This window comes from Pseudomonas sp. S37, assembly GCF_016658545.1.
Taxonomy (GTDB): Bacteria; Pseudomonadota; Gammaproteobacteria; order Pseudomonadales; family Pseudomonadaceae; genus Aquipseudomonas.
Genome location: NZ_JACVZC010000019.1, coordinates 1 through 56,702, shown reverse-complemented (window position 1 = coordinate 56,702; position 56,702 = coordinate 1). Strand labels below are relative to the sequence as shown.

The window sequence follows — 56,702 nt, the reverse complement described above, 5'->3', positions numbered from 1 at the left end:
AAGGCCGTGTACCGTGCCGTGGGCACCTTGCTCGGTGCCGGCGGGGCGATATTCCTGGTGCCGCCGCTGGTACAGTCGCCGTTGCTGCTGAGCATCGCCATCGCCCTGTGGACCGGCACCTTGCTGTTCCTGTCGCTGAACCTGCGCACGGCCAACAACTACGTGCTGATGCTGGCGGGCTACACCCTGCCGATGATCGCTCTGGCGGTTGTGGATAACCCGCTGGCGGTGTTCGACGTGGCGTCCTCCCGCGCCCAGGAAATCTGCCTGGGCATCGTCTGCGCGGCCGTGGTCGGGGCCATCTTCTGGCCGCGCCGCCTGGCGCCCGTGGTAGTCGGCGCCACCGGCAACTGGTTTACCGAAGCCATTCGCTACAGCGACACTTACCTGGCCCGCGATGTCAGCGCCGACAAGGTCGGCGGCATGCGCGGGGCGATGGTCGCCACCTTCAACTCGCTGGAACTGATGATTGGCCAGCTCGGCCACGAAGGCGCCGGCCCGCATACCCTGAAGAACGCCCGCGAACTGCGCGGGCGGATGATTCACCTCCTGCCGGTGATTGACGCCCTCGACGACGCCCTGGTGGCCCTCGAAGGCCGCGCTCCGGCTCAGTTCACCCAGCTTCAGCCAGTGCTTGAAGCGGCCCGCGAATGGCTCAAGGGCACTGCCGAAAGTGCTTCGGTAGCGCGCTGGACCGCGCTGCACGAACAGATCGACCGCCTTCAGCCCGGCGCTGCCGCTCTCGACCAACGCGCCGAGTTACTGCTTTCCAACGCCTTGTATCGCCTGACCGAGTGGGCTGATCTGTGGCAGGATTGCTGCTCCCTGCAACACGCCCTGCGCACCGATGATGCCAAGCCTTGGCGCGCGGTCTATCGTCACTGGCGCCTGGGCCGCCTGACGGCGTTCTTCGACCGTGGCCTGATGCTGTATTCAGTCGCCTCCACGGTATTGGCAATCGTCGTTGCATGCGGCCTGTGGATCGGCCTGGGCTGGAACGACGGCGCCAGTGCGGTGATCCTTGCCGCCGTCTCGTGCAGCTTCTTTGCCGCCATGGACGACCCGGCGCCGCAGATCTACCGGTTCTTCTTCTGGACGCTGATGTCCGTCATCTTCTCCAGCCTGTACCTGTTCCTGGTGCTGCCCAACCTGCACGACTTCCCGATGTTGGTGCTGGCCTTTGCCGTGCCGTTCATCTGCGTCGGCACCCTGACCGTGCAGCCGCGCTTCTACCTGGGCACCTTGCTGACCATCGTCAACACCTCGACCTTCATCAGTATCCAGGGCGCCTACGACGCCGACTTCTTCACCTTCCTCAACTCCAACCTGGCCGGCCCGGTTGGCCTGCTGTTCGCCTTTATCTGGACCCTGGTGATGCGCCCGTTCGGCGTGGAGCTGGCGGCCAAGCGCATGACCCGCTTCGCCTGGCGCGACATCGTCGAAATGACCGAACCGGCGACCCTGGCCGAACACCGCCAGGTCGGTGTGCAGATGCTCGACCGCCTGATGCAGCACCTGCCACGCCTGTCGCAAACCGGCCAGGACAGCGGCGTGGCCCTGCGCGACCTGCGCGTCGGGCTGAACCTGCTCGACCTGCTGGCATACCTGCCGCGCGCTGGTCAGCAGGCCCGTGAACGGTTGACCACGGTGATCGAGGAAGTCGGCGCCCACTACGCCGCCTGCCTGCGTGCCGGTGAACGCCTGCATGCCCCGGCCGCGTTGTTGCGCAACATGGAGCGTGCACGGCTGGCGCTGAACCTGGACGAGCTGTACGAGCGCGGCGATGCCCGCACCCACCTGCTGCATGCCCTGAGCGGCCTGCGCCTGGCGCTGTTGCCGGGAGTGGAGGTAATGCTCGAACCCGCCGAACAACCCCAACTGCCCCCCGGCCTCGACGGAGCGCCCCTGTGATTGGTGAACTGGATATCAGCGGGGTCTTCCTGCCCACGCTGCTGGTGATGATGTTTGGCACCTACCTGCTGTTCCTCGGGGTACACGCGGTGCTGGTGCGTATGCATTTCTACCGCCTGGTCTGGCACCGGGCGCTGTTCAACGTTGCCCTGTATGCCGTGCTGCTTGGCGCGGTGGACCACTTTTGCCGAAACCTGATGCTGCCATGAAAAAACCTTTGCTGACCTTGGGCCGTGTGGTCCTGACCTTGCTGGTAGTGACCTTCGCCGCCGTGCTCGTGTGGCAGATGGTGGTCTACTACATGTTTGCCCCCTGGACCCGCGACGGCCACATCCGCGCCGACGTGATCCAGATCGCCCCGGATGTGTCCGGGTTGATCCAGAAGGTCGAGGTGCGCGACAACCAGACCGTCAAGCGCGGCGACGTGCTGTTCACCATCGACCAGGACCGCTTCACCCTGGCCCTGCGCCAGGCCAAGGCCACCCTCGGCGAACGCCAGGAAACCCTGGCCCAGGCCACCCGCGAAGCGCAGCGCAACCGCAAGCTGGGCAACCTGGTGGCTGCCGAGCAGTTGGAAGAAAGCCAGTCCCGCGAGGCCCGCGCCCGCTCGGCCGTCAGCGAGGCGCAGGTGGCGGTCGATACTGCTCAGCTCAACCTCGACCGCTCGGTGGTACGTAGCCCGGTGGACGGCTACCTCAATGACCGCGCGCCGCGTAACCACGAATTCGTCACCGCCGGCCGCCCGGTGCTGTCGGTGGTCGACAGCGCCTCGTACCATGTCGACGGCTACTTCGAGGAAACCAAGCTGGGTGGTATCCACATCGGTGATGCCGTGGACATCCGCGTGATGGGCGACAACACCCGCCTGCGTGGCCATGTGCAAAGCTTCGCTGCTGGCATCGAAGACCGCGACCGCAGCAGCGGCGCCAACCTGCTGCCCAACGTCAACCCGGCGTTCAGCTGGGTGCGCCTGGCCCAGCGTATTCCTGTGCGCATCGCCTTCGACGAAGTACCTGAGGACTTCCGCATGATCGCCGGGCGTACCGCCACGGTGTCGATCATCGAGGGCCAGCGCCCATGAAACAGCTGATCCTGGCCGGCCTGTGCCTGTCGCTGGGCGCCTGCATGATGGTCGGCCCCGACTATGAGGTGCCAAAGGACGCGGCGGTGCAACGCAGCGACCTCAACGGCCCGCTGCGCCAGGATGCCGACAGCGTGGTCTCGGCGCCGGTGCCCGAGGACTGGTGGCAGTTGTATCAGGATCAACGGCTGAACGAACTGGTGCGCCAGGCCCTGAGTGCCAACACCGAGCTGCGCGTGGCCGCCGCCAACATTGCCAAGGCCCGCGCCCAGGTCGAAGTGGCTGAATCGCAGGGTGGCTTCAACGGTGGCGTCAAACTCGGTGCCCAGCGCCTGCAAGAGGCCGGTCAGGCATTCCTGCTACCCGAGAAGGTGCCAGTGGCCAACATTGGTGAAGCCATCATCAGCGCTTCTTACCAGTTTGACCTGTGGGGCACCTTCAAGCGCGGCACCGAGGCCGCCAAAGCCAATGCCGACGCTGTACAGGCTGCGGCCGATACTGCCCGCATCACCCTGGTGGCGGACGTGGTCAAGGCTTACACCCAAGTGTGCTCGGCCAACGAGGAATACCACATCGCCCGCGAGTCGCTCGACCTGCAGGAGCAGAGCGTGAAGCTCAACCAGCGCCTGCGTGATGCCGGCCGCGGTGATGAAACCCAGGTTACCCGCTCGCAGACCCAGTTCAAATCGTTGCGTGCCGAACTGCCGCGCTTCAAGGCCGAGCGTGAAACCGGCATGTACACCCTGGCTGCGTTGCTGGCCAAGCCAGTTGACCAGCTGCCTGCCGGCACCGCTGATTGTGCTGAATTGCCGCACTTGAACCAGCTGGTTCCGGTAGGCGATGGCGCGGCCTTGCTCAAGCGCCGCCCGGACGTGCGCCAGGCCGAGCGCCAGTTGGCGGCAGCCACTGCCTACATAGGGGTAGCGACCGGCGCGCTGTACCCGGATATCAGCATCGGTGCCCAGGTGGGTACCATCGGTATCCTCGATGACCTTGGCGACCCGTCGACCAACCGCTGGGGCTTCGGTCCGCAGGTAAGCTGGAGCATCCCCACCAACGGCACCCGTGCGCGCATTCGCATGGCCGAGGCCTCGACTCAGGCAGCGCTGGCGAATTTCGATGGGGTGGTGCTGAACGCTATTCGTGAAACCCAGACCCGCCTGGCGCAGTACAGTGCCCTGCTGGACCGGCGCGATGCGCTGGCCGAGGCGGAGAAATCGGCCAAGGAAGCGGCCGACCAGACGCACCGCTATTACCAGGCCGGGCGTGAGTCGTTCCTGGCGGATTTGCAGGCCACGCGGACCTATACCGACATGCGTGCGCAGCTGGCGGCGGCCAATAGCCAGGTGGCGTTGGGGCAGGTTGGCGTGTTCCTGGCGTTGGGTGGGGGGTGGAAGGCAAGTGCGGATGTGCAGCCACACTGATCCAGTGATGGTCAAAGTCTGCCTGCGGGGGAAGTGATTGCCTTTAACAGTTCTTCCAGTTACCTGGCAGTCTGAAAGTTCGCCATGCTCTGCCTAACTTAACCAGGCAGGTGGAACATGGAGATATCTACTTATGCTGTATCCGGTGGCTCGGTAAAACTCTTTTATCGGCAGAAAGAGTTGGCGACAGAGGTGGGGACGTTGAATGCACGCTCACTTGTGAGTGACGGGCGGGCCAACGTCACGCAGATCAATAGCGGGCAAGAGCCCGACTCGGTCTTGCTGGCGGCGGACTCAAGGCACAGTGTCATTGATGGGCAGGTGGGGCACTATCGTGCGAAGTTAAACTACGCACCCTACGGCTTCACTGCTACCCAGCCTTCCGTGGTGGCAGGTTTCAATGGCCAGCCTCGTGACCTGATGACGGGGTGTTATCTGCTTGGGGCCGGCTATCGGGCTTTCAGCCCTTTGCTGATGCGCTTCAACAGCCCGGACAGTTGGAGCCCGTTCGGCAAGGGCGGGTGGAACAGCTATGCCTATGTGTCGTGTGATCCGGTGAATTTTTTTGATCCGACGGGGCACATGAAACGTTCTCATAGGCCGAAAAAACTGGATTTTTCCAAGCCGAGGCAAACTTTGGTTCGGGCTAGCCCTTCTAGCTCTTCACCAAGTACCGCTAGTACCACATACAGGCTGGAATTACCTCGTGAGAAGGACATAAAGGTTTTGTCGCCTGCTGAAGAGCGCAGTTACAAGACTTTCGTTGAGGCCATTCAAAAGGGGGGGCGTTCACCCATGCAGGCTGCGAGTGAAATGGGGGATTCCAACTTGAAGAAACTGAGCAAGAAACCGGAGATCTGGCAAGTCCGTCTCAGTGGTAGCCAGCGCATGACATTTACAGACGAAAACGGTCTAGTGCGCATTCTTCAGGTTGGGGGGCATACGTAGTAGGCAAATACACCTATGAGGAAAAACGCAGCAGCGATGAATGTGTAAGACATTTCCGAACCTGAAACCAATTGCTTCAGTTTGGATGCTCTGTCGAATTATCCTACAGCACCTGTCGGATGGTGCTGTCTTGGCTGGGAAGTGTTCCCGGACTACTGTCGTGGGGTCGCCTCGCAAGGCGATCGGGATTGAGACCCCCGGTACTCACAGAACGCACCGCTTAATGGTGGTCGTGCGCGGGCAGGCTTTCGCCTGGTCGGGTTTTCCTGTGAGCCCGGGTCTCATCCCTCGCACGACTGCCACCCAATTTCCGTGAGACGAAGAGGATTGCAGTTCATAGATCATTCACCAGGAATGCGATCATGAAAAAACTCATCCACGATTCATCTGTTACCGAATTACTTCTGCTAGACCCACCCGCCATATCGGTAGCCGACCCACTTACCCCCAAAGACTGCGAAGAGCTGATCAGCGCCCTCACCCTGACCATCGACCACACCACCACAGCCCTGCTCGACAATCCTCCTGGCGACATGCGCAATGCCATGGGCATGAATGTTCGATTGCTCTGCCGCCTGATCAATGCCGTGTGCGATCACACACATGCAACCCACCACGATCAAGGAGCGACCCGATGAGCAATGATCCAAGAGACTCTGCAACCGCAGGGGTGGAAACCTTCGACCTGTTCCGCCTGCAGCCCAATGTGCCGTTCAGCCATGCCTTTTCTCAGTTATCGGTATTGCTCGGCTGCATCCGCCACCTGACCACCGAAGCGGAAATGGAAAACGACCGTATTGCCGGCAGTGCTGCGCGGATACTCAGTGAGATGGCCAAGGCGCTGATTGATGATATGGAGCTAGGGCTGAACAAGGTTCTTCAATAGTCTGGGGCCGCTGTGGGAGTGGGTTTACCCGCGAATGCGGTGGTCCCTGCGACAGTGAATGGCCAAGGGTATTGGCCAGCAGGCCCGGCCTATTCGCGGGTAGACCCGCTCCTACACCGGCCTGTGCCACACCAGCGATTTAGATGTGCCAACGATCAATGTAGGAGCGGGTTCACCCGCGAATGCGGTGGAGGCTGCGAAGGTGAATGGCCAGGGGATATTGGCCAGCAGGTCCGGCCTCTTCGCGGGTGAACCCGCACCCACAGCGATCGCGTCCGGTCCTCGCCCAGAACATCCCGTTTCATCAGATTTGTACCAAGATTTTTCATGAAATCCGCCCAGCACCCTTGAGCGATGCAAAGTGGAAGTGAACAATGTTCTCTTTCGCATTCCCTTCGAGACTGGCCATGAAAACCCGTTCCCGTCTGCTTGCCTGGCTGCCGGCATTATTGCTCGGCCCGGTGCTGGCGCTGTGCAGCACTGCGGCATTGGCCGAAGCCCCCGCCGAGGCTACCAAGGCCCTGCACTTGCTGGATTATATTGGTGCCGACTACCCGCCGACCGTGCAGGACGGCAAGGTGATCGACGATGGCGAATACCGCGAGCAGCAGGAATTCAGCACAGTATTGGCCGAACTGGTCAAAGGTCTGCCCTCCAATACCGAGCAAGCTGCCCTGGAACAGGGCATCCAGGCGCTGCGCCAGGCAATCGACCAGCGCCATGAGGGCGCGGCTGTTGCCAAGCAGGCCCGCCAGCTGGGCGCGCGCCTGGCCGTGGCTTACGAGGTCAGCCAGGCCCCGATAATCACCCCGGACCCGGCCCGTGGCGCTTCGCTGTATGCGCAAAACTGCTCGATCTGCCACGGCGACACCGGTGCCGGCGATGGCCCGGCTGGCGTCGGTCTGGAGCCCGCCCCGGCCAACCTGCGCGATGTCGCCCGCCTTGACCAGTTGAGCCTGTTCGACCTCTACAACACCCTGGCGTTGGGCATCGACGGCACCGAGATGCCATCCTTTGCCGACCAACTGGACGACCGCCAGCGCTGGGACGTGGCCGCCTACATCGCCAGCTTCACCGCCAAGCCAGAAGCCGGCAAAGGCGACAAGACCTGGAATATCGCCGACCTGGCTCGCCAGACACCCGCAGAAGTGGCTGCCAACGAGGGGGCAGGGGCCTTGGAGGCGTTCCGCGCCCAGCGTGCCCAGCCGCCTCAGGTCAAACGCGGCCCGGCGCAATTGCTCGAATACACCGCCAGCACCCTGGACAAGAGCCTGGCGGCCTACCGCGCAGGTGACCACGACCAGGCCTACGACCTGTCGGTAGCGGCCTACCTGGAAGGCTTTGAGCTGGTGGAAAGCTCGCTGGACAACATTGACACCCAGGCGCGCAAGGACACCGAAAAGTCGCTGATGGCCTACCGGCAGTCCCTGCAGGACGGCATGCCTGTAGCCCAGGCCGAACAGCGTCTGGCCGAAGCTAAAAGCAAGCTCGACCAGGCCGCCAAGCTACTGGGCAGTGATGGCCTGAGCTGGTCGCTGAGCTACATCTCCGGCTTGCTGATCCTGCTGCGCGAGGGCCTTGAAGCCATTCTGGTATTGGCGGCAATCCTGGCCTTCCTGCGTAACACCGGCCAGCAGTCGGCGGTGCGCAGCGTTAACATCGGCTGGGCGCTGGCACTGGTCGCCGGCTTTGCCACCTGGGCGCTGGCAGCCTATGTGATAGATGTAGGCGGGGCCCAGCGCGAACTGCTCGAAGGCTGCACGGCGCTGTTCGCCGCAGTGATGGTGCTGTGGCTGGGCGTGTGGATGCATGACCGTCGCCACGCCGCGGCATGGAAGGACTACATCAAGAGCAGCCTGGTCAGCGGCGGTGGCCGCTTCGGTTTTGCCGTGCTGGCGTTCTTCTCGGTGTACCGCGAGCTGTTCGAAGTGATCCTGTTCTACGAAACCCTGTGGCTGCAGGCAGGGCCGGCCGGGCACCAGGCGGTGCTGGCCGGTGGCGCCACGGCGCTGGTGCTGCTGGTGGGGTTGGCTTGGGTGATCCTGCGCGGTTCGGCCAAGTTGCCGTTGACGCTGTTCTTCAGCATCAACGCCGCGCTGCTGTGTGCGCTGTCGGTGGTGTTCGCCGGGCATGGCGTGAAGGCGCTGCAAGAAGCCGGGGTGCTGGGCACGCGACCGGTGGCGTTCTTCGAGTTCGATTGGCTGGGGATACATGCCGATGCCTACTCGCTGTCGGCGCAGGCGGTGGCCTTGCTGGCGATCGTGTTCCTGTACGGGCGCTCGCGCCTGGCGGAAAAGCGCAAGGCTACTGCAAACTGACCTAAGTTTGCGCAGTTTTTTGTGGGAGCGGGTTTACCCGCGAATCAGGCGACGCGGTGTATGGCACCGGCTTCGCCGGTGTTCGCGGCTAAAGCCGCTCCCACAGGGACCGCGCAGTATCAAGGGTTGCCCAAGTCGTCACTCAGGCCGGCTGTGGCGCCTTGAGAATGTTCTGCAACAGCTGGACACTTTCGACAGCGTCATGACCCAGGCTGGTCAGGTAGCCGCCATCAGGCTGATCGGTCAGCCCCTTTTCATGCAGGCGTTGCGCGGCCGCGATCAGGGCCGGGGATGCGGTGCTGGTTATCTTGATGCCTTCCTGGCTGCTGTCGTGCTTGAACAGCGCGAGTACTTCCATTTCATCGATCAGATCTTTGGTAAAAGGCATGGCGACTCCTGACTTCCAGACAAGGATTACGGCACTCTCTACGGTGCCTGATCTTCGAGTGTAGCCGGGTTATTCGTCCTCGCCTTGACGCAGCTCAGCAGGCAGCTCAGGCAAAGCACGCAGAGCGCTCTCATACCATTGCAGATTGAACGCCCGTTTTTCCGTCATCATGTTATAGACCTCGACCGCCAGCACCTGACCCATGAGGTTCAGGATGTCCTGACGCTCGTATCCGACCAGAGTCAGCTTGTTGAAGGTGGCTTTAGCCGCAGGTGGATCTCCAGCGTCAATTTGGTTCTGGACGGCTTCGACTAGCGCTCCTCTGGCGAACTCTGAATCGTCGTCGTCATCGTCATAAAGGTCGTCGTCATACTCGCTCATGGCAAATCTCCTTCTTCTGGATGCACAGTGTGCCACGCCTGTGGCGGCAATGCCCGGGCATTGACGGGGTGCATGACGCTGGTCAGGGGCGGGCGATCGGTCTATAAAAGCCCAGCCAACCCCTTACGGCCTGGAGGCTGTTACCTCATGCTCAAGCTTCATGGATTCTCGGTCAGCAACTACTACAACATGGTCAAGCTGGCCCTGTTGGAAAAAGGCCTGCCCTTCGAGGAAGTCGCATTTTATGGCGGCCAGGCGCCACAGGCGCTGGCAGTGAGCCCGCGCGGCAAAGTGCCGGTGCTTGAAACCGAACACGGTTTCCTCAGCGAAACCAGCGTGATCCTCGACTATATCGAACAGACCCAGGGCGGCAAGGCACTGTTGCCGGCCGACCCGTTTGGCCAGGCCAAGGTGCGCGAGCTACTCAAGGAAATCGAGCTATACATCGAGCTGCCGGCACGTACCTGCTACGCCGAGTCGTTCTTTGGCATGTCGGTGGAACCGCTGGTCAAGGAAAAGGCCCGGGCCGATTTGCTGGCCGGCTTTGCCACGCTCAAGCGCAACGGGCGTTTTGCACCGTATGTAGCGGGTGAACAGCTGACCCTGGCAGACCTGATGTTCTGCTTCTCGGTCGACCTGGCCTACGCGGTGGGCAAGAAGGTGCTGAACATCGACTTCCTGGCGGACTTCCCGCAGGCCAAGGCGTTGCTACAGCTGATGGGCGAGAACCCGCACATGGCTCGGATCGTGGCGGAAAAAGAGGCGGCGATGCCGGCCTTCATGGAGATGATTCGTAGCGGCAAGCGCTGAGACCAGTGTTGGGGCCATTCGCGGGTAAACCCGCTCCCACAGGGACTGCTCAGTTTTTGAAACCGGCGCAATACCTGTGGGAGCGGGTTCACCCGCGAACGAGGGCAAAGCCCTCGCAATAGGCCTTAACGCGAAGCCAGCAGCTCCTTGCCACGCACAACCGCAGCCCGCACCTGCGCCGGCGCCGTACCACCAATGTGGTCACGCGCATTCACCGACCCTTCCAGGGTCAGCACGGTAAACACGTCCTGTTCGATCTGGTCGCTGAACTGGCGCAGTTCGTCCAGGCTCATCTCGGCCAGGTCCTTGCCGGTGTCCACGCCGTACTTCACCGCATGGCCAACGATCTCGTGGCAGTCACGGAACGGCAGGCCACGGCGTACCAGGTAGTCGGCCAGGTCGGTAGCGGTGGAGAAACCACGCAGGGCCGCTTCACGCATGATGGCGTGCTTGGGCTTGATCGCCGGGATCATGTCGGCAAAGGCTCGCAGCGAGTCGCGCAGGGTGTCGGCGGCGTCGAACAGCGGCTCCTTGTCTTCCTGGTTGTCCTTGTTGTAGGCCAGCGGCTGGCCCTTCATCAGGGTCAGCAGGCCGGTCAGGGCGCCGAATACACGGCCGGTCTTGCCACGTACCAGTTCTGGCACGTCGGGGTTCTTTTTCTGCGGCATGATCGAGCTACCCGTGCAGAAGCGGTCGGGCAGGTCGATGAACTGGAACTGCGCGCTGGTCCACAGCACCAGCTCTTCGGAGAAGCGCGACAGGTGCATCATCGCCACGCTGGCCGCTGCGCAGAATTCGATGGCGAAGTCGCGGTCCGACACGCCGTCCAGCGAGTTGCCGCCCACGGCCTCGAAGCCCAGCAGCTTGCAGGTGAGTTCGCGGTCGATCGGGTAGGTGGTGCCGGCCAGCGCGGCGCTGCCCAGCGGCATGCGGTTGGTGCGCTTGCGGCAGTCGACCAGGCGCTCGTAGTCGCGGCTGAGCATTTCGAACCAGGCCAGCAGGTGGTGGCCGAAGGTGACCGGCTGCGCGGTCTGCAGGTGGGTGAAGCCGGGCATGATGGTTTCGGCTTCACGCTCGGCCTGCTCCAGCAGGCCCTGCTGCAGACGGGTGATTTCGGCCAGGATCAGGTCGATCTCGTCGCGCAGCCACAGGCGGATGTCGGTGGCTACCTGGTCGTTGCGGCTACGGCCGGTGTGCAGCTTCTTGCCGGTGATGCCGATGCGGTCGGTCAGGCGTGCTTCGATGTTCATGTGCACGTCTTCGAGGTCGACGCGCCAGTCGAAGTTGCCGGCCTCGATTTCACCCTGGATGGTCTTCAGGCCATCGATGATGGTGTCGCGCTCGGCATCGCTGAGCACGCCGACCTGCGCCAGCATGGTGGCATGGGCGATCGAACCCATGATGTCGTGGCGGTACAGGCGCTTGTCGAAGTCGACCGAGGCGGTGAAACGGGCGACGAAGGCGTCGACGGGCTCACTGAAGCGGCCGCCCCAGGACTGATTGGTCTTGTCGGTGCTCATGGATTCACTCATTGCAGGCGTGAACGAAAAAGTGGCGCCGATGATAGCAGGGTTGGGCTGGCTGCCGCAGGGCGCCGGTCGAGAGAAATGCCCGGAAAATGGCAGTGAAGGATTTTAAGGAATGAACGGCAGTGTTCCACGGACCGTCTACAGTTGGACAGAGGACTGGCAGTGAATCTGCCAGCCGAGTGAATCTTTGGCCATCGCACCGGTCTAGAGCGTGACCGCAGTGTCGCTCGAACCACACCTGTCTACGCTATACCTGTGCGAGACTCATTCAGGAATCCAGCGCAATTATGAATGTCCTGATCGTTGATGACGAACCCCAAGGCCGCGAACGCCTCAGCCGGCTGCTCGGCGAACTGGAGGGTTACACCGTACTGGAGCCCAGCGCCACCAACGGCGAAGAGGCCCTGACGCTGATCGAAAGCCTCAAGCCCGATGTGGTCCTGCTGGACATCGGCATGCCAGGCCTGGATGGCCTGCAGGTTGCTGCTCGCCTGTGCGAGCGCGAGGCGCCGCCGGCGGTGGTGTTTTGCACCGGGGATGATGAATACGGTGCCGAGGCATTCAAGGACAGTACCCTCAGCCATGTGACCAAACCGATCCAGGCCCAGGCGTTGCGCGATGCCTTGCGCAAGGCCGAAAAACCCAACCGCGCCCAGTTGGCGGCGCTGACCCGGCCGGCCAATGAAGGTGGCGGCCCACGCAGCCATATCAGTGCCCGCACGCGCAAAGGCATCGAGTTGATCCCTTTGCCCCAGGTGATCTATTTCATTGCCGACCACAAATATGTGACCTTGCGCCACGAAACAGGCGAAGTGCTGCTCGACGAGCCACTCAAGGCCCTGGAAGACGAATTTGGCGAACGCTTTGTGCGTATCCACCGCAATGCGCTAGTCGCCCGTGAACGTATCGAGCGCCTGCAGCGCACCCCGCTGGGGCACTTTCAGCTGTACCTGAAAGGCCTGGACGGCGATGCCCTGACCGTCAGCCGGCGCCATGTGGCCGGCGTGCGCAAGATGATGCAGACCCTCTGACAATGCGCCCGCATGGCAAGGGCTGCGCCCTTGTTCGCGGCTGAAGCCGCTCCCACAGGTAAAGTACCGCTCTGAAGGCAGTGGTAAACCTGTGGGAGCGGCTTTAGCCGCGAAGGGGCCCTCAACTGATCCACATCTGCTAGCGATCCCGGCGATGCTGTTATCATCGACAGCATTTCTCTGGATCGGGTCGTTCCATGTCCACTCGCGAAATCCGCATTGCCACCCGTAAAAGTGCCTTGGCCCTGTGGCAGGCCGAATACGTCAAAGCCCGCCTCGAGCAGGCCCACCCCGGTCTGCTGGTGACCCTGGTGCCCATGGTCAGCCGCGGCGACAAGCTGCTTGACGCGCCGCTGGCAAAAATCGGCGGCAAGGGCCTGTTCGTCAAGGAACTGGAAACTGCCTTGCTGGACAACGAAGCCGACATCGCCGTGCATTCGATGAAGGACGTGCCCATGGACTTCCCTGAAGGCCTGGGCCTTTACTGCATCTGCGAGCGCGAAGACCCGCGCGATGCCTTCGTCTCCAATACCTTCGCCAGCCTCGAAGCGCTGCCTGCCGGCAGCATCGTCGGCACCTCCAGCCTGCGCCGCCAGGCCCAGCTGCTGGCGCGCCGCCCGGACCTGCAAATCCGCTTCCTGCGCGGCAACGTCAACACCCGCCTGGCCAAGCTCGATGCCGGCGAGTACGACGCCATCATCCTCGCCGCCGCCGGCCTGATTCGCCTGGGCTTCGAAGACCGCATCACCGCCACCATCAGCGTTGATGACAGCCTGCCGGCGGGTGGGCAGGGCGCGGTGGGTATCGAGTGTCGCAGCGCCGACCATGAAATCCATGCCCTGCTGGCGCCGCTGCACCACACCGACACCGCCGACCGGGTAGTGGCCGAGCGCGCCCTGAACAAACGCCTGAATGGCGGCTGCCAGGTGCCGATCGCCTGCTACGCGGTGCTTGACGGCGACCAGCTGTGGTTGCGCGGCCTGGTCGGCCAACCGAGCGGCGGCACCCTGCTGGTGGCCGATGCCCGCGCACCCCGTGCGGCTGCAGAGGCGCTGGGCGTGCAGGTGGCTGAAGACCTGCTGGGGCAGGGCGCTGAGGCCATCCTCAAGGAAGTCTATGGCGAGGCCGGCCACCCGTGAGCCAATGGCGCCTGTTGCTGACCCGGCCCGCCGAGGACTGCGCGGCGCTGGCGCAAAGCCTGGCGGCAGCGGGGGTGGCCAGCAGTTGCTTGCCGCTGCTGGAAATTGCACCCGTTGGCCTCGAAGCGCGGCAGCAAGTGTTGCTGCAAGGGCTCAACAGCTTCCAGGCAATCATCGTGGTCAGCAAACCGGCCGCCCGCTTGTTGCTGGAACAACTGGCCCAAGCCCGCCTGCAGCCGCCTGGGCAAGGCTGGTTCACCGTAGGTGAGGCCACTGCTGCCGTGTTGCAGGACGCGGGCCTCGAAGTAAGCTGCCCACCGCGTGGTGATGACAGCGAAGCCTTGCTGGTGCTGCCGGCCCTGCGCCAGGCTGTTGCCGTGCCGGCACCGCGGGTGTTGATCGTGCGCGGCGTCGGAGGTCGCGAACTGCTGGCAGAGCGTCTTGCAGAGCAAGGTGCTAGTGTCGATTATCTGGAACTGTATCGTCGCTGCCTGCCGGCTTACCCGGCGGGCACGCTGATGCGCCGCATCGAAGCGGAACGCCTCAATGGCCTGGTGGTCAGCAGTGGGCAGGGTCTGGAACATTTGCAGCAGCTGGCGGGCGCCGATTGGCCGCAGCTGGCCCGGCTGCCGCTGTTCGTACCCAGCCCGCGGGTCGCCGACCAGGCCAGGGCCGCCGGGGCCCAACAGGTTGTGGATTGCCGTGGCGCCAGTGCCACGGCCTTGCTGGTAGCTGTGCAGCGTAGCGCTGCACCTGCCTCTTAAGGCGCTAAGCTGAACGCGATGCGCCCCCATGCAAAGGATGGATACGTGAGCGAGACTGTCTTGTCCAATAACGATCAGCCGTCGGCACAGGCGCCGGCGGACCCCGTTACCACCCCACCTGCCAAGCGCTCCGGCAGTGGCCTGGCAGCATTGGCCTTGCTGCTCGGCGCAGCCGGGGTGGCGGTAGGGGGCTGGGGTGTCTGGCAGGTGCGTCAACTGCAAGGCAGCGAGTTCAACCAGGGCCAGCACATCGAGGCGCTGAACCAGCGTGCCGAGGCCCTGCAGCAGCGCGAACAGCAGATCAGCGCGCAATTGGCCAGCCTGCCGGCGGCCAGCGAGCTGGAAGACCGCCGCCGGCTGGTGGCGCAATTGCAGGGCGACCAGCAGCGCCTCAGCCAGCGCCTGGAAACCGCGCTGGGTGAAAGCCGTAAGGAATGGCGCCTGGCCGAAGCCGAGCACCTGTTGCGCCTGGCCACCCTGCGCCTGTCGGCCTTGCAGGACATCACCAGTGCCAAGGCGCTGGTCGAAGGCGCCGACGAGATCCTGCGCGAGCAGAGTGACCCGGGTGCCTTTGCCGCCCGTGAGCAGCTGGCGCGCAGCCTGGCCACGCTCAACAGCACCCAGCAACCCGACCGTACCGGCCTGTTCCTGAAACTGGCTGCACAGCGCGAACTGGTCCAGCAGCTGAGCGCCCAGTCGCCTGAGTTCGACAGCAATGCCGATGCCCTCGGCGCGCTGACGGCTGACGGTGATGGGGCCAGCCGCCTGTCGCAGTGGTGGGCCGAGATTTCCAAGTACTTCCAGATCGACTTCAACGCCGATGACAACGTGCGTCCGCTGCTGGCCGGGCAGCAACTGAACCAGCTGCGCCTGGCCCTGAGCCTGACCATCGAGCAGGCCCAGTGGGCGGCGCTCAACGGCGATGCCAAGGTCTACACCCAGGCGCTGGACGATGCCCGCAGCGTGTTGCTGGCCAACTTCAACGCCGACAACCCGCAAAGCAAGGCCATGCTCGACAGCCTCAATGCGCTGGCCGAGCAGCCGGTGTCGGTAGTAACGCCCGACCTCAGCGAAAGCCTGGCGGCCGTGCAGGCCTACATCCAGCGCCGTCATCTGCCGGCCGAGGCTGAAGGGGGCAAGCCATGAAGCGTGTCTACCTGTTGGCCGTACTGGCCATTGTGGTCGCCGCGGCGTTGGGTATCGCAGTCGCCAAGCACAGCGGCTACGTGCTGATTTCCTATGGTGGCTTCCGCTATCAGTCGGGGCTGTGGGCAGCCCTTGGCGGGCTGCTGGCGGTCGTCCTGCTGCTGTGGTTGCTGCGCTACCTGGTTGGCTTGGTGCTGACCTCCAGTGGTGTGGTCAACCCGTGGTCGCGGCGCAACCGCAGCCGGCGCATCCGGCTGGCCATCGAACAGGGCCAGCTCGACCTCGCCGAGGGCCGCTGGGCCAGTGCCCAGCGCCACCTGCACCGCGCCGCCGAGGCCGAGCGCCAGCCGCTGCTGTACTACCTCGGTGCTGCGCGAGCTGCCAACGAGCAGGGCCGTACCGAAGACAGTGACAATTTGCTCGAGCGCGCCTTGGAGCGTCAGCCGCAGGCAGAACTGGCCATCGCACTGACGCATGCCCAGCTGCAGATGGACCGTGGCGAAAGCGACGGAGCCCTGGAAACGCTGCTGGCCATGCAGGAGCGTCACCCGCATAACAGCCAAGTGCTGCGGCTGCTGCAGCGCCTGTACCTGGAGCGCGGTGATTGGTCAGCCCTGATCCGCCTGCTGCCTGACCTGCGCAAGGGCAAGGTGCTACCGGTCGCCGAGCTGGCTGCCCTGGAGCAGCGTGCCTGGGGCCAGAACCTGAGCCTGGCCACCACCCGTGGCGAGGATGCGCAAAGCGCCCGCCAGGCATTGGAACGCGCCTGGCAGCAGCTGACCGCTGCCCAGCGCCAAGAGCCGCAACTGGTGCTGGCCTACGCTGAGCAGTTGCGTCAGGTGGGCGCGCAGAGCGAGGCCGAGCAAGTCCTGCGCACGGCCCTTAAACGTGACTACGAAAGCCACTTGGCCCGCCTGTACGGACTGGTGCGCGGCGATGACCCGGCCCGCCAACTGCAAACCGCCGAAGGCTGGCTCAAGGCTCACCCGCAAGACGCCAGCCTGCTGTTGACCCTGGGCCGCCTGAGCCTGCAGAACCGCCTGTGGGGCAAGGCGCGTGACTACCTGGAAAGCAGCCTGCGCATGGAGCGCAACCCCGAGGCCTGTGCCGAACTGGCCCGCCTGCTCGCCGGCCTGGGCGAGACCGAGCGCAGCAACCAACTGTTCCAGGAGGGCCTTGGCCTGCTGGACGAACGCCTGCTGGCCCTGCCCCTGCCAGAAGGCGAGCGCGCCTGACCGACCCCAAAGCCCGCGCCAAGGTGCGGGCTTTGGGGGCTGGTAATTTATCTAGCGTTGCACGTTAGATCTGCACGCCATTTCTTCAGTCGCCTCCTACTGGGGCAGTGGAAATTTCCTACGCGTTTCAGCGACTTGTCGTTGCTGTCGTGCCTTGAAACAAAGCGCGTCTTTCCTCTACCGTTTCAAGCCACTACCTCTTCCCCGGGACCTCCACCGCCCATGCTGCCGGCCCGTTTACGCACCTTTTTCCTTCCTGCTTGCCTGGCCGCACTGGCAGTACTGGCTGCGTCCTTCCATCTTGAAAGCATCCTCAGGCTGGTGCCATGCCCCTTGTGCTTCAGCCAGCGTTTGCTGCTTGCCTTGTACGCGCTGCTGAGCCTGGCCGCTGTGCTGCAGGCGCCAGGTGCACGGGGCATTCGGCGTTACGCATGGGCGACGTTGGCTTGCGCATTGGGCGGGGCGTTGCTGGCAGCGCGGCATGTCTGGCTGCAAGGCGCTGGCAGGGCTGTTCATGTATGCCCGATGCCGATCGGGCGGGTGTTCGAGCAGGCCTGGGGCGAGGCAGCCCGGCAGCTGTTGCTCGGTGGCCCGGACTGCAGCTCGCTGACCTGGAGCTTTCTAGACCTGACCTTGCCTGAGTGGAGCCTGCTGGCATTCCTGCTGTTGGCGGTGCTGCCCTTGAGTTGCCTGCTGGCGTATCGTTTCCGCAGCCTGGCAAGAACATGACCGGGCGCAAGGTTGCACCATCAGCGCGACCAATGGCGGTGTAACAGGGTATTAAACACTTGTATGAACTTTGTACGCTGCGTACCTTGAAGGGCAGCACGCGCGGGAATAATCTCGCAGCACGTATTCCGAAAACACAACTGCTCGATGCCGTCCTGCTGATGTCACCTTTGTGCTGCGCGGTCGTGGTGCGAGGTGCAGCGGCATCTACCCAGAAGGGAAGAGATCGCCATGCTCGATAGTTGTCAGAACGCTCAGGAACGCTGGGGTGGGGTTCACAAGCTGATCGACCGTTGGCTGGAGGAGCGCCAGGAACTGGTGCAGGCTTTCCGCGCATTGCGCGATGTAAAGCTGGCCTTTGCCGACAAAGACACGAACGGGGATTTTTGCGGCCTGCTTGTCGACTATTGTTCGGCGTGGCATTTCGAGGTCTGTGAACAGTTGGTCAGTGAGGCCAAGGCTTTCGATGACGAGAAAGCGCTGAAACTGGCCGAAGAGATCAACCCACGGATCAACGACATCACCCAGATCGCGCTGGCCTTCAATGACCATTGCGCGAAAGGCGAGTGCAAGGACACCGAACGCTTCGCTGAAAAGCTGGGCAAGCTGGGTGGCCTGCTGCACGAGCGCTTCGAACTGGAAGACTGCCTGATCGAAGTGCTGCACAACGCGCACAAGGAAGAGGGCGCGGTCCAGGCCTGAGGTTGGCGTCAGTCGCCAACTGCCAGCAGTTCGATCTCGAACACCAAGGGTGTATAGGGTGCAATCAGGTCACCCGCGCCGTCGGCGCCATAGGCTTGTGCCGACGGAATCACCAGGCGCCATCTGGCGCCAGCGTGCATTTGCGGCAAGGCCACCTGCCAACCTTCGATCACCGAGTCCAGGCTGAACCACTGCGGCGTCTGGTTCTGGTCGAACACCGAACCATCCGGCAACCTGCCCACGTAGCGCACCTGCACCTTGCCGCCGGCTTTCGGTTGCGCGCCCGTGCCTGCTTGCAGTTCGCTGTAGAGCACGCCTTCCGGTAATTCATGCACCCCATAGCGCCCGCGCTCATTGGCCATGAAGCGCTTTTCGGCCGCCTGCTGTTTCTGCGTCTCGGCATCGCCCTCCCGTGCCTCATGCTGCTGCAGCACGGCCTGCATGCGCGCCTTGTCCAGCTTCAGCGGCTGCCCTTGGTAGGACTGGCGCAAGCCTTCGACCAGCGCGTCCAGTTGCAGGCCTGGCATGTCCTGGCGCAGCCGCTCACCCAGGCTGGCGCCGAGGCTGTAGGCGAGGTCGTGTTCATCACTGTCGGCCAGGGCGAGGGGTGCCAACAGGCATAAACCTAAAACAAGATATCGAGGCATGGTCTGTTCCTGCGCCAATGAGCGGGGAAGTATGCCAGCGTTAGATTATCTATGGTGTGCTCGCGGTCCTTGTAGGAGCGGCCTTGTGTCGCGATGGGCTGCGAAGCAGCCCCATCAATATTTGCGTAGACGCTGAAATCCCGGGGCTGCTTCGCAGCCCATCGCGACACAAGGCCGCTCCTACAAGGGATGTGCTGCAAGTCAGGCAATTGCCAAATATCAGCAATGATTTATTCAGCAACTACACTTGCACGGAGCTGCAAGATAACAACTTTGCCCAGGCATGCAACGCGGCGTAAATATTACTGTCAACATGCCCTAGCGGCGGTAGCAGCAGAAGCATAGTATGAGCCGCAATCTCGTCAGTCAGGAGGTAAACCATGTCGGCCAAAAAGAAGCCAGTAAGTACGCCGTTACACCTGCTCCAGCAACTTTCGGGCAGCCTGCTCGAACACTTGGAAGAAGCCTGCTCGCAAGCGCTGGCTGATGCGGAAAAACTGTTGGCCAAGTTGGAAAAGCAGCGCGGCAAGGCACAGGAAAAACTGCACAACGGGCGCCTGAAACTGCAAGACGCTGCCAAGGCCGGTAAAGCCAAGGCGCAAACCAAGGCGCAAAAAGGCATTGGCGAACTTGAAGAACTGCTCGACTCCCTCAAGGAACGTCAAACCCAGACCCGCGCATACATTCAGCAACTCAAGCGTGATGCCCAGGACAGCCTCAAGCTGGCCCAAGGTGTAGGCAAGGTTCGCGAAGCTGCCGTCAAGGCGCTTGACCTGCGTGCAGCCAAAACGGCCAAACCCACTGCCGCGAAACCTGCAGCCAAGCCAGCTGCCAGGACCTCTGCCGCTGCCAAACCTGCAGCGAAACCAGCCGCCAAAGCCGCTGCTGCCAAACCTGCGGCCAAGCCAGCTGCCAAAGCCACCGCTGCAGCCAAGCCAGCGGCGAAACCAGCTGCCAGAGCCTCCGCTGCTGCCAAACCAGCGGCGAAACCAGCTGCCAGAGCCACCGCTGCAGCCAAGCCTGCAGCGAAACCAGCTGCCAGAACCGCTGCTGCAGCCAAGCCAGCGGCGAAGCCAGCAGCCAAAGCCACTGCTGCAGCCAAACCAGCTGCCGCCAAGGCCCCAGCCCGCACCGCCGCCAAACCAGCAGCCGCCAAGCCCGTTGCCAGCAAGCCAGCCGAAACCAAGCCGGCTACGCCTGCCGCCAGCACTCCGGCTGCCGCAACCAACTCGGCCTCTCAGGCCGCTGCGGTAGCACCGTCGGCAGCCGCCAGCACCCCGGCTCAGGCGCCGTCTTCGGCGTCCTGAGGCGCAGCCGCCGCGACGCGCAACTTTACCAACGCGTCGTGATGCCGAGCCTGGTCCGGCGCCAGCCGGGCCAGCCAGTCGCCCGTGGGCTCACGCGAGTCCGCGGGCCACTGCAGCGCCTGCACCTGCAAGCGTGCCAGCAAGGCCTTTTCGGCCTGCAACTCCAACCCCTTCACCTGTTCACGCAACAGCGCCAGCTGCGCATCACCCTGCGCTGCCGTTCGCCATTGCTGGCGCAGGCTGCGTAGCGGGGCGACCACGTCACGTTGCCAGGGCCCGGCAACTTCTCTCAATGCCTGCGCACGCTCGTCCAGCACGGCAATGCCACGTGCCTGCAGCCAGGTTGCGCACAGCAGCAGGCAGACATCGCCACCCAGCGCCTGCAGGTCGAGGCAGGCGGCTTCCACGCCGGGCCTGGCGTACAGGGCCAGGGCGTGATTCCACAGGTCGGTGTGCATGGTTCCACTCGCGCTATGGGCCGAGGAAGCTGGTAGACTCCGCGACCATCATGATCAGACTATCCAACCTCACTTTACAGCGTGGTCCGCAGCGCTTGCTAGAAGGCGCCGAGATGACCCTGCACGCCGGTCACAAGGCCGGCCTGATCGGCGCCAACGGCGCCGGAAAATCCAGCCTGTTCGCCTTGCTGCGCGGTGAGCTGTCGCCCGATGCCGGCGATTGCCAGCTGCCCGGTGACTGGCGCATCGCCCACATGCGGCAAGAGGTCGACACCCTCGACCGCCTGGCTGTGGACTATGTGCTCGACGGCGACGTGCGCCTGCGCAAGGTCCAGGCCGAACTGGCTGCCGCCGAGCAAGCCCACGACGGCACCGCCCTGGCGCGGCTGCACAGTGAGCTGGAAAGCGCCGACGGCTACACCGCCGACGCCCGTGCGCGCAAGTTGCTGGCCGGCCTGGGCTTTACCAATGAGCAGATGGACCGCCGTGTCGGCGACTTCTCCGGCGGCTGGCGGATGCGCCTGAACCTGGCCCAGGCACTGATGTGCCCGTCCGACCTGCTGCTGCTCGACGAGCCCACCAACCACCTGGACCTCGACGCCATCCTGTGGCTGGAAGACTGGCTCAAGGGCTACCCAGGCACATTGTTGCTGATTTCCCACGACCGTGACTTCCTCGATGCCGTGGTCGACCACGTACTGCATGTCGAGCAGCGCAAGCTGAACCTGTACAAGGGCGGCTATACCGCCTTCGAGCGCACCCGTGCCGAGCGCCTGGCGCAGCAGCAACAGGCCTACGAGAAGCAACAGGCGCAGCGCGCGCACATGGAAAAGTACATCGCCCGCTTCAAGGCACAGGCCACCAAGGCCCGCCAGGCACAAAGCCGGATCAAGGCCCTGGAGCGCATGGAAGAGCTTTCGGCGGCGCATGTCGATTCGCCGTTCGACTTCGTCTTCCGCGAATCGCAGAAAATCTCCAGCCCGTTGCTGAGCATGTCCGAAGGCCGCTTGGGTTATGGCGACAAGGCGATCCTCGACAAGGTCAAGCTGCAACTCACCCCGGGTGCGCGCATTGGCCTGCTCGGCCCTAACGGCGCCGGCAAGTCGACCCTGATCAAGAACCTGGCGGGTGAGCTGGAGCCGTTGTCGGGCCGCCTGGTCCGTGGCGAAAACCTCGCCGTAGGCTATTTCGCCCAGCACCAGCTGGACTCGCTGGACGACAAGGCCAGCCCGCTGCTGCACCTGCAGCGCATCGCCCCCACCGAGCGTGAACAGACCCTGCGCGACTTCCTGGGTGGCTTCGACTTCCATGGCGCCCGCTGCGAAGAGCCGGTGGTGAACTTCTCCGGTGGCGAAAAGGCCCGCCTGGCGCTGGCGCTGATTGCCTGGGAGCGGCCGAACCTGCTGCTGCTCGACGAACCGACCAACCACCTGGACCTGGAAATGCGCCTGGCGCTGACCATGGCCTTGCAGGAGTTTGCCGGTGCTGTGGTGGTGGTTTCCCACGACCGTCACCTGCTCAAGAGCACCACCGACGACTTCCTGCTGGTAGCCGATGGCAAGGTCGAAACGTTCGACGGCGACCTCGACGACTACAGCCGCTGGCTGGTCGAGTTCCGCCAGCGCAGTGCGCCGGCCAGCACTGCCCCGGTCAACCCGGACAAGACCGACAAGAAGGCCCAGCGCCAGGCCGCTGCCGCCTTGCGTCAGCAGTTGGCACCGCACAAGAAGGCCGCCGACAAGCTTGAAAGCGAACTTAACCAGGTGCACGCGCAACTGGCCGAGATCGAGACCGCGCTGGGCGACGCTGGCCTGTACGAGTCCGCGCGCAAGGACGAGCTGCGTGACCTGCTGGCCCGCCAGACCAAGCTCAAGCAACGCGAAGGTGAGCTGGAAGAGGCCTGGATGGAGGCGCTGGAAAGCCTTGAAAGCATGCAGGCTGAGCTTGAGGCGCTGTCCTGAAAGGGCAGCTCTGCCTGATCCGGCCTCTTCGCGGGTAAACCCGCTCCCACAGGTACTTTACCGCCTTCAAACCCTGTGGAGATTCTGTGGGAGCGGGTTTACCCGCGAAGAGGCCAGCTCAGGCAACACAAACCCATCAAAAATAACTGGTTATTTTTTCACCAACCCCTTAGCTTAACGTTTTGCAACATATGTTCGAGCGAGGTGTGTGATGTCGATGGAAGTATGGTTGGGCTTCTTTGCCGCCTGTTGGGTGATCAGCCTGTCACCCGGTGCCGGGGCGATTGCCTCGATGTCCAGTGGCCTGCAATACGGCTTCTGGCGTGGTTACTGGAACGCCCTGGGCCTGCAACTGGGCCTGATTTTGCAAATCGCCATCATCGCCGCCGGCGTCGGTGCCGTATTGGCCGCCTCGGCCACGGCCTTCCAGTTCATCAAATGGTTCGGCGTCGCCTACCTCGTCTACCTGGCCTACAGGCAATGGCGCGCCCTGCCGATGGACATGACTGATGAATCCGGCGTGCGCCCGATCGGCAAACCGCTGAGCCTGGTGTTCCGCGGCTTCCTGGTCAATGTCAGCAACCCCAAGGCGCTGGTGTTCATGCTGGCGGTGCTGCCACAGTTCATCAACCCCCATGCACCGCTGCTGCCGCAATATGTGGCGATTACCGTGACCATGGTCAGTGTCGACCTGCTGGTGATGGCCGGGTACACCGGGCTGGCCTCGCGGGTGCTGCGCCTGCTGCGCACGCCCAAGCAACAGAAGCGCTTGAACCGGACCTTTGCCGGGTTGTTCATTGGTGCGGCTACTTTCCTGGCCACCTTGCGTCGCGCGCCAATCTGATAGACCGCATTCAGGCCATTCGCGGGCAAGCCCGCGAATGGGCCAACGCTATTTCTGCTTATCCACCAACCCCTTGAGTAAATCCACGGGCAGCGGAAAGACAATGGTCGAACTCTTGTCCCCGGCAATCGTCCCTAGCGTCTGCATATAGCGCAACTGCATCGCTCCCGGTTCCTTGCTCAGCATCTGGGCCGCCTGCATCAGTTTCTCCGACGCCTGCAACTCCCCCTCGGCATGGATTACCTTGGCCCGCCGTTCACGCTCGGCTTCGGCCTGGCGTGCGATGGCGCGGACCATCGATTCGTTGAGGTCGACGTGCTTGATCTCGACGTTGGCCACCTTGATGCCCCAGGCATCGGTCTGCGCATCCAGCACCTGGCGGATGTCCAGGTTCAGTTGCTCGCGCTCGGCCAACAGCTCGTCCAGTTCGTGCTTGCCCAGTACCGCCCGCAGGGTAGTCTGGGCCAACTGGCTGGTCGCTACCAAAAAGTCCTCGACCTGGATGATTGCCTTCTGTGGGTCGAGCACACGGAAGTACACCACGGCATTCACCTTGACCGAGACGTTGTCTCGGGTGATCACATCCTGAGGGGGGACATCCAGAACCACGGTGCGTAGGTCAACCCGCACCATTTGCTGGATCACCGGGATCAACAGGATCAGCCCCGGCCCCTTCACCTGCCAGAAGCGCCCCAGTTGGAACACCACGCCGCGTTCGTATTCGCGCAAGATGCGGAACGCCGACAGCAACAGCATCGCCAGTACGATCAGCACGGCAGTGAAACCCACTTGCATGAACATGATCATTCTCCTTGCGCCGCAGGCGCGGCCGCGCTCACTTCCAGCCTGACGCCAAGGCGCGCGGTGATCCGCACGTTCTGGCCAGCTTGCAGCGGTGTTGCGCACTGCACCTGCCATAGCTCGCCCTGGGCCTGCACAACGCCAGAGAACGGGTTGCCTGCTATTACCTGAGTCACGGTGGCCAGGCTGCCGACCAGGCCAGCGTCGCCACTGACCAACGCCCGCCGGCGCGCCTTCAGGGCCATGCCCAGCACTGCGGCCAGCAGCAATACCAAGAGCAACGCCAAGAAGAGGATCAGGGTCAATGACAGGCTGAAGCCAGGGGCGTTGGTGTCGATCAGGCTCAATGCGCCGACCATGAAAGCAATGAGGCCGAAGAACCCGACTACGCCGTAGTTGGGCAGGACCAGCTCGGCAATCATGAAGGCGAGGCCCAGCAGGATCAGGGCTGCCCCGGCGAAACTCACCGGAACCACCAACACGGCTTGTTCGCTGGCCGCCATTACGGCGTGGCTCCCAGCAACAGCCGCAGCCTGCCCGCCGGGCGGAATGCCAAGCAGCATCAGCAGCAACAACCAGCGCCAGCAGCAGGCAACCACCTGTCGTCACCTCGTTTGCCTCTATTGAACAAGTTTAGCCCTGCCTGCCGCTGCCCGGCCTAAAATTGGAGATTGGGGGGCGAAACCGGAGGTGCATCATGCGTATGGCAAAGACCCTGCAGGCCCGCCTGGACAAGGCGAACTGCGACTACGACATCATTCCCCACCCACATTCGGCCACCAGCCTGGAGTCGGCCCGCACGGCCGGCGTGCCCGCCGAGCGGGTCGCCAAGTCGGTGATGCTCGATGACCGTCATGGCAACTACATCATGGCTGTGCTACCGGCCAACCGGCACCTGGACATGACCAAGGTGCGTATGTCCGGGGCTTGGCAGCTGACCCGGGAAAGCGGCCTGCCAAGCCTGTTCAACGACTGCGAACGCGGTGCGGTGCCAGCCCTTGGCGATGCCTACCAGATAAAAATGCTGCTGGATTCGAGCCTTACCCGTCAGGGTGATGTCTATCTGGAGGCGGGTGATCACGATCATCTGATTCACATGAGCATGGAGCAATACCTGAAGCTGGTGCCACGCGCCGAAGTGCGTGAGCTCAGCTGATGCTCTCAACCCAAGCCGGGCTGACGTCGTCGACGATCGGCCCGGCATCGAGGAGGCACCATGGACAAGCCGATTCATCCTTTGTCGGAAATTTTCAAACAGCTGGGGCTCTCTGACGACCCTGTCGAAATCGACCGGTTCATCACCACCCATTCGCCGCTCGACGACGATGTGAAGCTGGTTGACGCCCCGTTCTGGAATGACTCGCAGCGGGCATTCCTGAAAGAAAAGTACATTGCCGATGACGACTGGATTCCAATGATCGACCAACTCAACGAGGCGCTTCACCCGCAGAAAAAATAAAGTGCCGAGCGGCACCTGACGAGTGAGTGGCCGTTGCTATGCTCAGGAAAACAATAAGGGGATAGCGCGATGAAAGATCCCTACGCACCAGGTTTCTGGTGCTCCGTGACGATCCTGGGCATCCTGACGGCCAGTTACTTCCACGGCATCCGGCAGGCGCAACCGATGAACCAGGCGGTGCACTTCCTGTATGCCGCTGCCGCAGTCACTGTGGCGGTTGTACTGGTGGCGCTGACCTGGATTGCCTGGCAGCAACTGCACCTGAACAAGCGCGAAGTGATCCAGGGTCGAACGCTGCTGACCATCTGGAACACCAAGGTCGCGCTGCGCCGTGTCGAAACCGTGTTCGACCGCTATTTCTGGGGCAGCTACTGGCATTCCGGGCGTACGTTCGAAGAGGTCATGGGCGAACTCAGGGGCACGCCGCTGGAGCAGAGCCTGGATGCGCTGAAGCGCCAGTGCCGGGTGCTCGACCGCGAAATCCATGACCACCATCACCATTGGCTGGCCAACGCCCGCGACCTGTCCAGCGTGGCCCAGGCCATGGCCCGTGAGCGCTACCAGCTAGACCTGGGCGAGCCCACCCACAGCGGCCACGGCAACACCGCGGTGCTCAATCGCGACCTGGAAGTGCTGGTGTACACCTGGTCGGCGCGTCTGCGCAGCTTCGACCATCAGCTGGACGAACTGGAGCGCGCCTACCATTGAGGCGGCTCATTCGCCGCGGATGTATTGCTCAAGTTGCGCGATCAGGTTGGCCTGTTCGGCGATGGTTTCCTTCACCAGATCACCAATCGACAGCAGCCCGAGCAACTCGCCATTGCTGACTACCGGCAGGTGGCGCAGGTGGCGGTTGGTCATAAGGTTCATGCAGTATTCGAGGTTCTGCTTGGGTTCCACGGTAACCACCGGCGCACTCATGATTTCGCGCACCGGGGTGGCGGCGGACGAGCGGCCCTTGAGCACCAGCTTGCGCGCATAGTCACGTTCACTGACGATACCCACCACCTGGTTGCCCTCGACCACGGGCAGCGCACCGACGTTTTTTTCCGCCAGCACTTTCAGGGCGTCGAGCACCGAGTCATCCGGGCCGATGGTGTACACGGTCTGGTGCTGGGACTTGGTTTTGAGGATTTGTTCGACGGTCTTCATACGGGCCTCTGCGGGTGAAAAAAACGCTGTCTCGGAGTAACTAAAGCATCCGGCACGGCGCTCTGCACGGCAATGCAGGAAACGGCATGGAGTCGATTGAAAAACGTCATCATGGGTCGCCTGTGCGGGCCTCTTCGCGGCTAAAGCCGCTCCCACAGGGCTGCATCGCCTTCAAGGCAGGCACAGAACCTGTAGGAGCGGCCTTGCCGGGGCGCCGGACCGGTCGGATGGGCTGCGAAGCAGCCGCGGCAATTTGTGCATCTGTGCGCAAACCCTGGGGCTGCTGCGCAGCCCATCGCGACACAAGGCCGCTCCTACAAGGGCGTGTGCTGGCCCGAAGGGATATGCAAGACAGTTGCTCCCAGCAGGAACGCCACTGACCTCAAGGCCTGTGGTGCATCTGTGGGAGCGGCTTTAGCCGCGAACACCGGCGCAGCCGGTGCCATCTATCGCTGCGTCTACAGGCAACCGCTCGCGGCTACCTCCTGGCTCGCTTCCTTGAGTGCTGCGGCAACGGCCGCAGCATCATTGGCGGTATACACCCGCCCGCCGGTATTGCTGGCGGCGCAGTTGGAGCCGGTGCTGGCGCTGATATTGACCACATTGATCCGCAACCGTGGCTGGCTCTTGGCTATCTGCTCCGACACGCTGCAGACACTGGTGCCGCAACTGTCCCGGCCATCCACGAACATCACGATCACCCCATCCCGGTCACGCCCGTTCATCTTGCTGGCTGCCGCTTGCAGGCTGATGCCCAGGCCTGTTCCGCCCCGAGCATCCAGGCCGGCAATACGCTTGATCAGATCGGCGCGCTGGCCTTGGCCGAATACGCCGTGATCGACCGGGCTGCGGCAGCCATTGAAGGTGACCAGGCGCATCTCTACAGCCTTGTCCAGGTCGCCGATTACCGAGGTCAGTGAGCTTTTTGCCACGTCCATGCGGGTGAGCCGTTGCGGCTGGTTGTTGGCCAGCAGTTCATCGACGAAGGGAATACGTGCCAGCAGGCTGATGTACCAAGGGTCATCCTGCTTTTTTACCCTGATGCGCTGGTCCATGGAGCCGGAGGTGTCCAGCACCACTGCAAACTCCGACGCCTGGAAGGCACCCCCCGGCGTACAGATTGCGGTCTGCGTGTAGCCCTGCCAGCGCTGGTACAGCACGGGCCAGCTGCTGTACAGCCAGTAGAGCAGCAGCAATAACAGGCCAAACAGCAGCCAGGGCCAAAGGCGCAGGGGGCGGCGTTCGACGGTCACAACGGTCCGTGTTCTCACCGGTGCTGGCGCGGGCTTTGGTTTGATCGACGCTACTTTTGGCGGTGGCGGTGGCGGTGGCGGTGGCGGCGCGACGGGTGTCGGTTGTCCCCAGCGAATCACCAGCGGTTCGCCGTTGATGCTGTACAGGTTGGCCAGGTCCGGTGGCCCGACCAGCGTGCGCAAAGCCTCTGCTGCAGGTGCCTGGCCGCGCCTTTGCAACTCGTCCGCCAGCTGGCCGACGGCTGCCTGGCGCTCCTCGTAGCGTTTCAGCAGGGCAGCCTGCTGTTCGCGCCCGAGCGTGGCATACAGATTCGGTTGCCCCTCAAGCTCCGACCACCATTCCAGCACGCCATCGCGCCCCTGCCTGGGGGTTGCATACAGATGGGCGATGCCTGGTGGAAAGTGCTGGCGAATCAGCGCCACCCTCTGTTCGAGGGCACTGGCCGCATCCTGGCTGGCATGGGTGTCGCGGTTTACCCTTTGCATGGTTTTTCCTAGTCGCAATCGGCCGTGCTGGAGACTTCCTGGCTGGCATCCCTGATGGCCGCGGCTACCTGCTCGGCATCGTTGGCGGAATAGATGCGGCCACCGGTGTGTTCGGCGACGCAGCTGGCCAGGTTGCTGTTGCTGATGTTGATCAGGTTGACGCGCAGGCGGGGTTGTTCCCGGGCAATCCGTTGTGCCACGGCACAAACGTCCTGCTCGCAACCGTCCGCGCCGTCGATGAACATCAGGATCACACCGTCGCGGTCGCGGCCGTTCATGGCTCTGGCGGTCACGTCCAGGCTGGCTGCCAGCGGGGTGCCGTCATCGGGAACCAGCGCCTGGATACCTTTGATCAGATCCGCACGCTGGGCCAGCGTGAACACGCCATGGTCGACCGGCGTGCGGCAGCCATTGAACGTCACCACACGCATGTCCACCGCCGGGTGCAGGTCGTTGATCAGGTGGGTCAGGCTGCTCTTGGCCACGTCCATGCGCACGGGGGCTTGGGTAAGCTGCGCAACACGTTGCTGATCGATGTTCGGGTCATCATTGATGTGCTGGAAGTACCATTGCTCGTCTTCCTGGGTGGTGGCCACGTTGAGTTGCATCGAACCTGAGGTGTCGAGCACCACGGAAAATTCCGGCGGCTGTATCCGCGTGTCCTTCACACAGGCGAACGGCGTGGTCTCGCGGCTGGCAAACCAGTGCTGCAGGTAAGGCCAGCCGAACCACAAGGCCAGGGCCAGCAACAGCAGGCCAAGCAGGGGCAGCAGAAACCACGGCAGCCATATCCAGCGCCGGCGCACCACTGGCGCCGGTGGCGGCATGGGTGCCGGCGCGGGCTTGGGCGCTGCAGGCTCGGCCCAGCGCACCACCAGCGGTTGCCCGTTGACGCTGTACAGGTTGTTCAGGTCGGCAGGCCCGATCAGCTTGCGCAACAGCGCCGCCTCGTTGGCCTGGCCCAGGCTTTCCAGTTTGCCGACCAGTTGGCGCACGGCGTCCTGGCGCTCGTCATACAGGCGCAGCAAGGCGGCCTGCTGCTCGGCGCCCAGGTCGTGGTACCGGTGCGGTTGGCCTTGCAGGTCCGACCACCATTCGCGCAGGCCGTCCTTGCCAGTGCGCGGGGTGGCAAACAGATGAGCGATACTTGGGGGGAAGTGCCTGACGATAATCGCCATGGCGGCTTCGAGTGCCCGCAGGTCGTCCTTGGCGGGGCTGGTGTCGCGGGTAACCCGCTGCATGTGGATATCCTGAAAAGATTCGGCAGCCGAAGCTGCCGAAGAGGTTTTACTCGTAACCCAGGCTCAGCTGTAGGCGGCTGACCTGTTGTTGCAGGTCCTTGAGTTTCTGCTTGCGGGCTTCGATCTGGGCGCTGCTGGCATTGGCCGAAGGCGCCGCCTGGTTGGCCTTGAGCTGCTGTTCCAGGCCGGCGATCTGTTTTTGCACATCGCTCTTGTTGCCATGGCGGGCCTTGAGGGTGCTCAGCAGGCCGTTCAATGACTGCTCCAGGCTGGCCTGCTGGCGCTGCTGGCTTTGCAGGTCCTGGCGGGTCGAGGCCTGTAGTGCGCTCAACTGTGCGTAGACCTCGTTGAACTGGCGATTCTGCTCCTGCGCACTGCGCAGGTTCTGTTCGCTGTTGCGTACGCCTTCGGCATAGCCACCGCCATAGTCACAGTTGAGTTTTCCGATCAGGCTGGCGTTGCTGTCGGAGGCATTGCACTGCGAGGCAGTGGTTGCACACCCGGCAAGGCTGGCCAGCAGGGCCAGGCACAGGCAATTACGCAGGAACATGGCGTGCTCTCCCTCAGCCCAAGGTGATAGCCGAACGCTGGTTGTAGAGGCCGTCGACCTCTTGCTGCAGCGATGCGACCTTGGTGTTCATCTTGGCGATCTCGGCTTCCACCTTCTGCACTTCGGCCTGGCTGGCACCGCCGTCACGCTCGAGCTTGGCCACTTGCTGGTATTCGTTGACGCGGGTTTTCATGTTGTTCAGGTCTTTGCGCATCAAGCCGATGTTCTGGTCGATGTTGGCGATGTCTTGCTGGGCCTTGGCCTTGTCGACGGTCTTGGCCTTGATGCTTTTCTGCAGGCTGGCGATCTGTTGCTTGTCGTCGTTGATGACGCGTTGCAGGGTATTGCTACGCTCCGCGACCTTGGCGGTTTCACCTTGCACTTCGGTGGTCATCGCATTCAGGCGCTCGGTGGTATCGGCATACTTGGCGCGGCGCTGGTCCAGGTAGTAGTTGGCGCCCATGGCCACACCGCACGCTGCGACACCGGCAATGATCGAGCATGCCGCCTTGTTGCCGGAGTTGGACAGCATGCAGGCGAGGATGCCGCCGCCAGCGGCGATGGCACAGGCCTGGAAGCCCGACGTGGTGAAGAACTTGGCATCGTTGCCGCTGGTCAGGCGCGGGTCGGGCGTGCCGCCGCTACCGGTCATCGAACTGCCGGTGCTGGCGCACCCGGTAAAGGCCAGGCATGCGGCCATCAGCAGACTGAGCCAAGGGTTGATACGGCTGGATGTAGTGGTGTTCATGTTGCGGCTCCTGGATGTCCTTGGGTCAATGTGTGACGGTCTTGCAGGTGTTCAGCCAAGCGGTGGCGTCGATTTTCTGGGTCTTCAGGAACGACACCTGGTTGGCCCAGTGGGTTTGCAGGTATGGCGACAGTTCCTTGAGGTTCTTGTTGGCCTTGAGCGAGCCGTCCAGCACCGGGACCTGGGCTTCGATCAAGTCTTTGCCGTACAGCGAGCCAGACTCCACCAGCGAGCTGGCGTAGTAGCGGCTGAGCTTGTGCAGGCGTTGTTCCTGCTCTTCGAGCTTGACCTTGCGCACGCCACAGGTCGGGTCTTCTTCCCCGGCCTTGCAGTTGCTGGCGTAGTTCTTTTGCAGGAAGTCCAGGTACTGGCCGTCGTCGAGCATCTTGGTGCACAGGAAGGCACCCAGGTTGAGGCTGGCGCGGATGGCCTGGTCGCGGGCTTCCTGCTGCTGCTGGTTGCTGGCGCGCAGCTGGCTTTCGACCGTTTTCAGCTGGGTCTTGAGGGCTTGGTCTTCGACGTTGGAGGCCAGCTCTTCCAGCGCTTTCACCGTGCCTTTCTGTTTGCTGTCGGCGGCCGGCTGATCGCTGCCCAGGCTGCTCCAGCTTTTCTCGATGCTCTTGACCCGGTCGCGCGAGGTCAGGGTCGGCGAAACCATGGCCAGGCGCAGGCCGTTGGTCTTCTTGGCTACGGCGCCTTCGGCGTTGTAATACGGTTCTTCCTGGCGCAGCGAGGTGCGCAGTTCACCCTCGCTGGTCAGGTAGTTGCCACCGCGCACCACATAGCCGCCGGCCTGGCCGTGCTGGCGGTCGAGCTTGTTCAGGCGGAACGGCTCGAACATCATTTCGCTGGCATTGCCGAGCATGTCGTGCAGGCCCAAGGGGTTTGGCTTGAGCAGGCCGGTCAGCTGCAACTGGCCGTTGGCGGACTGGGCGCCAGCAAACCACTCGTAGGCGTTCAGGCCCTCGGCCATGGGGTAGCGGCCATCACGAAATTCGGCCGTGCTGACTTGCAGGCCACCGCGCGCGGCGAACTCCCATTCCACCTCGGTCGGCAAGCGCAGAAAGCCCTGCGCGCCATCTTCGCGGGGCAGCTTGTCTGGCGCATTGGCGCGCAACCAGCGGTTGTACTTGTCGGCGGCCTGCAGGGCATCCAGCCAGGACACCGACACCACCGGCAGGCGTTGCTTGTTGGAGGCGGTCGGGCAGGTTTCGTCCATCAGCGCCTTGTACTGCAGCTGGCTCATCTCGTACTTGGCCAGCAGGTAGTAGCGCGATTTCTCGCCCTTGGCGCTGGTGAAGCTACCGGCGATGAAGGCGGGCCGGGTCTGCTCGACATAGCCCCATTCGGCGCTGTCCTGGCCAATGTTGATCGGGTAGTCGTCCAGCGGCCCGGCCACCGGGATCATCACCTTGCGAAACACCATGGCCCCCTCGCAGGGCATGGGCAGCACCACGTCGTCGGCCTCGGGCATGGGGTTGAAGTATTTCTCGTCCCAGCTTGCCGCTGCTGCTTGCAGCGCGAAGCCGAGAGCGAGTGGCGCCAGCAGCAGGCGGCTATAGGCTTTAGAGTTCACGCAGGCTCTCCGCAGGTTGTATCCGTATGGCACGCAAGGCGCCGATCAGGGCGACCAGGCCGGCGACCAAAAAGGCCAGCAGCAGGGCGACCAGGCCATGCCAGACGGTGATGTGACAGATGAAGGCACCGGTTGCCTGGCTGCTGACCAGCAGCCGGTCGAACAACAGGCTGCCCAGGTAATAGCTGGCAAGCCCGCCCAGGTAGCCTGCCAGGCTCAGCACGAGCGCTTGCAGCACCACGTAGGCGGACACCGCGGCGCTGCTGAAGCCAAGCAGGCGTAGCACGGCCAGGTGGCGGCGCTTGCGGTCGATGTTGGCCAGGAAGGCGCCCACCAGCGAGGCGATACAGCCGATCAGGGCGGCACCGGCAATTACGCCGAAAATAAGCCCCAGCACGTGGTTGATCGCTTTGACGTTGTCGATCTCCGCCAAGCGGCTGGTGGTCTCGATACGTTGCGCATTGAGCCAGTGTTCCAGCGGCGCCACGCTGTCGATGTCCCGCGCATAGACCCGCGCCCGGGCATAACCGATTTTCAGGGTGTCCATGGCCTGGCCGCTGCTGGCCCCCAGGCTGGCGACCAGGTAGCCATCGCGGTAATGCTCCAGCTCCATCAGCAGCTCGGGGCTGACGAAGGCTGCCGGCCGAGCGAAGCGCACAGCACTGACGATGGCGCGCACTTGCAGGGTGCGCTCGCCGCGCTCGTTGACCTCGTTCAGGCGCCGGGCAACGCGCAGGCGCAGGTGGTCACCCACCTTGGCATCAAGGCGCTCGGCGGCCCGTTCGCTGAGGATCACCTGGTCGCGCGCCAGTTCACTCAGGTCGGTCGCCAGCAACGGGTCGCCGGCCCGGGTAGGAATGACTTCGACATTGTCGGCAAAGCGGCCATGGGCCCCGAGCAGGTCGGCCTGGGTGTTCAGCGAACGGGTCTGGCCAATGGCGAAGCCCACTTCCGGGCGTGCCTGCAGGCGCTGCAACCAGGCTTGGTCATAGTGGCCGCTGCTGAGCATCTTGACTTCGAGGTTGCGCGGGTCGCTGAGCAGTTCCTGCTGCAACTGGCTGACCACCCCGTGCTTGAGGCCGAACAGCAACAGCAGCGGGGCGATGACGGCGACCAGCGAGGCGGCCATGCACAGGGAAACATTGCGGTCGTGCCACAGGTCGGCCAGGGACAACCTGACCAGCAGTGCCAGGCGTTTATGCCACGGGTTCAAAGCGTGTTTCCCCTTCACCGTTGATGGCAGCCAGCCGCGGCAGGCCGAAGCGCTCGACCAGCGCCCAGTCGTGTGACACCACCAAGGCACTGAGCCCCAGTTCGGTCACCAGGTTCAGCAGCAGTTCGAACAACCGCTCGGCGTTGTGTGGGTCCAGTGCGGCGGTTGGCTCGTCGGCCAGCAACACCTTTGGCTCGTGGGCGATGGCGCGCACGCAGGCTACCCGCTGGCGCTCGCCAATCGACAGGGCCTGGGGCAACTTGCCCAGCAGCGGTGCCAGGCGCAATGCGTCGACGGCCTTGTCCACTGCCGCGCTGGCAGGCGCAAGGCCGAGCAGGCGGCGCGGCAGCAGGATGTTGTCACGCACGCTGAGGAACGGCAGCAAGCCGCCGTTCTGCAGCACGAAACCCAACTCGCGCGAGCGCAAGGCCGCCAGGGCCGGTTGCTGGTCGGTGGCCAGCAGGCTGGCCACGTCCAGGCCTTGCGGGCCAAGCCGGTAGTGCGTCAGCTGCTCAGGCTTGAGCAGCAGGCCGATGGCTTCCAGCAGCGTGCTCTTGCCGCAACCGCTTTCGCCGGTAATGGCGCGAATCTCGCCGGCCTGCAGGCACAGCGCGTCCAGCCGTATCCGGTGAGCCTGCGATCCTTCGCCTCGGACAACCCGTAATCCCTTGATATCGAGCATGTGGGGTCAGGGCATCATTTCCAGTGGTACCGGGTAGACGTTGTCACGGCTGTCACTGCCCGGGGCCAGGGCGACCCAGCGGTCGACGTCAGCGTTGTAGCGCTGGTAATGGCGAAGCTTGGTGCTCAGGCTGCGGATGAATTTCTCCTGGGCCAGGCCGTCCCAGCCTTTCCAGGTTTCTTCGTCCAGGTTCAGCACTTCGCTCTGGTAGGGCAGGTCTTGCAGGTATTCACCCAATACGCCGAGGTCAGCCACGCGCGTGGTCGAGCCCTGCTTGAGCTGGTTCGGGTCGGCGCCCATGGTCGCGGCAACCGAACGCAGGCGGGTGAACATTTCGTCTGGCGAAATCATGCCTTCGTTGGCCGCATCGAGGATTTGCTTGAGCACATCGCTCAGGTCGCTGAGCTGGGCCTTGGTCAACAGCACGCGCACATCAGTGGTCGGCACGTTCTGCTTGATCAGGTCGCGGTCGCTGATCCAGGCCTGGAACACGGGTGGCGCCTGGGTGCCGTTGGCTTTGCCAAGGTAGGCCAACTGCATGGCGTGGCCAATCAGCGCGGCATCTTCGAGCATTTTTTGCTCGGCGGGGGCGGCCTTGGCATTGGTGGCGCTGCCAATGGCGGCCTCGCCCATGTAGGCCGCCTGCACTTGCTGGGTGATGGCCGCAGCCAGGCCGTCGACCTTGCGGCCAAAGGCCTCCACATCGCCGGCATTCACCGGGTAGTACAGCGAGGTGTTGGTACCCGGGTAGTTCGATAGCGTGCGGTACTGCGCCTCGGCACTGCTGTGGTTCTTCGCGCCGCTCGGGGTTTTCAGGTGCAGGGTATACAGGGCGACGCCCGGGTTGCTGGCTTCGATCTTGACCTGCTCGGCGCCAAGGCCGGTGCTGGACAGTTTGTCGCCACCGTCGACGGCACCGGCATCGGTGATCAGCACCACATAACGGGCGCCGAACTGGCTCCAGTCGATCTGGTCCACGGCCGACATCACGCCGGCGTAGGCATCCTCGTTGAACTCGCTGCTGGAGACCTTGGCCTGCTTGAGGTCGGCAACCTTGGCCATGAAGTCGGCACCGTCCTTCACCGTGTTGGGGTCGGCGTACATCTTGCTGACGTACTCCAGGCCCGGCACGGCCTTGGTGCTGGAACGGTAGGCAACCAGGCCGAACTTGACCTGTTTGCCGAGGTTTTCCTTTTCGATCTGCGCATACACGCGCTTGATCGCTTCACGGGTGCGGTCGATGTACGGGTCCATCGAGATGGTCGAGTCAATGACGAACACTACCGCTGCACTGAACGCCTTCAACTGCTGGTTGGCAGCGGCCTGGCCGGGCGCAGGCGCTGCTGCTGCCGCTGCGGCGCTGTCGGCCTTGCTGACCGAAGCCACGTTGAGGATGCGGGTGCGGAAACCTTCTTCGGTCATCACTTCTTCGCCGCTGAGCACTGGCAGCAGGTAGAAGTTCTTTTGCAGGTCGACGAAGTACTCCGGCTCTTCGGCCAGTACCCCTGGCGCCTCGGTGCCATGCTTGAGCTTGGCGCGCAGCGGCGCCACGTGGCTGACCGGGTCGGGGGCATTGAGAATGCCTTCGAGCTGGTTGCGTTCCTTGAAGAACATCAGCCGGTCGCGGTTGGCCGGGTTGGTGAAGGCCAGGGTCAGCTGCATTTTCCATTCGACGGTGCAGTCTGCTGGCAGCCAGCCGATGCTCTTGCCCTGAGTATCGGGGCCGACCCGCAGCCACTCGTGGGCGTCGGCCTGGGCACGCTCATACACATAAAAGCGGCTGAACGTCGGTTGCGCGGCACCCGGGGCGGCACCTGCGCTATCGCTGAGTTTGCAACCCGGGGTGGTCAGCACACGCTGGAACAGGGTTTTCTTGCCATCCTGCAGCAGCGGCTTGTCGGCAGCCTGCAGGGCGGGGCTGAGGGACAAGGCCAGCAGCGCGGCGCCAACGCTAAGCATCTTCATGGCTTGAGCTCCTCATAACGCTGCTTGGCTTCGGCGTTGTTTTCATCGAAGCCGAGGATGGTCTCGTACCAGGAGGCTGCCGTGGCGGCTTCCGGTGCCTTGAAGCAGTTGCTTGGCTGGTGGTACTTGGGGTCGTATTCGTGGGCGTAGGCCGTGGCGATCTGGATGTCACCGGCATTGGCGCGGTTGGCATACAGGCGCTGGGCTACGTCGCACTGGTCGTTGCTCTTGGCCAGGCTGATCACTTCAAGCAGTGCGGCGCTGTCCGGCTTGCTCTGGATGCAGGACTGCAGGAACGCCAGGGAGGTCTGGCTTTTCATGCTTTCCAGCGAGCAGGGTTTGGCCGCTTCGGTCTGGGTTACAGGCTTGTCTTCAGGCGGCACCGGTACCGGCGCTTCGGCTGCGCCGCGGTTGAACCACCACCAACCGCCGGCAGCGAGTGCCAGCAAAATCAGGATCAACAGCGGCAGCAGCCACTTGTTGCCTTGCTTGTTTGCCACGGTCGGCGCTGCAGCAGCTGGCGCCGGCTGAGGGGCTGGCGCGGGTTCTGGCTTGGGCGCTGCAACCGCTGCCGGGGCAGGCTCAGGCGTGCTTGCCACCGGCGGCTCGATCACCACCGATGCGCTCGCCAGCGGGGCCGGTGGCGGGGACTGCTCCAGCGCCGGCCCGGACTCGACAGAGGCGATGATGGCGCTGTTGATACGCACCATGCCCAGGTCGCTGCGCCCGGTTTGCGGGTTGCTGACCTCGATGCGGAACGTGGCGGTGCCGCTGGCCTGCAGCAACGGGTTGATCAGGTTGGGGCCGATCCGCGTTTCGATGGCCGGGGCGCCGGCAACGGCAACCAGGTTATCCAGGCGGAACCAGTGGGCGACGTTGCCCCAGTGCCCGCCTTCATGCAGGAACTCATGGGACTGGCTGCTTTGCAGGGAGCATTGCAGCCCTTCGCTGGGGCCCTCCCAGCCGGTGATCCGCAGCAGGCCCTGGCCCGGCGTGTTCACTTCCAGTGGCAGCACATCAACTCTGATACCCATTGCAATCAACTCGCTTGAAAGGTGTTCAGCAGCACCGCCAACTGGCGTCGCTGCTCGGTGGTGATTTCCGGGTCGGCGCCGCTCTTGGCGTTTTCCTGGGTCAGCCAGGCGAGGCCCGACAGCCAGTCGACCAGGAAGCGTTGTTCTTGGTGCGGGGGTTGCTCCGGCAGCACCGGCAGCTCGCCCTGGGGCACGCTCTGGTAGAAACCGAACACCGGCTCGCGCGAACCCAGCAGGCTGTTCGGGCGTTCAGCGGCGGGCTTCTCCAGCAAGCCGAACCAGGACAGGAAGTCGCGCATGGCCAGTTGCACCGTCAGCACCTGGCGCTGGACCATCTGGTCGCGGCGCATGCCGTTGAGCACCCGGCGCATGACCGCGGTGTCCAGTTGCTCGATGAACAGCGGGCGGCGCACTGCGCTGACCAGTTCTTCGACCAGGGCTTCGACCACTTCACGGCTGATGCGCAGGCTGCTCAGGCGCGCGGGTTGCGTACCCAGGTCGCGCATATGCTTGATCCACGCCTTCAACGCCGCGCGGACAAAACGCTGCTCGGAAGTGAGCCGTTTGGCCAGCGGCTTGGCAGCCGGTGCGGGTGCTGCGCCAGGGTTGCTGGCGAACAGGTTGCCGAAGCTGATGGCCGGGGCTTTATTGGCCGGGGCTTTGGCGGCTTGTTCGGGTTCTTCGCCAGCATCGCCGTCAATACCGTCGATGTCGTACACGCCGCCCAGGTAAAGGTCGCGCAGCTGCTCGACCGGTACCTGCAAGGCATGGATCAACTCACTGATCGCATCCGGGTCGGCACCCAGGTTGTCCAGCAGGTACTGGGTCTTTTCCCGCTTCTTGTTCAGCAGTTGTTCGAAGTCTTCTTCGCGCCAGGTGTTCAGGCCGTGTTCCAGCAGGTCGGTGCGGCACTGTTCCAGCTGTTCTTCGATACGGGTGAGCTTGAAGTCGATGTTGCTGATGCCCTGGAAGCTGCCACTGAAGCGGCTGATACCGCCATCATTGAGTTCGAGCATCGCGGCCCAGGCGTCAGCCGGGTCCTTGATGTGCCGCTGCACCGACGGGCTTTGCGCAAAGCATTGTTGCAACTGTACAAGGCGTGGTTCGTGGCGCTCGTTCAGGCAGGTTTCTTCGCCGTTGCCAGTGTCGCGCTCGATGAACGCGGTATCCAGGCGCGGCTTGCGCACCAGATAGGTGTTATTGAACGGTACACCGGACCAGTCTTTCATCCACTCCTGGCTGCCGAAGCGCTCGATCATGGTGAGCTTCATCATGTTCTCGCAGCCTTCGGGCAGTTGCCCCTCGCTCAGGCCGAGCGTGTTGCCGATGAAACCGTCGAGCATGGTCAGCGCCCAGATCAGCCCGGGGGTGCGCTGGCTGCGCTCCTTGGGCGTGGCACCCTGGGTCTTGTGGATCCAGCGGGTCAGTACCGGGCCAACGCTGACCACTTCGCTTTGCTTGAACGAACTGGTGCACAGCACCAGGCCGTTCATTTGCTGGGCGTCGGTATAGCGCTCGAACAGGTAGGCGACCTTGCCACGCAGGATCAGGCTGGCGGCCGGGTTGACCTCTTCGACAACGTCGGGGCTTGCGGCGTCTTCGATACGCAGCAGCTTCTGGCGAGTGCGGTAACCGGGGAAATCGAGCAGGTCGACTTCCTCTACGACCGGGTCTTTGGGGCTGTTGGTCAGGCGGAAGGTCATCTCGGCGGTCAGTGCCGCCAGTTGCGCGATCGACAGTGAAACGCTGCCCTGCACCTTGTCACCCTGCAGCGGCAGCACGTTCACCGGCAGGTCGCGGCCAGTGCCCAGTCGGCCGAGAATATCGACGTTCATGATGCTGTTGGCCTGGGTGTAGGCGCCGTTCTCTTCCTTTACCAGTACGCTCAAGGGGGCGTAAACGGTGTCGGGGAAACCCAGCTTCTGCAGGCCGCCGACCAGCAGTTCATAAATTTCAGTGAGCGCGTCCTGTTCACCCCACAGGACCGAAAACAGCTTGGCGCGCTGACGCGGGTTCAGGCGTGGTGCCAGCTTGATCACCCGTGGCCAGTAAAGCTCGTTGAGCTTGCGCACCGACTTTTCGTAGTTGCCTTTGAGGTAGTCCCACAGGGCGACCACGTCATCGCCATTGACGCCCGGTTGCAGGGCTTCCTGCTCACGGCTCTCGAAGCCGGCCAGCAGCGCCTGGATACGTTCGTCGGTGTAGCTGTAATCCAGCTTTTCCTGGTCGAAATCCTCGAACCAGGCGTTGGACAGGATCTTTGCCACTTCGATTTCGCTGAACAGCTTCAGCTCGACCGGGTGATTGGCATCCGGGCTGGGCTTGGCGCGCCGGCTGAAGCGGGTGACCAGGCCGGTGGCTTCCTTACCCAGGCCGGTCGGGTTCACATGCTCGATAAAGTCCAGCGTGCGGCCGCCGAAATCGGTTTCCAGGCGACCGCTGCGGTCAGCGGCCAATGCCGAGATCAGATACGACTTGCCCGCCTGGGACAGGCCGAAGAAGCCGATCACCATGGGTGTGGACGCAGCACGCTGCAGGTCCTTGGCGCGGTTGCGGGCCTGGCGCAGGCGCAGGTTGAGGCCATCGGCCTCGGCCTCGACACTGGCGGCATTGCCACGCACCTGCTCGATCCAGTCCAGGGCCTCACCGGCACCTTTGTGAATGGCGCCCCAGGCACCCATCAACTGCTGTTGCTTTGGCGTAAGGTCGCTCATTTTCCTTTGACGTTCCCGCTGTCGAGCCAATAGTCGCTGTCACTCAAGCTCATGGTCGGCATGGTGTTGAGTGAGAGTTCAAGATCCCGGTCGAAATCGAAGTCGGCATCCTGGATGTTCGATTCCAGCTTCTGGATGATCAGCTTGTCGCTGATCAGCCCCTGGTCGCGTTCTTCCTGGTCGAACTGCTCGATTTCCAGGCGAATGCGCAGCACCGGCGCCTCGCCGTTCTTGCCCACCGCGCGGGAAAACGCTGCGCTGCCCGAGGGGGTGAAACGCAGGGTGTACAGCGGTGACGCCGACCAGCGTTCGGCGGCCAATTGGCGGTAGCCCAGGTGCATGTCGCCGCGCATTTCCAGCCACGGCGTGCCGCGCTCCTCACCTTCGCCGACGATTGGCAGCTCGATCAGCCCCTTGTCGGACTTGAGGTCGTGGTAGAGCACGTCGGCGCGCTTGATGGTGCCGGCATTGTCGATCTGGCCGAAGTGCCTGATGACCGAGTACGGCTTGAGCGCGGCAGTGCGGAAGTAGAAGTTCGGCACGCTGTGCTTGGAGCACAGCAGGCAGATCATCGCACCCACCGAGGCGGTGCTTTTCGGGTCGTCGATCAGGCCATTGCGGTGGAACGGGTACCAACCGCCGGTGCGGTAGTTCTGCATCGGCAGGATGCGCCCTGGCGGCAGCGGCAGGCGCTGGCGAATGAACGCCTGGATGCCGGGCAGGCGCGAAGGGCGGCCGGTCAGCAGGAGCATGTCGCAGGGGTAGTTGAACACCACCTCGCACAATTCACCGAGCACTTTGGTGATGTTCATCTGGCCACCCATGAAGGCGGCGTGGACCCGCTCGAGGTCGAACACGATCGGTGTCTGCAGCAAGTCCAGGGCGCCGTCGCGGCCGACTTCGCGGCGCACGGCAGCATTGACGAATGCCAGTACGCTGTCGTTGATCTGCGCTTCGCCCAATACCTGTTGCCAGGTCTGCTCCACGGCAGCCTGCGGTTGTGCCGGGTCGAACTGCTCATAGGCCTTGAGCAGGGCCAGGCCCAGCGGTACGAACACTTGCAGGTTCAACTGCTGGCGCAGCAAGCGCTCCTGGGCGGTGGCATCGCCATTGCCGCACAGGCGCGACATCAGCGCATCGGGTGCCGGCACGCCGGCCGTGCGCAGTGCATGGGCGAAGGACGGCAGGATGAATTCCTGGATCACGTCCAGCAGGATGTCATCACCGGCAATCTTGAAACCGTCACGGAAGCGTTGGGTTGGCACGATGTGCACGTTGGCGCCGGCACCGCCACCCGCGCCGCGGTCCAGGCGGTAATCGGTGATCACCAGGTCGGTGGTGCCACCGCCGATGTCGATGGTCGCCAGGGTGATCTGTTCGTGTTCCTGTTTGTCCGGGCGCGCCAGGGCGACGAAGAATTCTTCCGGGTGGCCGGCAAAGTTCTCGTTGACCTCGTTGTACAGGTAAACCAGCTGGCCGCAGCTGGCTTCGTCCCACTCCACGCGCACGCTGGGGAACGGGGTACGGGTCTTGACGTCTTTGCCTTTGAACGGGTTGCTCTCGTCCTGGTGCCAGCCCAGGCTCTTCCAGACCAGGCCGATGGCTTCGTACAGGCGGTTGCTGAGCAGGCTGCGTTCGGCCTGGGGCATGCCTGGCGGCACGGTCAGGGTAATGCTGTTGAGCTGGCGCGGCACCCGCGCATGGCCTTGGCGCGAGCGCTGGGCCGGGCTGTTGATCTGGCTCAGCGCCTGGGTCACGACTTCGGCCAGCATGAAGGTCATCAGGCTGCTGCGCGAATAACGCGGGTTGAACACCGGCATGTCGTAAGGCTTGAGGTACAGCGGCTGGCCACGGTCGTTGATCAGGTTGGCAAACGGCGCGGCAACGGCCATGGGCTCCTTGTCGGTCTTGACGTAGGCGGTGTTGAAGCGCCAGCCATGGCCGTAGGCCTTTTCATCCCACAGGTAGCGTTTGGGGCTGGACAGGCCGGTCGAGCCTTCGGTGCCACGGTTGCGGCTGGCCAGGCGGCCGGCTTCACCGCCGACACGGGCGATGGTCGGCCACTGGAAGGCATTGTGCCGGCCACTCTTGATCGACAGGTGGTCTTTGCCGAAGGCCGCATGGGTAAACTCGACACGGCTCTCGAAGGCCTGGTTGTAGACTTTTTCCGGCTCGCTCAGGTCGCGCAGCGCCAGCACGTAGTTGTGGCGCATGCCCGAACCTGCCTGGCCATGGTCCTCGATGAGGATGCCGCAGGTGCGCGAGTTGCCTACGTCAAGTACCAGGTCCACCGGGATCGGCTTGACGATGCCATTGGCCTCGTTGGCGATCACCTTGATTTCCGGGATCTCTACTTTCGGCTTTTCGTTGCTCTGCTCGGCCGGCACCGGGCGGCGCAACAGGCTCAGCAGGTTCAGGTAGTGGCCAAGGTGGCGGTTGCCCTGCAGGTCACGGTCCAGGCGTTCGCGCGTCCATTCGGCGCGGGCCTCGGTGTACACCTCGGTCAGCCAGTCACGGATCCAGGTGTGGGTCAGGAACCAGCCATACTCGCGGGCACTGCAGGCCAGCTTGAACGCCACGCCGGAGCGCACGTCGTCTTCGTTGGGTGCCAGGTACGGTGCGCCGGTCACCAGCGGCATGGTGCGGCTGTCGAAGCCGAGGGTCAGGCGGTGGGTGTTGCCGTCCAGGTCGGGCTCGGCGAGCTTGACCAGGCGCATGCGCGCCCAGTTGTTTGGGCCTTCGTCAAAGCGATAGGGCGGAGTGAAGCGCAGGAACGGGATGGGCAACCAGACCCCGTCCAGCAGCTTCAGGCTGTCTTCCATCGGCAGGCGGAAGTGGCTCTCTTCGCTGGTGTCGAATTCCACCTGCACCACTTTGTCTGGCTCGGGCTCGTAGAAGTCCTTGTACTCCTTGGACCACAGCAGGCGCGTAGGCACCATGCCGTTGTTGAGCTGGACGAATTTGCCGGTCTGCTCGCCGTCTGGGCCGAGACGCAGGGCGAAATCCATGAATTGAATTCCGGTATCGCTGACCAGCGTGACCGTTTCTTCGAACTGGGTGATTTCGGGCAACATCTTCTGCGTTTCTCGTGTGATTAGCCGGCTTTTTTCATTTGGATGTTGAAGCCTTTGGCACCGTAGTTGGCATCGCAATCGGCTACGCCGCTGGCGTTGGGCGTGCAACCTACTTGCGGCAGGTCATAGCTGCTGCCGTCGGCACAAGTGGCCTGGCCGGAACTGTTGATCGACAACTTGCCGCCTTGCATGGCGGCGGCAACCGGCGCCTGGCAACTGACATTGTCCGGGCGGGTGACCGTGGCCTGGCCCTTGCCATTCTGGAAGTCGTACTTCAGGCGCACCGGCTTGCCAGTGCCGGCTTCCTGAATGCCTGCACCCGCCCATTTGCCGTTGAGGAAGTCTGCTTTGCCATCGGCCGCATCTGGCGGAATGCTCAAGTCACTCGGTTGTGGCGGCTGGTTGCTGGCTTGCGCTTGGTCTTCGGGCAGCTGTGGTGGTGCAGGCGGAGTGTTCTCTGGCGTCACGGCCTCTGGGCTACCTGGCGGTGGAGTGTCAGATGCTTGCTCAGGCTGCTGCTCCGGCGCTGGTGGTGTTTCTGGCTCGCCTTGCGCAGAGGGGTTGGCATTGTCTGTCGGCGCCGGGTTGTCAGCTTGCGGCGCGCCGCCGTCGGCATCGGCTGGGCCGCCCGGCAGGTTAACCGGGCTTTCGGTACCCGGCTTCATGTCCGGGGTAACGCCACCGGTTGTGCCGTTCGCAGCGCCGTCCATGTTCAACGATCCTGTTGGCACTCGGGCTTGGTTATTGCCTGGCACCGTGGTATCGCGGCCAAGGTCCGGGATGCCCGGGCCGGAGAGGTTGACCCCAGGGATGCAGCCGCGCAGCCCGAACAGCAGCAGGAGCAGCAGCGACAACAGCAACAGCAGCGGCAGCAACCAGCGCCAGTTGCGCCACCACGGCAGGCGTGCGACGGCGGCGGCTGGCGCTACCGCTGCGGCTGCCGGCGCAATCGGGGCGGCGGGCGGTGGTGCCAGCGGTGCGGCCACCGGCTCGGCGACAGGGGCGGTGCGCGGGTACAGGCAATGCAGGGGCTGGCGGCTACGCTCGGCGCCGGCATGAATGAAACCCCAGAAGGTCAGTACCGGGCGGCCATCGACCAGGTAGACAAAGTTTTCGTCAGGGAAGGGCACCACGCAGGTCAGCAGCTTGCCGAATACGGCGTTGTCGCCCTCGGCAGCCTTGCGGGCCGTTGCCGAAGGTTGGCCATTGGCGTCCAGGCCGAGCAAGGTGCTGCTCAGGGCGTTGATCTTGCTCTGCAGCACTTCAAGCTGAACCCGCGCGGGCGCACGCTCTTCCTCGGTGGCACTGCTCCAGGGGATCACATCGCCCGGGCGGTCGCTGTACCAGTCGATGGTGCTGCCCAGCTCATCGCTCTGCGGGATGGCCAGGTGCTCGATCAGTTCCGGGTGCTCCGGATACTTGCGGCGAATCGCTTCGCGAATCTGCAAAGCAGCGCGATAGACGGGCTGACCGGTCTCGCCCAATGCGGTGAAGTGCTCACTTCTGCCGCTGCGTAGTAATACTCCGCGCATCCTTGTAGACCTACCTAGTCTATTAGCCGAATCCGTTCGGTATCCTTGATTCAATACCGAAAAACCGAGCAACACTAATGGCAAAGTGCTTTTTTCGTCAATTCGCAAGGGTGGGTTTTTGACGTCAAAGGAGGATTTATCCGGTTACACTCCGCTGGTCCGATGAACGGCATCGGCAAACTCATCATCGACGAATGGAGCACGAAGAGCATGAGCCTTTGGGATGACCTGAAGAAGAAGGCCTATGATGCCAACCCGGAGCTGGCCGCCAAGGCCGCGCAGGCCCTGGAAAAGGCCCGCGACCTGGCCGTGGAGGCAGGGCAGAAAGCCGCGCCCATCATCAAGGAAGCCAGCGACAAGGCCGCAGGCTACGCCCAAGAGAAAACCCCGATACTCAAGGCCCAGGCGCTGAAGGCGATTGACGATGCCAAGCAGCGTCGTGCCCAGTTGCAAGAGCAGGCCAAGCGCGACAAAGCTGCGCGGGCGGAGATGATCCGCACCATGTATGACATCACCCTGACGCCGGAAGACATCAATTTCGTCGAGGAACCGTTCAACCATTTTGAGCGGCAGCTGATGTTTTTCGTGCGCAATGGCGAAGTGCTGGAAAGCGAAAAGCGCAACCAGACGCACCTGGACGCCTACCATTCGCACCGCACCACCGGTGGCCACATATGGAATGGCACCGGTCATACCGGTAGCAGCTCATCGTCCATGCAGGTCACTGCGCATAATGTGCAGGAGCACGAGTTCTGGGTGCGCCTGGAGAATGGCAAAGAGGCGTGTTTCCAGCTGAACAACAACGGTGTGCGCGTGCGCCCTGGGCAGTATGTGAGCATGGCGTTTGTGCGCAATGCCAACCAGGACATGGGGCAGATGGTGGCGCTGTACAACCATAACGCCAGGGAGAACTACGTGACCCTGTCACCCAGGGAGATCAACCAGCAGTTCCAGCTGTACCTGAAAGAGCCCGGCATTTTCAACGCCAACGAAGTGAACGGCACGCGCGACAGGCTGCTGCAGGCACTGGACAAGCGTCTGGGCGAGCTGGCCCGGTACATGGCGCTGCACGGCGACCGGCGGGCCGGCCAGGTGATAGACGTACAGGCGGAATAAACGAAAAAGCCCCGGGAGATTTCCCAGGGCTTTTTTGATATGGCGCACTCGGCGGGATTCGAACCCACGACCCCTGCCTTCGGAGGGCAGTACTCTATCCAGCTGAGCTACGAGTGCAACGCGCACGCATAATACCCATCTGTACCCGTGGCGTCCATCGCCTTGATCTGTAGCCTTTTTTCCCGGTTGCCTGTGCCGGCCTCTTCGCGGCTAAAGCCGCTCCCACAGGGTCATCACAGCCCTCAAGTACGGCGCCATACCTGTGGGAGCGGCTTTAGCCGCGAAGAGGCCGGTTCAGGTCTGTATTACAAAGCGATCAACTCGGGCCGCAGCCCTTCTACCCGGCGTACCGGCGCTGGCAGGTAGCCGCCATCGCCGGTGATCTGGTGCAGCACCTTTTCGCGCAGCCCATGCAGGGCCACGCCGGTGCGCAAGCGCGGGTGCGGCAGGTCGATCTCCACCACCGCTTTGATCCGCCCCGGGCGCGGCTCCAGTACCACCACCCGGTCGGCCAGGTAGGTGGCTTCTTCGGCGTCGTGGGTCACCAGCAAGGTGGTGATGCCGGCCCGTTCGCGTATGGCCAGCAGCTCGTCCTGCAATTGCTGGCGGGTCAGTGCATCCAGCGCGCCGAACGGCTCGTCGAGCAACAGGATGCGCGGGCTGGCGACCAGGCCACGGGCAATTGCCACGCGCTGGGCCATGCCGCCGGACAGTTGGTGCGGGTAGGCCGATTCAAAGCCGACCAGCCCCACCAGTTGCACGAACTCATGCACCCGCCGGGCGCGCTCGCCCTGGGTGAGCGCTTCATTGACCAGGCCCAGTGCAATGTTTTGCTCCACGTTCAGCCAGGGGAACAGGCGGTGCTCCTGAAACACGATGCCACGCTCACCACCAATACCGCTGACCGTATGGCCGTCGACGCGGATGCTGCCGCTGTAGTCGGTATCCAGCCCCACCAGCAGGCGCAGCAAGGTGGACTTGCCACAGCCGGAAGCCCCCACGATGGCGATGAACTCGCCCTGGTTGATTGACAGGTTGAAGTTGCGGATAGCCTCGAGCTGTTGGCCATCGACGCTGAACACTTTGCCAACCCCTTCGAAACTGACCAGGGGCGGAGTAGCGTCGGGCTGGTTGGCCGCGTGCAAGTGCGAGGTGTTGAAGGCGTTCATGCGGTTCTCCAGCGCGTGGCGCGCGATTCGAGGCGTTGTCCAAGGGTGCCGAGCAAGGCGCCGACCAGGCCGATCAGCAGCATGGCGGCCATCACCTGGTCCATGCGGAACAGTTGCTGCGCGCCGATCATCAGGCTGGCGATGCCGCCGTCCGAGGGCATGAAGTATTCGGCACCGATGGTGCCCAGCCAGGCGTAGATCAGCGACAGGCGCAGGCCGGCGAATATCGCCGGGGCTGCGCCGGGCAGCACCAGCAGGCGAAGGCGCTGCCACAGGTTCAGGCGCAGGGTCCGGGCGGCTTCGCCCAGTTGCGGCGATAGGCCGGCAATGCCGCGCTGGGTAGCGATCAGCAACGGGAAGAATGCAGCCATGCCGACGAACACCAGCTTGGCCCCTTCACCCAGGCCGAACCAGGCGGTGAGCAACGGCACCCAGGCGAACAGCGCCACTTGGCGCAGTGCTGCCAGGCTTGGGCCGAACAGGCGCTCGGCATTGCTGGAGAGCCCCAGCAACAAACCGGCCAGCAGGCCCGCGCCGCCGCCCAGCAGCAGGCCGCTCAAGGTGCGTTGCAGGCTCAGCAGCAAGGCTTGCGACAGCGAACCATCGGCCAGGCCGACCAGCAGGGTGCGCAGCACGTCGAGTGGCGAGGTCAGGATGTTGCGGTCGACCCAGCCAAAGCTGTTGCTGGCCTGCCACAGTGCCAACAACGCCAGCGGCAGCAGCAGGCTTTGCCAGCCCCGCGGTAGCGGGCCACGCTGCTGTTCGCCGGTGGCCGCCTGCGGCCAGTACAGCAGGCGTTTTTCAACCGCAGAGAAGCCGCGCTCCAGCACCGCGCCCACCAGGCCGATCACCAGGATGCACAGCAGGACCAGGTCGAGCATGAACAGTTGCCGCCCCCACACCATCAGGTAGCCGATGCCTTCGCTGGAAGCCAGCAGTTCGACCGCCAGCAGCGAGGTCCAGCCGGTGGCCAAGGCTAGACGCACGCCAGTCAGGAAGGCAGGCAGGGCAGCGGGAAGCAGCAGGCGCAGAAACAGCAGGTGACGCGGCAGGCGCAACGCCGCAGCAGCCTCACGCAGCTTGGGTTGGGCATCACGCACACCCACCAGCGTGTGCAAGGTGACGGGCACCACCACGGCTTTCACCAGTACCACCAGCTTCAGCAACTCGCCGATGCCGAAGAACAGCATGAACAAGGGAATCCAGGCCAGGGTAGGAATCTGCGCCAGTGCCACGAAGGTCGGCAGCACCAGCGTTTGTGCCCGCCGCGAAGCCCCCAGCCACACCCCCAGCAGCAAGCCGCTGCCGATACCGACTGCCAGCCCCCAGAACAACCGCTGCAGGCTTATCCACAGGTGCCCCCACAACTCACCAGAGCCAAACTCTACCGCGCTTTGCCACACCAGCGCCGGCGCCGGCAAGATCTGCTCGCTCATCCAGTGCTGTCGGCTGGCCACCCCCCACAGCAGCGCAATCGCCACAGGCAAAACCCAAGGCAGCACCCGTTCTACAGTGAGGACGTGGTTCCTGTGGGAGCGGCCTTGCGTCGCGATAGGGCCGCGCAGCGGCCCCCCTCGATTCCTGCTCAGAACTCCATTCATCGGCCATCTCTCGAGACGTTGTTAGTTTATTCACTTATGGAATTAAAAAATCCAACAAGCGACATTCAAGAGATAAGAGCATGCAAGTTCTGCATTCGGAAGCCCCCACCCATTGCGTTTTCCTCATATTTTCCATGCGTTTTCCGCAAGCTCGCCGCATGCCCGCATGACGCCTGATTTATGCTTTCCAGTTACTAAAAAATGAAGTTTTGATCTTTGTAGGTTCTAACCGGACCTGCCTAGCTTCTGGCCAAAGCGCCGGCCATCGCCGGTGGCAGCCTGCCAAGGAGCCTTGCCATGAAAACCCCGTTGCGCCACCTGATCACCGCCCTTGGGCTGGCCTTCACCCTCAGCGCCCACGCAGCTGAACCTGCCAAGCCGGAAAGCATCCGCATCGCCGTGCCCGACCTTAGCGCTGGCAGCAAGCCCAGTGCCGGTGGCGTGGTCGACGTACTGCGAGACCAGCAGTTGCTGGAGAAAGCATTCGCCAAGGACGGCATCCGCATCGACTGGCATTTCTTCAAGGGTGCCGGGCCGGTGGTGAACGAAGCACTGGCCAACGGCCAGGCCGACTTCGCCTACCTCGGCGACCTGGCGGCGATCGTCGGCAAGGCCAATGGCCTCGACACCCGTGTGCTGTCGGCCGGCGTGCGTGGGGTGAAAAGCTACCTGGGTGTGGTACCCGGCTCTGGCATCAAGACCCTGCACGACCTCAAGGGCAAGCGCGTGGCGGTATTCCGTGGCACCGCCAACCAGCTGTCATTTGCCAGCGCCCTGGCCAGCCAGGGCTTGAGCGAGCGCGAGCTGAAGGTGATCAACCTCGACTTCAACGCCGCCAACGCCGCGCTGGCCGCCAAGCAGATCGACGCCACCTGGGGCTTGTCCAACCTGTTGTCGCTGCGCGAGCGCGGGCTGGTCGAGCTGCCGGTCAATTCACGTGATTTGGCGGGCGCTGGCAGCACTCAGGCCGTGCTGCTGGGCACCGGCGACTTCATTCGCAAATACCCCGAGCTGGTGCAGCGCCTGGTCAACGCCCAGGAGCAGGCCAGCACCTGGCTGCGCGACGAGCACAACCGCGAGGCCTACGTCGACCTGGTGGCCAGCAATGCCAACTGGCCGCGCAGCATCCTCAGCGACGACCTGGCCAAGGAAGACCTTGCCCACTACTTCGACCCACGGCTGGACGCCGACTTTGTCGGCCAGTTGCAGCAGGGCGTCGACCTGGCCGCCAAGGAGCGCCTGATCCGCCGTGGCTTCCAGGTGACCGACTGGGTCGAACCGCGCTTTCTCGATGCCGCGCTGAAACACGAACAGGCCGTGCAGGCCGCCCGCTGAACCCGCCAACAACCCGACAATTACCGCAAGGACCACGACCATGAGCAATGCCGCCCTGGCCACCGTGCCACAAGCCCTCGAACTCGACATTCACCCGGTTGCCGGCCGTATCGGCGCCGAAATCCGTGGCGTGCAACTGTCCGCCGAGCTGGACGCCGCCACCCTCGACGCCATTCAGGCCGCGCTGGTGAAGCACAAGGTGATCTTCTTCCGTGGCCAGACCCACCTTGATGACCAGCGCCAGGAAGCCTTCGCCAAACTGCTCGGCGAACCGATAGCACACCCCACCGTACCGGTGGTGGATGGCACCAGCTACCTGCTGCAACTCGATGGCGCCGAGGGCCAGCGCGCCAACTCCTGGCACACCGACGTGACCTTTGTTGACGCTTACCCCAAAGCCTCGATCCTGCGCAGTGTGGTGGCGCCTGCCTCCGGTGGCGATACCGTGTGGGCGAACACGGCGGCGGCGTATCAGGAGCTGCCTGAGCCGTTGCGCGAACTGGCCGACAAGCTGTGGGCGGTGCACAGCAACGAGTACGACTACGCCAGCATCAAGCCTGACGTGGACCCGGCCAAGCTGGAGCGCTATCGCAAGGTGTTCACCTCCACGGTGTACGAGACCGAGCACCCGGTGGTAAGGGTGCACCCGATCAGTGGCGAGCGGGTGCTGCAGCTTGGGCATTTCGTGAAACGCATCAAGGGCTATTCGCTGGCGGATTCGCAGCACCTGTTCGCGGTGCTGCAAGGGCATGTGACGCGCCTGGAGAACACCGTGCGCTGGCGCTGGCAGGCGGGCGACGTGGCGATCTGGGATAACCGCGCGACGCAGCATTATGCGGTGGATGATTATGGTACCCAGCCGCGGGTGGTGCGGCGGGTGACCTTGGCGGGTGAGGTGCCAGTGGGTGTCGATGGCCAGTTGAGCCGGACGACCCGTAAAGGCTGAGAAGCGTAGTGACCCCCTGTGGGAGCGGGTTCACCCGCGAATGCGGCGGTGAGGCTACCATCGTATTCGCGGGTGAACCCGCTCCCACAGGGGCCGCCGCCAGCGTTCAGATTTCGGTATCACAGGCAATCAGTTGCCTGACCAACCCCTGAGCCAGCGGCGACAAGCCATACCCCACCCGGCTCACCACCCCATAGCGGGTATAGAACGCCTCTTCCTGCTCCACCGTCAAGTCGGTCAACTGCAAGGCCACCAACCCTCCATCGCGCTGATACGGCCGCAAGTTGGCATTGCAGGCAATGCCGATGGTGTCCGAGTGCATCACCACATTCAGCAACGCATACCCATGCTCGCATTCCACCGCTGGCAGAAAGTCCTGGCGCCCGCTGAGGTCGCTGAGGATCTTGCGAATGTTCGGCGGCCGGAAAGTGGTCGCCAGCGGGTAATCGAACACGTCGCGCGCGCGTACTTCAGCCTGCTCGGTCAGCGGGTGTCCGGCGCGGCAGCAGAAGTGCCAGCGCTGGGGCGTCAGCTTGTGCACCTGGTAGTCCGGGTCGGACTCGAACTGGCGGGTGTCGGCGACGAAGAACTCGATCTCCTCGGCCACCAGCTTGCGGTTCAGCGCCTGCCAGTTGTCCACCTGGAAGCAGGTGCGCGCCGCCGGGTACTCGGCCACGAAACGCGCCACTGCCCGTGGCACCAACCCTCCAGCCGGCGCCGGGCCGGAGCCGAAGCGCACCACACCGGTGGTGGCGCCGTTGAACTGGTGAATTTCGTTGACCAGCTTGTGTGCCCCGTGCACCAGCCGCCGCGAATGTTCCAGCACCAGCAGGCCCTGGCGGGTCGGGGCCAGCTCCTTGCTGGCGCGGTCCACCAGGCGGCAGCCGACGTTGTGCTCCAGGGTCTGGATGCTGCGGCTGAAGGCCGATTGCGACAGGTTCACAGCCGCCGCCGCGGCAACAAAACTGCGGTGTTCGACAAGGGCAATGTAGTGGCGTAGCTGACGCAGATCGATATGCATTTTCTACATTGAAACCTTCGGTCAAATGCAATTGCTGACAAGGGTGAGTCCCCTTATAAAGGGAGTCACTTATTCCACAAAATATGAATTACAAATATTTATATCTCTTAAAAGAATATAAGCCCGACTGACCGCGATTCGGTTCCGCCAACGGAAATGCTCGCCCAGGGCCCATGCCTCAAGGAGCATTTGCATGTCCGGACTTTCCCGTTGGCCTGCGCGCGCGTCGCGTTTCACCTTGCAACCCTTGGCCGCTGGCGTGCTGCTGGCGGCGTCTGCTGGCAGCTACGCCGAAGAACCGGTCAGCGCCACGGCACCGGCGCTGGAGCAGGAAGCCAAGCTCGGCACCGTCACGGTCAATGCCCGTCGCCGCGAAGAAACCGCGCAGAGCGTGCCCACGCCGATCAGCGTGCTGGGCAGCGAAACCCTGGAAACCCAGCGCATCTACCGTGTGCAGGATCTGCAACAGCTGGTGCCCAGCACCAACGTCGCCTACGTGCATGCGCGCCAGTCGAGCATCTCTATCCGCGGCCTGGGCAACAACCCGGCCAGCGATGGCCTGGAAGGCAGCGTCGGCATCTACCTGGACAACGTCTACCTCGGCCGCCCCGGCATGGCGGTGTTCGACCTGCTGGACGTGGAGCAACTGGAAGTGCTGCGCGGCCCGCAGGGCACCCTGTTTGGCAAGAACACCACGGCAGGCGTGCTCAACATCACCACGCGCAAGCCCACCTTCCACCGCGAGGGCAGCATCCAGCAGTCGATTGGTGAAGATGGCTACCTGCAGACCCAAGGCAGCTTCTCGGGGCCGATCAGCGACACCTTGGCCGGGCGCATCAGTGCCTACCGCACTGAAGACGATGGCTATGTAAAGAACATCCACAACGGCGACGACCTCAACGGCGGCAAGCGCCAGGGCTTTCGTACCCAACTACTGTTCAAGCCCAGCGAAACCTTCAACCTGCGCTGGATCGGTGAATACAACGAAGAGGACTCCAACAACGGCATCCTCAGCCTGTACAGCACCGGGCCGACCATCAATGGCGTCAACCGCTACGAAAGCCTGGCCGCTCAGGCGGGTGCGACGCTGGTGTCGGGCAAGGACCGCAAGGTCAACTTCGACGCGGATCAGCAGGTGACGGTGTTCCAGGGGGGGACTTCGGTGGAGGCCAACTGGACCCTGCCCAACGACTTTACCCTGACGTCGATCACCGCCTACCGCTGGTGGGACTTCACCCCGCGTAACGACGACGGCCTCAACGTGCCGGTGTTCTACAGCGCCGGTGTGTCGGTGCGCGACAAGCAGTACTCGCAGGAAATCCGCCTGGCATCGCCCACCGGGGGCGCCTTCGACTATGTGCTGGGCGCGTACTATTTCAAGCAGGACCTGGACAACAAGTCCTTCACTTATTACGGGCCGCAGGCGGATATCTGGAACCTCACCCCGGCCGGTGCGCTGAACAACGTCAACACCATCGGCGATGGGCACATCGATACCGACAGCTATGCGCTGTTCGCCCAGGGCACCTGGCACATCACCGACCGCCTGGACTTCACCGCCGGCATTCGCGGTACCTACGAAGAGAAAAGCGCCTGGGTAACCCGCGATGCGCCGACCGGCGGCGCGGACGTGACCGGTGCTGCCGCTGCCGCGCGCCAGGGCAGGGTGGGCGCCTATGATTCCGGCGACCTCAACCAGTACAGCTTCAGCCCCTCCGGCCTGCTGGGCCTGAGCTACCGCTTCAACGAGCAGTTGCTGGGCTACGCCACGCTGACCCATGGCGAGAAGTCCGGCGGCATCAACCTTACCGTCGGCGCCGCGCCACGGCTGGGCACCGATTCGCTGCTGGTCGGCACCGAGCGGGTCAACAACGCCGAGCTGGGTTTGAAAAGCACGCTGCTCGACGGCCGCCTGCAACTGAATACCAACCTGTTCTGGGCCGAAGTGCATGGCTACCAGGCCAACGTCTACGACCAGATCAACCGCGTGCAGTACCTGGCCAACGCCGGCAGTGTACGTTCGCGTGGCCTGGAGTTCGAGGCTACAGCCCTGCCGATCCGCGGCCTTACGGTCAACTTCAACGGCTCGTGGAACGACGTGCGCTACACCGAATACAAGGATGCGCCGTGCCCGCCCGAGGTGAGCCTGGCCAATGCCAGCGCCACCTGCGACCTGTCCGGCCACCAGGTGGTGGGCGCTTCCAAGTACATCGCCAACCTCAACACCCAGTACAAGTGGCAGGCCACTGAGCATGTCGAGCCCTACGTCACTGCCAGCTACGCCTTCCGTTCCAAGGCGGTGGGCACCATCGACGACTCCGATTTCGGCCAGATCCCCAGCTACGCGCTGGTCAACCTTTCCGCCGGTGTACGCCTGGACCAGGGCGACGGCGTAGTCGACCTGTCGCTGTGGGTGAAAAACGCCGGCGACAAGACTTACTTCACCAGCCTGTGGAACTCCGCCAACGGTGGTTATGCCGGCGTGCTCGGTACCCCGCGCACCTTCGGCGCCACCGCCCGTTACGACTTCTGAGCACAAGGAGCTTTGCCATGAATGCCAAGACCGAAACCCCTGCACTGCCTGAAGGCGCCTGCCTGACCGCCAAAGTCCCTGAGCGCGATGAGGCGCTGCTCGGCGATGTGGTGGTCAACCCGTACCGCCTGGCGCCGCTGACCGCGATCATTCGCGATGGCGGGCGCAGCCTGAGTGACGCGCACGTGCGCGTGCTGGGGCGCGGCGAGCGCGGCATGGATATCGTTTACGACGTGTCCGACCGTTCACTATGGACTTACGGCGGCATCCCGGTATTCGGTTTGTACCCGGATCACGTCAACCAGGTGGAAGTGACCTACAAACTGGACGGCGAGCGCATTCGCGAGCAGTACCCGATCTACGCCCCGGCCGTGCGCCTGCCGGTAGTGGCGAAACAGACTGCCGCGCTGCCGGAGGTCGAACCGATCAAGGTCGCGGCGGGTTTCGAAAAGCGCCTGTACCTGTTCAACCACCTGCAAGGTGACATTCCGGGCGGCCGCGCCTTCAAGTGGAACGCGTTGGGCGGCGCAGCGGAATGGGACCAGGTGGGCAACAACTGGATCGCCGACAGCAATGGCGATGTGCGCTGGTACCTGGATATCGAGCAGATTCACGACTCCAACCGCCGCGACAGCCTGGGCGGCACCATGGGCTTCCAGCAGACCCGTGACGGTAAGCTGATCTGGGGCCAGGGCCAGACCTACTCCAAGTACGACCTGCTGGGCCGGCGCATCTGGCAGCGCAGCTTGCCGGACAAGTTTGCCGACTTTTCCCACGAAATCCGCGAAACCACCAATGGCACTTATTTGCTGCGGGTTGGCACCAGCGACTATCGCCGCCCGGATGGCAAGCGTGTGCGCTCGATCCGCGACCATATCATCGAGGTCAGCGAAGCCGGGGATGTGCTGGACTTCTGGGACCTCAACCAGATCCTCGACCCGTACCGTGGCGACCTGCTGGGAACCTTGGGCAAGGCGGCCATCCAGTTGCCGCCTGGCGTGCAGAAACAGGACGAACGGCTGGCCAACGAGCTGGCCGAGGGCGACTTGCCGTTCGGTGATACCCCTGGGGTAGGGACCGGGCGTAACTGGGCGCATGTCAATGCCATTGATTACGACGCCGATGACGACAGCATCATCGTTTCAGCACGGCACCAGGGCGTGGTGAAGATCGGCCGTGACAAGCAGGTGAAGTGGATTCTCGCCTCGCCCCAGGGCTGGCCGCAGCATCTGCGTGAGAAAGTACTGAAACCGGTTGAGAGCGAAGGTTTCGACTGGTCATGGACCCAGCACACCGCCTGGCTTACCGGCAAAGGTACGTTGACCGTGTTCGACAATGGCTGGGGCCGCGACTTTGCGCCCACCAAGCTGACCGGCAACTACAGCCGGGCTGTGGAATACCGCATCGACGAAGCCAAGGGCACCGTCGAGCAGGTGTGGGAGTACGGCAAGGAGCGTGGCGACGAGTGGTACAGCCCAGTGACTTCGGTGGTGGCTTACCGGCCTGAGACCGACACCCAGTTCATCTACTCGGCTTCGGTGAATTTCCTGACGCCCGAGAAGCTGACCACTACCGTGCTGAATGAAGTGCGGCGGGGGACGCAGGAGGTGCTGGTGGAGCTGAAGGTGCACAGCCGGCAGCCGGGCAGCGTGGGTTATCGGGCCTTGGTGATCGACCTGGCCAAGGCGTTTTGATTCATCCCTTCCGGGAGGGCCGTCGGTCCTCCCATCACATTTCCTTCAGCTCGTTCGTCTAACCTCTACTGGCCTATTCGCGGGTAAACCCGCTCCTACAAGGTATTGCGTATGCAATGTAATCGATGGACTCGCCCCCGCCGAGGCATCACAGTGCCACGGTGGCGT

General features: G+C 63.4%; 49 protein-coding genes, 1 tRNA gene and 1 pseudogene (1 of these 51 running past the window's edge). 27 read left to right on the top strand and 24 right to left on the bottom strand.

The window, feature by feature from the left end:
- The 8 genes from IAE39_RS09490 to IAE39_RS09455 all read left to right on the top strand — a co-directional run.
- Window positions 1-1,911, top strand: the 3' portion of a protein-coding gene (locus IAE39_RS09490; RefSeq protein ID WP_201201608.1) for an FUSC family protein. 177 nt of this gene lie to the left of the window's left edge; the window shows 1,911 of its 2,088 coding nt (coding positions 178-2,088); its start codon lies beyond the left edge, outside the window; its stop codon occupies window positions 1,909-1,911.
- Entirely contained in the window at window positions 1,908-2,120 is a 213-nt protein-coding gene (locus IAE39_RS09485) for a DUF1656 domain-containing protein (protein WP_201201605.1), read from the top strand. The genes IAE39_RS09490 and IAE39_RS09485 overlap by 4 nt, the downstream gene beginning before the upstream one ends.
- Complete coding sequence (locus IAE39_RS09480; protein WP_201201603.1) at window positions 2,117-2,992, top strand: efflux RND transporter periplasmic adaptor subunit; 876 nt, start codon at window positions 2,117-2,119, stop codon at window positions 2,990-2,992. The genes IAE39_RS09485 and IAE39_RS09480 overlap by 4 nt, the downstream gene beginning before the upstream one ends.
- A complete protein-coding gene (locus tag IAE39_RS09475; RefSeq protein WP_201201601.1) occupies window positions 2,989-4,416 on the top strand; it encodes an efflux transporter outer membrane subunit in 1,428 nt (475 codons plus the stop codon). The genes IAE39_RS09480 and IAE39_RS09475 overlap by 4 nt, the downstream gene beginning before the upstream one ends.
- Before the next feature lie 117 nt (window positions 4,417-4,533).
- Window positions 4,534-5,364: an RHS repeat-associated core domain-containing protein gene (locus tag IAE39_RS09470; RefSeq protein ID WP_201201599.1), complete on the top strand. Its 831-nt coding sequence runs from the start codon at window positions 4,534-4,536 to the stop codon at window positions 5,362-5,364.
- Between the two features lie 362 nt (window positions 5,365-5,726).
- Entirely contained in the window at window positions 5,727-6,002 is a 276-nt protein-coding gene (locus IAE39_RS09465) for a hypothetical protein (protein WP_201201597.1), read from the top strand.
- A complete protein-coding gene (locus IAE39_RS09460) occupies window positions 5,999-6,250 on the top strand; it encodes a DUF3077 domain-containing protein (RefSeq protein ID WP_201201595.1) in 252 nt (83 codons plus the stop codon). The genes IAE39_RS09465 and IAE39_RS09460 overlap by 4 nt, the downstream gene beginning before the upstream one ends.
- A gap of 374 nt (window positions 6,251-6,624) precedes the next feature.
- Complete coding sequence (locus IAE39_RS09455; protein WP_201201593.1) at window positions 6,625-8,568, top strand: FTR1 family protein; 1,944 nt, start codon at window positions 6,625-6,627, stop codon at window positions 8,566-8,568.
- Between the two features lie 142 nt (window positions 8,569-8,710).
- On the opposite strand, the gene IAE39_RS09450 is transcribed toward IAE39_RS09455, so the two are convergent.
- Together IAE39_RS09450 and IAE39_RS09445 are read right to left on the bottom strand one after the other, a co-directional pair.
- The gene (locus IAE39_RS09450; RefSeq protein WP_201201591.1) at window positions 8,711-8,956 is read right to left on the bottom strand and encodes a TIGR02647 family protein; all 246 of its coding nucleotides are present in this window, start codon (window positions 8,954-8,956) and stop codon (window positions 8,711-8,713) included.
- Between the two features lie 69 nt (window positions 8,957-9,025).
- On the bottom strand, window positions 9,026-9,337 hold the full coding sequence (locus IAE39_RS09445; RefSeq protein WP_201201589.1) for a hypothetical protein: 312 nt from the start codon (window positions 9,335-9,337) through the stop codon (window positions 9,026-9,028).
- A gap of 147 nt (window positions 9,338-9,484) precedes the next feature.
- Here IAE39_RS09445 and IAE39_RS09440 point away from each other — a divergent pair, with 147 nt between their 5' ends.
- The gene (locus IAE39_RS09440; RefSeq protein ID WP_201201587.1) at window positions 9,485-10,147 is read left to right on the top strand and encodes a glutathione S-transferase; all 663 of its coding nucleotides are present in this window, start codon (window positions 9,485-9,487) and stop codon (window positions 10,145-10,147) included.
- A 125-nt stretch (window positions 10,148-10,272) separates the two neighbouring features.
- Here the strand turns inward: IAE39_RS09440 and argH are convergent, their stop codons facing one another.
- Window positions 10,273-11,667, bottom strand: a complete 1,395-nt coding sequence (argH, locus tag IAE39_RS09435) for an argininosuccinate lyase (protein ID WP_201201585.1) — start codon at window positions 11,665-11,667, stop codon at window positions 10,273-10,275.
- Window positions 11,668-11,963: 296 nt separating this feature from the next.
- Between argH and IAE39_RS09430 the strand changes: the two genes are divergently transcribed.
- The 7 genes from IAE39_RS09430 (at window position 11,964) to rsd (ending at window position 18,422) form a co-directional block, all read left to right on the top strand.
- Complete coding sequence (locus IAE39_RS09430) at window positions 11,964-12,707, top strand: LytR/AlgR family response regulator transcription factor (protein WP_201201582.1); 744 nt, start codon at window positions 11,964-11,966, stop codon at window positions 12,705-12,707.
- A 197-nt stretch (window positions 12,708-12,904) separates the two neighbouring features.
- Window positions 12,905-13,846, top strand: coding sequence for a hydroxymethylbilane synthase (gene hemC, locus IAE39_RS09425; protein WP_201201579.1), 942 nt, complete (start codon window positions 12,905-12,907; stop codon window positions 13,844-13,846).
- Window positions 13,843-14,610 carry a uroporphyrinogen-III synthase gene (locus IAE39_RS29640; RefSeq protein WP_328825604.1) on the top strand — a complete coding sequence of 256 codons (768 nt, stop codon included), beginning with the start codon at window positions 13,843-13,845 and terminating at the stop codon, window positions 14,608-14,610. Before hemC ends, IAE39_RS29640 begins: the two co-directional genes overlap by 4 nt.
- Window positions 14,611-14,655: 45 nt before the next feature.
- Window positions 14,656-15,756: a uroporphyrinogen-III C-methyltransferase gene (locus tag IAE39_RS29635; protein WP_328825603.1), complete on the top strand. Its 1,101-nt coding sequence runs from the start codon at window positions 14,656-14,658 to the stop codon at window positions 15,754-15,756.
- On the top strand, window positions 15,753-16,991 hold the full coding sequence (locus tag IAE39_RS09415) for a heme biosynthesis protein HemY (protein ID WP_201201577.1): 1,239 nt from the start codon (window positions 15,753-15,755) through the stop codon (window positions 16,989-16,991). The genes IAE39_RS29635 and IAE39_RS09415 overlap by 4 nt, the downstream gene beginning before the upstream one ends.
- Before the next feature lie 222 nt (window positions 16,992-17,213).
- Complete coding sequence (locus IAE39_RS09410) at window positions 17,214-17,720, top strand: disulfide bond formation protein B (RefSeq protein WP_201201575.1); 507 nt, start codon at window positions 17,214-17,216, stop codon at window positions 17,718-17,720.
- A gap of 231 nt (window positions 17,721-17,951) precedes the next feature.
- On the top strand, window positions 17,952-18,422 hold the full coding sequence (rsd, locus tag IAE39_RS09405; RefSeq protein WP_201201570.1) for a sigma D regulator: 471 nt from the start codon (window positions 17,952-17,954) through the stop codon (window positions 18,420-18,422).
- 8 nt (window positions 18,423-18,430) lie between these two features.
- Here rsd and IAE39_RS09400 read toward each other — a convergent pair whose 3' ends face one another.
- Window positions 18,431-19,069 carry an FKBP-type peptidyl-prolyl cis-trans isomerase gene (locus IAE39_RS09400; RefSeq protein WP_201201569.1) on the bottom strand — a complete coding sequence of 213 codons (639 nt, stop codon included), beginning with the start codon at window positions 19,067-19,069 and terminating at the stop codon, window positions 18,431-18,433.
- Between the two features lie 380 nt (window positions 19,070-19,449).
- On the opposite strand from IAE39_RS09400, the gene IAE39_RS09395 reads away from it, so the two are divergent.
- The gene (locus IAE39_RS09395; protein WP_201201568.1) at window positions 19,450-20,376 is read left to right on the top strand and encodes an AlgP family protein; all 927 of its coding nucleotides are present in this window, start codon (window positions 19,450-19,452) and stop codon (window positions 20,374-20,376) included.
- Here IAE39_RS09395 and IAE39_RS09390 read toward each other — a convergent pair.
- A complete protein-coding gene (locus IAE39_RS09390) occupies window positions 20,352-20,834 on the bottom strand; it encodes a TIGR02444 family protein (RefSeq protein WP_201201566.1) in 483 nt (160 codons plus the stop codon). The genes IAE39_RS09395 and IAE39_RS09390 overlap by 25 nt on opposite strands.
- Window positions 20,835-20,884: 50 nt before the next feature.
- Between IAE39_RS09390 and IAE39_RS09385 the strand changes: the two genes are divergently transcribed.
- Together IAE39_RS09385 and IAE39_RS09380 are read left to right on the top strand one after the other, a co-directional pair.
- On the top strand, window positions 20,885-22,795 hold the full coding sequence (locus tag IAE39_RS09385; protein WP_201201564.1) for an ATP-binding cassette domain-containing protein: 1,911 nt from the start codon (window positions 20,885-20,887) through the stop codon (window positions 22,793-22,795).
- Between the two features lie 211 nt (window positions 22,796-23,006).
- Window positions 23,007-23,639, top strand: coding sequence for a LysE family transporter (locus IAE39_RS09380; protein ID WP_201201556.1), 633 nt, complete (start codon window positions 23,007-23,009; stop codon window positions 23,637-23,639).
- A gap of 48 nt (window positions 23,640-23,687) precedes the next feature.
- On the opposite strand, the gene IAE39_RS09375 is transcribed toward IAE39_RS09380, so the two are convergent.
- Both IAE39_RS09375 and IAE39_RS09370 read right to left on the bottom strand, forming a co-directional pair.
- Window positions 23,688-24,440 carry a slipin family protein gene (locus tag IAE39_RS09375; RefSeq protein WP_201201553.1) on the bottom strand — a complete coding sequence of 251 codons (753 nt, stop codon included), beginning with the start codon at window positions 24,438-24,440 and terminating at the stop codon, window positions 23,688-23,690.
- A 2-nt stretch (window positions 24,441-24,442) separates the two neighbouring features.
- Window positions 24,443-25,012, bottom strand: a pseudogene (locus tag IAE39_RS09370) (NfeD family protein); the annotation flags it as partial.
- A 125-nt stretch (window positions 25,013-25,137) separates the two neighbouring features.
- Here IAE39_RS09370 and IAE39_RS09365 point away from each other — a divergent pair.
- From IAE39_RS09365 to IAE39_RS09355, 3 genes are all read left to right on the top strand, one after another.
- A complete protein-coding gene (locus tag IAE39_RS09365; protein ID WP_201201551.1) occupies window positions 25,138-25,596 on the top strand; it encodes an aminoacyl-tRNA deacylase in 459 nt (152 codons plus the stop codon).
- Window positions 25,597-25,656: 60 nt separating this feature from the next.
- A complete protein-coding gene (locus tag IAE39_RS09360; RefSeq protein ID WP_201201548.1) occupies window positions 25,657-25,899 on the top strand; it encodes a DUF2789 domain-containing protein in 243 nt (80 codons plus the stop codon).
- Window positions 25,900-25,968: 69 nt separating this feature from the next.
- Entirely contained in the window at window positions 25,969-26,607 is a 639-nt protein-coding gene (locus IAE39_RS09355; RefSeq protein WP_201201546.1) for an NADH:ubiquinone oxidoreductase subunit N, read from the top strand.
- A 6-nt stretch (window positions 26,608-26,613) separates the two neighbouring features.
- On the opposite strand, the gene IAE39_RS09350 is transcribed toward IAE39_RS09355, so the two are convergent.
- The 13 genes from IAE39_RS09350 to IAE39_RS09290 all read right to left on the bottom strand — a co-directional run bounded on the left by IAE39_RS09350 (window position 26,614) and on the right by IAE39_RS09290 (window position 45,119).
- Window positions 26,614-27,051 (bottom strand): CBS domain-containing protein, encoded by a 438-nt coding sequence (locus IAE39_RS09350; RefSeq protein ID WP_201201544.1) that lies wholly within the window; start codon window positions 27,049-27,051, stop codon window positions 26,614-26,616.
- Between the two features lie 458 nt (window positions 27,052-27,509).
- On the bottom strand, window positions 27,510-28,790 hold the full coding sequence (locus IAE39_RS09345) for a VWA domain-containing protein (RefSeq protein WP_201201542.1): 1,281 nt from the start codon (window positions 28,788-28,790) through the stop codon (window positions 27,510-27,512).
- Window positions 28,791-28,798: 8 nt separating this feature from the next.
- Window positions 28,799-30,031, bottom strand: a complete 1,233-nt coding sequence (locus tag IAE39_RS09340) for a VWA domain-containing protein (protein WP_201201540.1) — start codon at window positions 30,029-30,031, stop codon at window positions 28,799-28,801.
- Window positions 30,032-30,077: 46 nt separating this feature from the next.
- Complete coding sequence (locus IAE39_RS09335) at window positions 30,078-30,581, bottom strand: hypothetical protein (protein ID WP_201201538.1); 504 nt, start codon at window positions 30,579-30,581, stop codon at window positions 30,078-30,080.
- 13 nt (window positions 30,582-30,594) lie between these two features.
- Entirely contained in the window at window positions 30,595-31,329 is a 735-nt protein-coding gene (locus IAE39_RS09330; protein WP_201201536.1) for a hypothetical protein, read from the bottom strand.
- Window positions 31,330-31,354: 25 nt separating this feature from the next.
- A complete protein-coding gene (locus tag IAE39_RS09325; protein ID WP_201201534.1) occupies window positions 31,355-32,905 on the bottom strand; it encodes a formylglycine-generating enzyme family protein in 1,551 nt (516 codons plus the stop codon).
- The gene (locus IAE39_RS09320) at window positions 32,895-34,118 is read right to left on the bottom strand and encodes an ABC transporter permease (protein ID WP_201201525.1); all 1,224 of its coding nucleotides are present in this window, start codon (window positions 34,116-34,118) and stop codon (window positions 32,895-32,897) included. Before IAE39_RS09320 ends, IAE39_RS09325 begins: the two co-directional genes overlap by 11 nt.
- The gene (locus IAE39_RS09315; RefSeq protein ID WP_201201524.1) at window positions 34,102-34,800 is read right to left on the bottom strand and encodes an ABC transporter ATP-binding protein; all 699 of its coding nucleotides are present in this window, start codon (window positions 34,798-34,800) and stop codon (window positions 34,102-34,104) included. Before IAE39_RS09315 ends, IAE39_RS09320 begins: the two co-directional genes overlap by 17 nt.
- 6 nt (window positions 34,801-34,806) lie before the next feature.
- Entirely contained in the window at window positions 34,807-36,765 is a 1,959-nt protein-coding gene (locus IAE39_RS09310; RefSeq protein WP_201201523.1) for a vWA domain-containing protein, read from the bottom strand.
- Entirely contained in the window at window positions 36,762-37,799 is a 1,038-nt protein-coding gene (locus IAE39_RS09305) for a hypothetical protein (protein ID WP_201201522.1), read from the bottom strand. Before IAE39_RS09305 ends, IAE39_RS09310 begins: the two co-directional genes overlap by 4 nt.
- A 5-nt stretch (window positions 37,800-37,804) precedes the next feature.
- On the bottom strand, window positions 37,805-40,513 hold the full coding sequence (locus IAE39_RS09300; RefSeq protein WP_201201521.1) for a putative virulence factor: 2,709 nt from the start codon (window positions 40,511-40,513) through the stop codon (window positions 37,805-37,807).
- Window positions 40,510-43,587 carry a virulence factor SrfB gene (locus IAE39_RS09295; protein WP_201201520.1) on the bottom strand — a complete coding sequence of 1,026 codons (3,078 nt, stop codon included), beginning with the start codon at window positions 43,585-43,587 and terminating at the stop codon, window positions 40,510-40,512. Before IAE39_RS09295 ends, IAE39_RS09300 begins: the two co-directional genes overlap by 4 nt.
- A gap of 20 nt (window positions 43,588-43,607) precedes the next feature.
- A complete protein-coding gene (locus tag IAE39_RS09290; protein WP_201201517.1) occupies window positions 43,608-45,119 on the bottom strand; it encodes an SrfA family protein in 1,512 nt (503 codons plus the stop codon).
- 210 nt (window positions 45,120-45,329) lie between these two features.
- On the opposite strand from IAE39_RS09290, the gene IAE39_RS09285 reads away from it, so the two are divergent.
- Window positions 45,330-46,235: a hypothetical protein gene (locus tag IAE39_RS09285; RefSeq protein ID WP_201201515.1), complete on the top strand. Its 906-nt coding sequence runs from the start codon at window positions 45,330-45,332 to the stop codon at window positions 46,233-46,235.
- Between the two features lie 40 nt (window positions 46,236-46,275).
- On the opposite strand, the gene IAE39_RS09280 is transcribed toward IAE39_RS09285, so the two are convergent.
- From IAE39_RS09280 to IAE39_RS09270, 3 genes are all read right to left on the bottom strand, one after another.
- A tRNA-Arg gene (locus IAE39_RS09280) sits at window positions 46,276-46,352 on the bottom strand.
- Window positions 46,353-46,540: 188 nt separating this feature from the next.
- A complete protein-coding gene (locus IAE39_RS09275) occupies window positions 46,541-47,404 on the bottom strand; it encodes an ABC transporter ATP-binding protein (RefSeq protein ID WP_201201513.1) in 864 nt (287 codons plus the stop codon).
- The gene (locus IAE39_RS09270; protein ID WP_236548482.1) at window positions 47,401-49,005 is read right to left on the bottom strand and encodes an ABC transporter permease; all 1,605 of its coding nucleotides are present in this window, start codon (window positions 49,003-49,005) and stop codon (window positions 47,401-47,403) included. The genes IAE39_RS09275 and IAE39_RS09270 overlap by 4 nt, the downstream gene beginning before the upstream one ends.
- Before the next feature lie 297 nt (window positions 49,006-49,302).
- Here IAE39_RS09270 and IAE39_RS09265 point away from each other — a divergent pair, with 297 nt between their 5' ends.
- Window positions 49,303-50,340, top strand: a complete 1,038-nt coding sequence (locus IAE39_RS09265; protein WP_201201511.1) for an ABC transporter substrate-binding protein — start codon at window positions 49,303-49,305, stop codon at window positions 50,338-50,340.
- Window positions 50,341-50,380: 40 nt separating this feature from the next.
- Window positions 50,381-51,286, top strand: coding sequence for a TauD/TfdA dioxygenase family protein (locus tag IAE39_RS09260; protein WP_201201508.1), 906 nt, complete (start codon window positions 50,381-50,383; stop codon window positions 51,284-51,286).
- A 106-nt stretch (window positions 51,287-51,392) separates the two neighbouring features.
- Here the strand turns inward: IAE39_RS09260 and IAE39_RS09255 are convergent, their stop codons facing one another.
- Window positions 51,393-52,307 carry a LysR family transcriptional regulator gene (locus IAE39_RS09255; RefSeq protein WP_201201506.1) on the bottom strand — a complete coding sequence of 305 codons (915 nt, stop codon included), beginning with the start codon at window positions 52,305-52,307 and terminating at the stop codon, window positions 51,393-51,395.
- A gap of 193 nt (window positions 52,308-52,500) precedes the next feature.
- Here IAE39_RS09255 and IAE39_RS09250 point away from each other — a divergent pair, with 193 nt between their 5' ends.
- A complete protein-coding gene (locus IAE39_RS09250; protein WP_201201504.1) occupies window positions 52,501-54,840 on the top strand; it encodes a TonB-dependent receptor in 2,340 nt (779 codons plus the stop codon).
- A gap of 17 nt (window positions 54,841-54,857) precedes the next feature.
- The gene (locus IAE39_RS09245; protein ID WP_201201503.1) at window positions 54,858-56,534 is read left to right on the top strand and encodes an aryl-sulfate sulfotransferase; all 1,677 of its coding nucleotides are present in this window, start codon (window positions 54,858-54,860) and stop codon (window positions 56,532-56,534) included.
- Window positions 56,535-56,702 lie beyond the last annotated feature (168 nt).

What these genes read in the sequence shown, in the direction of transcription:
- IAE39_RS09455 (WP_201201593.1), top strand. Translation starts at nt 6,625, where the DNA reads ATGTTCTCTTTCGCATTCCCTTCGAGACTGGCCATGAAAACCCGTTCC.
- IAE39_RS09365 (WP_201201551.1), top strand. Translation starts at nt 25,138, where the DNA reads ATGCGTATGGCAAAGACCCTGCAGGCCCGCCTGGACAAGGCGAACTGC.
- IAE39_RS09410 (WP_201201575.1), top strand. Translation starts at nt 17,214, where the DNA reads ATGCTGCCGGCCCGTTTACGCACCTTTTTCCTTCCTGCTTGCCTGGCC.
- IAE39_RS09465 (WP_201201597.1), top strand. Translation starts at nt 5,727, where the DNA reads ATGAAAAAACTCATCCACGATTCATCTGTTACCGAATTACTTCTGCTA.
- IAE39_RS09480 (WP_201201603.1), top strand. Translation starts at nt 2,117, where the DNA reads ATGAAAAAACCTTTGCTGACCTTGGGCCGTGTGGTCCTGACCTTGCTG.
- IAE39_RS09380 (WP_201201556.1), top strand. Translation starts at nt 23,007, where the DNA reads ATGTCGATGGAAGTATGGTTGGGCTTCTTTGCCGCCTGTTGGGTGATC.
- IAE39_RS09310 (WP_201201523.1), bottom strand. Translation starts at nt 36,765, where the DNA reads ATGAAGATGCTTAGCGTTGGCGCCGCGCTGCTGGCCTTGTCCCTCAGC.
- rsd (WP_201201570.1), top strand. Translation starts at nt 17,952, where the DNA reads ATGCTCGATAGTTGTCAGAACGCTCAGGAACGCTGGGGTGGGGTTCAC.
- IAE39_RS09460 (WP_201201595.1), top strand. Translation starts at nt 5,999, where the DNA reads ATGAGCAATGATCCAAGAGACTCTGCAACCGCAGGGGTGGAAACCTTC.
- IAE39_RS09350 (WP_201201544.1), bottom strand. Translation starts at nt 27,051, where the DNA reads ATGAAGACCGTCGAACAAATCCTCAAAACCAAGTCCCAGCACCAGACC.
- IAE39_RS09355 (WP_201201546.1), top strand. Translation starts at nt 25,969, where the DNA reads ATGAAAGATCCCTACGCACCAGGTTTCTGGTGCTCCGTGACGATCCTG.
- hemC (WP_201201579.1), top strand. Translation starts at nt 12,905, where the DNA reads ATGTCCACTCGCGAAATCCGCATTGCCACCCGTAAAAGTGCCTTGGCC.
- IAE39_RS09430 (WP_201201582.1), top strand. Translation starts at nt 11,964, where the DNA reads ATGAATGTCCTGATCGTTGATGACGAACCCCAAGGCCGCGAACGCCTC.
- IAE39_RS09470 (WP_201201599.1), top strand. Translation starts at nt 4,534, where the DNA reads ATGGAGATATCTACTTATGCTGTATCCGGTGGCTCGGTAAAACTCTTT.
- IAE39_RS09400 (WP_201201569.1), bottom strand. Translation starts at nt 19,069, where the DNA reads ATGCCTCGATATCTTGTTTTAGGTTTATGCCTGTTGGCACCCCTCGCC.
- IAE39_RS09395 (WP_201201568.1), top strand. Translation starts at nt 19,450, where the DNA reads ATGTCGGCCAAAAAGAAGCCAGTAAGTACGCCGTTACACCTGCTCCAG.
- IAE39_RS09270 (WP_236548482.1), bottom strand. Translation starts at nt 49,005, where the DNA reads ATGAATGGAGTTCTGAGCAGGAATCGAGGGGGGCCGCTGCGCGGCCCT.
- IAE39_RS09305 (WP_201201522.1), bottom strand. Translation starts at nt 37,799, where the DNA reads ATGGGTATCAGAGTTGATGTGCTGCCACTGGAAGTGAACACGCCGGGC.
- IAE39_RS09285 (WP_201201515.1), top strand. Translation starts at nt 45,330, where the DNA reads ATGAGCCTTTGGGATGACCTGAAGAAGAAGGCCTATGATGCCAACCCG.
- IAE39_RS09315 (WP_201201524.1), bottom strand. Translation starts at nt 34,800, where the DNA reads ATGCTCGATATCAAGGGATTACGGGTTGTCCGAGGCGAAGGATCGCAG.
- IAE39_RS09345 (WP_201201542.1), bottom strand. Translation starts at nt 28,790, where the DNA reads ATGCAAAGGGTAAACCGCGACACCCATGCCAGCCAGGATGCGGCCAGT.
- IAE39_RS09415 (WP_201201577.1), top strand. Translation starts at nt 15,753, where the DNA reads ATGAAGCGTGTCTACCTGTTGGCCGTACTGGCCATTGTGGTCGCCGCG.
- IAE39_RS09275 (WP_201201513.1), bottom strand. Translation starts at nt 47,404, where the DNA reads ATGAACGCCTTCAACACCTCGCACTTGCACGCGGCCAACCAGCCCGAC.
- IAE39_RS09290 (WP_201201517.1), bottom strand. Translation starts at nt 45,119, where the DNA reads ATGCGCGGAGTATTACTACGCAGCGGCAGAAGTGAGCACTTCACCGCA.
- IAE39_RS09475 (WP_201201601.1), top strand. Translation starts at nt 2,989, where the DNA reads ATGAAACAGCTGATCCTGGCCGGCCTGTGCCTGTCGCTGGGCGCCTGC.
- IAE39_RS09255 (WP_201201506.1), bottom strand. Translation starts at nt 52,307, where the DNA reads ATGCATATCGATCTGCGTCAGCTACGCCACTACATTGCCCTTGTCGAA.
- IAE39_RS09340 (WP_201201540.1), bottom strand. Translation starts at nt 30,031, where the DNA reads ATGCAGCGGGTTACCCGCGACACCAGCCCCGCCAAGGACGACCTGCGG.
- IAE39_RS09245 (WP_201201503.1), top strand. Translation starts at nt 54,858, where the DNA reads ATGAATGCCAAGACCGAAACCCCTGCACTGCCTGAAGGCGCCTGCCTG.
- IAE39_RS09335 (WP_201201538.1), bottom strand. Translation starts at nt 30,581, where the DNA reads ATGTTCCTGCGTAATTGCCTGTGCCTGGCCCTGCTGGCCAGCCTTGCC.
- IAE39_RS09360 (WP_201201548.1), top strand. Translation starts at nt 25,657, where the DNA reads ATGGACAAGCCGATTCATCCTTTGTCGGAAATTTTCAAACAGCTGGGG.
- IAE39_RS09440 (WP_201201587.1), top strand. Translation starts at nt 9,485, where the DNA reads ATGCTCAAGCTTCATGGATTCTCGGTCAGCAACTACTACAACATGGTC.
- argH (WP_201201585.1), bottom strand. Translation starts at nt 11,667, where the DNA reads ATGAGCACCGACAAGACCAATCAGTCCTGGGGCGGCCGCTTCAGTGAG.
- IAE39_RS09265 (WP_201201511.1), top strand. Translation starts at nt 49,303, where the DNA reads ATGAAAACCCCGTTGCGCCACCTGATCACCGCCCTTGGGCTGGCCTTC.
- IAE39_RS09445 (WP_201201589.1), bottom strand. Translation starts at nt 9,337, where the DNA reads ATGAGCGAGTATGACGACGACCTTTATGACGATGACGACGACGATTCA.
- IAE39_RS09260 (WP_201201508.1), top strand. Translation starts at nt 50,381, where the DNA reads ATGAGCAATGCCGCCCTGGCCACCGTGCCACAAGCCCTCGAACTCGAC.
- IAE39_RS09300 (WP_201201521.1), bottom strand. Translation starts at nt 40,513, where the DNA reads ATGAGCGACCTTACGCCAAAGCAACAGCAGTTGATGGGTGCCTGGGGC.
- IAE39_RS09295 (WP_201201520.1), bottom strand. Translation starts at nt 43,587, where the DNA reads ATGTTGCCCGAAATCACCCAGTTCGAAGAAACGGTCACGCTGGTCAGC.
- IAE39_RS09450 (WP_201201591.1), bottom strand. Translation starts at nt 8,956, where the DNA reads ATGCCTTTTACCAAAGATCTGATCGATGAAATGGAAGTACTCGCGCTG.
- IAE39_RS09330 (WP_201201536.1), bottom strand. Translation starts at nt 31,329, where the DNA reads ATGAACACCACTACATCCAGCCGTATCAACCCTTGGCTCAGTCTGCTG.
- IAE39_RS09390 (WP_201201566.1), bottom strand. Translation starts at nt 20,834, where the DNA reads ATGCACACCGACCTGTGGAATCACGCCCTGGCCCTGTACGCCAGGCCC.
- IAE39_RS09250 (WP_201201504.1), top strand. Translation starts at nt 52,501, where the DNA reads ATGTCCGGACTTTCCCGTTGGCCTGCGCGCGCGTCGCGTTTCACCTTG.
- IAE39_RS09375 (WP_201201553.1), bottom strand. Translation starts at nt 24,440, where the DNA reads ATGTTCATGCAAGTGGGTTTCACTGCCGTGCTGATCGTACTGGCGATG.
- IAE39_RS09385 (WP_201201564.1), top strand. Translation starts at nt 20,885, where the DNA reads ATGATCAGACTATCCAACCTCACTTTACAGCGTGGTCCGCAGCGCTTG.